Here is a 57,671-nt window from a genome sequence, read left to right as displayed (position 1 = left end):
TGGGCCGGACGGTCGAGCAGTTCGACGAGGTGCTCGGCGCGTTCGGCATGCGCGGCCGCCGGGTGACCGCCGAGGAGCTGGAGTGGCTCCTCTACCGCTCGGTGGCGCTCTGCATGTCACCGCCCGGGGCGCTCTCCCCGGTGACCGACGGCCGGTGGGAACGCGGCGACCTGCTCGCCCTCACCGAGCAGGTCGAGCGCTACCGGACGCCGTACGGCTCCACGGTGAAGCTGGTCAACCGGATGACCGGCGAGGAACGGCACGTGGCGGTGCTGGCCGTGGGCCGGATGGAGCCGCTGGAGATCCCCGAACGGCACGAGCCCTGGCTGCACTTCCACGAGCGCCTGCCCTGGCCGATGGAGCTGTCCACCCGGGTCGACATCCTGGGCCCGAACGACTCCTTCCGGAACCTCGAGCACCGCCTCCGGATGATCCGCTCCCAGCAGCTCGACTACGCCGAGCACGGCATCGACGCCCCGCCGGAGCTGGAGCGGCTCGCCAAGCGGGCGCTCGTGATCGGCGACGAGATGACGACCGGGCTGCCGGTCGACTCGGCGCGGGCGCACGGCTGGCACCGGATCGCCGTGGGCGGCCGGACCCGGGAGGAGTGCCTGGAGCGCGCCCGGCGGCTCATCCAGCTCTACTCCCGGGAACTGCGCATCTCGCTGCAACACCCGAAGAACCAGGACTGGCTGGCGCGCGAGTTCATCCCCGGTGAGCCCATCGCCAACACCGGATACGTCCGCCGCATGCCGGTGTCCCTCCTCGCCGCCGCGCTGCCGCAGGCGGCGTCCACCGTCGGCGACCGGCGCGGCGACCTGATCGGCCGCACCTCGGGCACCTGCCGGCGGCCCGTCTTCCTGGACCTGCACTACCCCATGGAGGTCCGCGAGCGGTCCGGGCTCGCCGTCTTCGTGGCCGAGCCGGGCGGCGGCAAGTCGACCCTGCTCGGCGCGCTCGGCTACCTGGCGGCCCGGCGGGGCGTCCAGGTGACGCTGCTCGACCCGTCCGGCCCGCTCGCCCGCCTGTGCGCCATGCCGGAGCTGAAGCCCTACGCCCGGGTGCTGAACCTGACCGGTTCGGAACACGGCACCCTGGCGCCGTACGCGCTCATCCCGACGCCGCGACGCAGCGAGTTCGGCACCGGCGCGACCGGTGACCGGGAGTTCGAGATCGCGATCTCCAACGCGCGGGCCGAGCGGCGGATGCTGGTGCAGGACATCTGCATGATGCTCGTGCCGCCGCAGGTGGCCCGCGAGGCGTCCACCGCCACGCTGTTCCGGCACGCCGTACGCCAGGTGCCGGCCGAGGAGACGTCCACCCTGGACGACGTGGTGACCACGCTCAGCCAGCTCGACGACGACGCCGGCCGGGAACTCGCGAACCTCCTGCTCGACACCGCCGAGATGCCGTTGGCGATGCTCTTCTTCGGCCGGCCGCCGGAGGGCATGCTCGGGCCGGACGCGGCGCTCACCGTCATCACCATGGCCGGCCTCCGCCTGCCCGATCTCAAGATCGAGCGCGAGTACTGGTCGGCCGAGGAGGCGCTCGCCCTGCCGATGCTGCACACGGCGCATCGGCTCGCGGTACGCCGCTGCTACGGCGGCTCGATGTCCTCCCGGAAGCTGGTGGGCCTCGACGAGGCGCACTTCATGGAGGGCTGGCGCTCCGGCCGGTCCTTCCTCGTCCGCCTCGCCCGGGACTCCCGCAAGTGGAACCTCGCGGCGCTCGTCGCCTCCCAGAACCCGCGCGACATCCTCGGCCTCGACGTGCAGAACCTCGTCTCGACCGTCTTCGTCGGCCGCATCGCCGAGGACAACGAGATCGCCTCCGAGGCGCTCCGGCTGCTGCGGGTGCCGGTCAACGACGGGTACGAGGCCACCCTCGCCACACTCTCCACCGCCGACGCCACATCGGCCACCCGGCTCGGCTTCCGCGAGTTCGTCATGCGCGACGTCGACGGGCGGGTCCAGAAGGTCCGGGTGGACGTGTCGTACGTCGACGGGCTGCTGGACCACCTCGACACCACGCCCGCCGCCATCGCCGCGGCGGCCGGTGTGCTGCCGAGCGTCCCCCTGCCGGATCTGGAGGCGTGACATGGCGAGGGCCCGGGCACGGATCACGGCGTTCCTGCTCGCGCTCGGCGTACTGGCCGGGGCCACGATCGCCTTTCCGCTGATCGGCGGCGGTCCCGCGTACGCCGCCCCGGTCACGGCCCAGGCGGCGGCCGACCTCTGCTCGACGCAGGAGTGGCAGGCGGACTTCCGCGCCTGCGTGAAGCGCCTCCAGCAGGTCGCCGAGTCGCAGGCCAACTGCTGGAAGCCGCCGACGCCGACCGCTCCCGACTCCGGGCTCGCGGGCTGGTTCGCCTCGCGGCCGGAATCCTCGACGCAGCCCGGCCCGAAGGGCTACTACAGCGACTACGGGTACGCCGGCTACAGCTACACGACCTACCGCGTCGACGGCGGGTGCGCGTCCACCCTCCTGCACCCGGACTACAAGTTCAGCAACACGGTCGCCAACGGCGAGTTCATGCTCGCGACGGCGATCGTGGGCGCCTCGAACGCCCTCCGGGAGCGCGCGTGGGATCCCCGCACCATGTGGAGTTGGGCCGACCCACTGGTGGAGCAGGCGACCAAGGCCATCTACCAGAAGGTGTTCAGCGTCTTCGGCATCGTGACGCTCTGCGTCGTCGGGTTGTACCTGCTCTGGCGGTCGCGCCAGTCGGACATGAGCAACGCGATGACCACGGCGGGCTGGGCGCTGCTGGTCATGGTCGCCGTGACCGCGCTGGCCGCCTGGCCCGTGAAGTCCGCCAACCTCGCCGACAACTCACTGATCACCACGCTGGGCGTGGTGCACGACGCGATCGGCCCCGTAAGTCGCGACACTCCGCCGAGCCAGTGCGACGACCCGAATCCCGAGGCATGCAAGGACCACCGTCCACCCGCCGTCCGTGCGAGCGACACGGCCGCCGAGACGATGCTCTACCGCAACTGGCTGCGTGGCGTGCTGGGCTCGGCGGACAGCGAGACGGCGAAGAAGTACGGCCCCGCGCTCTACGACGCGAAAGCACTGACGTGGGACGAAGCGGAGTCCATCCGCAAGAACCCGGCTACCCGCAATGTCGTCATCAAGGCCAAGCAGCAGCAGTGGATGACCGTCGCCGCGCAGATCGAGAAGGAGGACCCGGAGGCGTACGAGTACCTCCAGGGAGTGCGGGACATGGACCGCGTGGGCGCCGGCTTCATCGCGGTCCTGGCCTCGCTGCTCTTCGCGATGTTCGACCTCACCGCGTCGCTGCTCGTGCTGCTCGGCTTCCTGATCTTCCGGTGGGCGGTGGTTGCCGCGCCGATCCTCGGCACGGTCGCCCTGTTCCGGCCGGCCAGCGCCGGTCTGCGCCGGCTCGGGAACGCCGTGGTCGCCGCGATCTTCAACATCGCCATCTTCGGCACCGGAGCCGCCGTCTACCTGTTCGCGGTCGATCTGATCATGAGGACCCCCACGCTGCCCGGCTGGCTCCAGGTGGTGCTCGTGTGGCTCTGCGGTGTGGTCGGCTGGCTCCTGCTGCGTCCCTACCGCCGGATCACCCAGCTCGGCGGCAAGGACAGCAGTGAGGCGGTCAGCTCCGCCGGGTCCTGGCACCGCCGGTTCTTCCGGGACATGCGGACCGCGGCCCGGCTCGACGTGGCGGAGCCCGGCGGAACGGCCGAGCCCACCATGGGGCGGCGGAAGGCGGTCGTGGCGGAGCCGACGAGACTCCGGCCGGAGGCCCGGCACGAGGACCCGGTGCACACCTCTCCCAGCGGCGGTGGGCGGCGTCCGGACGGTCGCGAGCGCGCCGACGGTGCGCCCGAGCCGGACGAGGGGCCGACCCCTCGTCCGCCGGCACCCCGGCAACGCCGCCAGCCGGCCACGTGGACGGAGCCGGACGTGCCCGAGGAGAGCCCGTCCTTCGTCGTCTACCGTCCCGGCTCGACGGAACGGACACCACCCGACCGGCGCGCGCCGCGCGTCCGCTCCGAGGCACGGTGAGCGTCGTGCGGCGGGCCGTCGAGTTCCTGGTCGGCCGGGTGCTGCGCTCCCGCCTCGGGATCGCGCTCGCCCTCGCCGTCGTGGTGTTCGGGATCGTCGGCGCGGCCCGGCTCCTCGCCGGGCCGGGCGATCCCACCCTCGGGCTGAGCAACCGGCCGAACGAACCCATCACCACCGTGCCGCCGACCGCCGGCGACGACGGGCTGGTGGGCCGCGACGCGCCGCCCTCCCCCGTAACCCGTCCCGGGGAGCGCACGCCCGAACAGACCGCCGAACGGTTCGTCGCGGCGTGGCTCGGTGAGCCGGGGATGACCCCCGAACGGTGGCACGAGGGCATGCGGCCGCTGTCGACGTCCGCGCTCACCGAGAAGCTGGCCGGTGCGGTGCCGGGCGACGTTCCGGCGCGGCAGATGACGGACGAGGTGGTCCTCCGACCCCGGACCGAGACGTTCGTCGAGGCGCTGGTTCCCCTCGACACGGGCCGGCTCCGGCTGGAACTCCTGGCGTCCGACGGGCGCTGGTTGGTCGACGCGGTGGACTGGGAGCAGGAATGAGCGGCGAGAGGGTGCCCCGGCGTCGACGCAGGCCACTCCGCGCGTTGGCCGCCGCGCTCACCGTCGGGCTGGGGCTGCTCTGCTGCACCGGGGGCACGGCGGCGTTCTTCCTCACCGAGCTCGGGGGCGATTCCGCCGAATCGATGACGCCCATGAGCCTCGAGTGCACCGGCGACTTCCGCGTCGACGTCACCGGGGACATGCCACGGATGGCCGACTACGGGGAGAGCCAGCTCCGGAACGCCGCGAAGATCATCGGCGTCGGTCAGGAGATGAAGGTGCCCGCGCGGGGCTGGGTCGTCGCGGTGGCGACCGCCATGCAGGAGTCCGCGCTGCGCAACCTCGCGAACCGGACCGTCGCGGAGTCCCAGGACCTGCCCAACGAGGGCGTCGGCGCCGACCACGACTCGGTCGGCCTGTTCCAGCAGCGGGCCTCCTGGGGCAGCGTGAAGCAGCGGATGACCCCCGAGTACGCCGCCCGGAAGTTCTACGAGAAGCTGCTCACCGTCCCCGGCTGGGAACAGCTGCCGCTCAGCGTGGCCGCGCAGAAGGTGCAGGTGAGCGCCTTCCCCGATGCCTACGCGAAACACGAGACCGTGGCGTCCCAGATCGTCGACGCCCTCGCCGGCGGCGCGGCGCGGACGACGATGGTCGCCAACCGGCAGACCTGCGACGCCGCCTCCGGCAAGAGGGTCGCGGCATCCGGGTGGACCGCGCCGATCGCCGGCGCCGTCGGCTCCGGATTCCGGACCGCGCAGCGCCCGGGCCACGACGGAGTCGACATCGGCGCCAGGAAGGGCACGCCCATCCACGCCGCCGCGTCCGGCCGGGTGCTGGTGGCGCGGTGCGATCCCGACAACAGCGGGCGCGAGAGCTGCGACGTGGACGGCTACCCGGGCAAGGGCGGCTGCGGGTGGTTCGTCGACATCCTGCACCCCGACGAGCGCTCCGGCGGCATCGTCACCCGCTACTGCCACATGGTGACGCGGCCCCGCGTCCACCCCGGACAGACCGTCGCCGCCGGTGAGGTCATCGGCGAGGTCGGCAGCAGCGGCAACTCCTCGGGCCCGCACCTGCACTTCGAGGTGCACGAGGACGGCGACCGCAGCGCCCGCAGCGCCATCGACCCGGTGCCGTTCATGCGTTCGCGGGGCGCCCCCCTCAAGGCGGAATGACATCCTCGGTGCCATGACAGAACGACTGCCCGATCCGTTCGCCGACCGTCCGGACTGGGCACCCCGGCCGCCGCGGCCCGTCGAGATCGTGCCGGCCACCGGCCGGGTCGCGCTGCGCGGCCGGCGGGTGCAGGTCGGGTTGCCGGGCCTCGGGTGGCGCGGCGACCTGCGGGCGGACGACCGCGTGGTGCAGGGAAGCCGGACGTACGTCCCGGTCATCCCGGAACACGAGTGGTACCGGGCCGAGATCGAACAGGTGGAGGTCTTCGCACCCCTGATCCCGGTGGAGCGGGTGTGGGTCGAGACCATCGGCACGCGCCCCGCCGAGCCGGCCCGGCCGGCGGTCGGCCTCCGCCTCGTGTCGCTCGACGGCCCGAGCCACCGGGACCCCATTCCGGTCGTCGACGCGGACTCGGTGGCCGGCCGGCGCGTCGTCCACGTGGTCGACTCCGTCGAGCACCGCGATCTGCGCGCCGTCACCGAAACCTACTCGGGCGCCGACGGCGACATCTGCGTGCGGATCACGTCCGAGGTCGACTGGTACCGGTGGGCGTGGCGCGGGCAGGCTCCGTCCACCTTGGAGGTGCCGGTCCACCTCCTGTGGATCGAGTGATCAGCCGAGTTTGCTGCCGCCACAGACGCGCCAGCCGTCCTCGTCCACGACATGGAAACGCCAGTCCTCGCGGCGGCTGCTCCGCGGCTGACCGTTCGCCGAGCTAGAGATGGTTAGAGTGGTTGTCACCGACTCTCCTTCACCGTCCTTCACTCGCGTCAGCGGCCCCCACCGCACCCGTACGACGACGTCGAAGCTCGCTTCGCGCTGCTCAAGCTCCTGACGCAGGGTGCGCATCGCCCTCAGACCATCCTCCTCCCGGCAGGCAAACTGCTCCGCTTTTGCGTCGTTGCGATCGTTGAGAAAGGCTTGAATGTAGTTGGCCACGACGACGTCGGGGGCGCTGCGGTCGGGGGCGGTGGCGCGGTCGTACAGCACGTAGCCGGTGACGGCGCCGCCGAGGCAGAGCAGTGCGACGACCCCGGCGACCACGGTGAGGACGGTGCGTACGCGACGGCGTGGCCGCTCGGGCGCCGGGGCCGCGGGGGCGGGTGGCAGCTGCTCGGAGGGGGGCCGCTGCGCCGGTACGCGGGAGACCTGGGAACCGGCGGGGGGCTGCACTGATTCCACCTCCTGAGGCTATCGGTCGGGGGCCGCGTACCCAATGCCCCAGATGCCGCGGATCGGGCCGGTCCGCTACCCCGAGTGAGATCCCCAACGACACCCCCGCACCTCCCGGGGTACCGGCCTCACCTGGGATACCGTCTCTGCTCGGGGAGGTTGCCAACCTCGGCCAGAGGGGGTGGACGCGGTGGCCGGTCCGAAGGCACGGACGAACCGCGCCGCCGCACTGCACCGTCGGGCCGCCGCCACCGCGGCCGCCGCGGCGGGCATCCTCGACGAGATCCGCCCGGCCCCCGCCGACCAGCGCCGCCAGTACGAACTCGCCGACCGTCTGCGTACGGTGGCGGCCGTCGTGGCGCCGGGCTGGGCCGGTGCTCCCCTGGACACGCTCGCCCCTGACGCGCCTCCCGGTGAGGGCCCGCCGCCCTTCGTGCGGGTCGGCACCGCCGCGCCCCTGGACGACGCCCGCTTCCCCGCGCTGGTGCCGCTGGTGGGCTCCGGCCACCTCAGCGTCGACACCGACGCGCGGGACCCCCGGGTGGCGGGGCTGCTCCGCGCCGTCCTGCTCCGTACGCTCGCCGCCACGCCGGCCGGCGCGCTGCTGGTACGGGCCGTGGACGCCGAGGGTGGGACGCTGGCGCCGTTCGCCGCGCTGGCCGACGCCGGCCTGCTCCCGCCGCCGGCCGTGGACGTACCCGGGTTGCGGGCGGTGCTGACCGAGGCCGAGCAGTGGGTGGCACCGGGCGCGAGCGGCCGGCGCCGGCACGATCGCACGCTGCTGCTCGTGATCGCCGCCCTGCCCGAGTCGACCGGGCCGACCGACCTGTCCCGGATCGAGACGCTGGCCGCGCAGGGACCGTCGGCGGGGCTGCACCTGGTCGTGGCGGGCTGGGCGGGCCCCGGCCCGTACGCGAACCGCTCGCCGCTGCCCCGCGCCACCACGCTCGCCCTGCGCAACGCGTACGCGCTGCTCGGCGACCCGCCGGGCACGTCGTTCACCAGTCCCGGCGCAGACGCGGCGGGCGGGCTGAACTCGCCGGTCTTCGTCGAGGCGGACCCGCCGGCCGACCTGGTGGACGCGGTGTGCCGGCGGCTGGCCGCGCAGGTCGAGGCGGGTTCCCGGCTGGCGCTGGCCGACCTGCTGCCGCCCACCGGCGACGCGCTCTGGTCGGCGGACTCGACGGACGGCCTGACCACCACCGTGGGCGACGCCGCCGGCCGGCCGGTGCCGCTCGGGTTCACCGAGTTGACCCCGCACTGGCTCGTCAGCGGGCGCTCCGCTGGCGGGCGGTCGGCGTTCCTCACCACCGCGCTGCTGGGCCTGACCGCCCGGTACGGCCCGGACGAGCTGGCTCTGTACCTCGCGGACCTCGGCGAGGGCGACTCCTTCGTGGAGTTCCTCCAGACCGAGCGGGACCGCTCGTGGGTACCGCAGGTGCGGGCGGCCGCGATGACCGCCGACCGGGAGTACGTGCGGGACCTCCTCGAACAGCTCGCGACCGAGGTCCGCCGCCGCGAGGAGGCCGGACGCCGGACGGGCGGGCAGCGCTTCACCGAGCTCCGCCAGCACATGGCGCTGCCGCGCATCGTGTGCGTGGTCGACAACCTGCCGCTGCTCTTCGCCGAGCGGGACCGGCTCGCCGCCGACGCCGCGGCCCGCATCGAGGCGCTGGCGCGCTCCGGCCGGGCGTACGGCGTACACCTGTTGCTCGCGGGCGCCGGCGACCTCGGCCTGGCCGGCCGGTCGGAGGCCGGCCACCGGGACTCGCTGCTCGGGCAGTTCCCGGTCCGCGTGGCGCTTCCCGGCGGTGGTGCGGTGCTGGAACCGACGAACGACTCGGCGGCCGGCCTGCCCGTGGGCAGTGCGGTGGTGAACACCGCCGGTGGGCTCGGCGGCCCCCGCGGCGCGGTACGCGGGCACGAGCGGCTGGTGCGGCACCCGGACCCGCAGGACGAGCCGGAGACGGTGGAGCGCCTCCGCCACGAGCTGTGGGCGGCCCGGCCGGAGGGCAGCGTCCCACCGGTGGTCTTCGCCGGGTACGCCCGGCCGTTGCTGCGCAACGACCCCCGGTACCGTCTCGCGCTCGCGGGGCGGGCGCACGCGCCGGCGGCCCTGCTGGGGCGGGCGGTGGACGTCGGCCGGACCACCGCGGCCGTACCGCTCGGCCCGGCGGCGGGGCGGAACCTCGCCGTCCTGGGTCCCGGGCCCGGGGCGGCGCGGTTGCTGGCGACCGCCGCACGCAGCACCGCCGTCCACCATCCGCCGGGCACCGCGCGTTTCGTGATCGCCGCCCCCGACCAGGAAGCCCGGCCGCTGGCCGAGGCGCTGGCCGCCGAACTGGCCGTGCGGCAGGCAGCCACCGTGGTCGACGTCGGGGACCTGCTCACGGCCGCGGCCGGCACGGACCCGGCCGCCGCGACGGGAGCCGACCGCACCGCCACGGCCGCGCTCACCACGACGGAAACGACCGGCACGGTGACGGTCGACGCCGCGGCGGCGGTCGCGGGACCCGGCTCCGGACCGGCCCGCGGCGGCCCGGACGGGCCCGCGTGCGGGGACGGGCCGCCCGAGCCGGGGTGCGCGGCCGAGCCCACGTACCTGGTGGTCTTCGGGCTGGACCGGGTCGCCGCGGAGGAGCTTCCCGTCGAAGAGCTGCGGACGCTGCTGCGCGAGGGCCCGCCGGCGGGTCGGCACCTGCTCGGCTGGTGGCGGGTGGTGCCGCCGTTCGCCGCGCTCCTCGGGCCGGAGGACGCCGTCGACAAGCTGGCCGCCGTGGCCGCCGTCGACGTGCCCGGCGCGCAGCTCGCCGCCGTCTTCCACCGTCCGGTGGAGTGGCGGCCGCGCCCGGGACGGGTCGTGCTCTGGGACGGACCCGACGAGCGGGGTGTCGTCCTGGTGCCGTTCGCCGAGGAGGAGCCGCGATGACCGGAGGCACGGCACGGAAGCCGGGCACGGCGACCCGGAGGCCGCGATGACCGGAGGCGCGGCGCGGAAGCCGGGCACGGCGACCCGGAGGCCGCCGGGTCCGGCCGGCCCGGGGCGGCAGCGCACGGGTGGGCAGCGCGAGGCGGTGCCGTCGCCCACGGCGGCGGCCGACGCGGCCGTGGCCGCCTGGCAGGACTACCTCGCGGCCGCGCGGCAGCTCGACGGGGTACGCCGGGCCGCGGCGGCTGCCGCCGGTGAGCAGGCCCGGTCCGTCCAGGAGGCCCGGGAGGAGCTGACCGAGGTACGCGCCCGGCTCGCCGCCCAGCAGACGCGGCTGCGGGAGCGGGGCGTACCGCCGATCTCGCTGGTGCCGTCGCCGCCGGAGCTGTCGGAGGAGGCCCGGGCGATGGCCGGTGGGCCAGCCACGGTCCTCGCGGCGCTGCGCGGCGCCCGCGACCGCCTGGACTCCGCCGACGCGGCCCTCGTCGCCCGCCACCCGTTGCGCCCGGCGAGCTGGTCCGCCCGCCCGCGCAACCTCCTCGTGTACGGGCCGCTGGCCGTGCTCGTGCCGCTGATCCAGGTCGTCGTGTACGTGGCCACCGGCGCCGGCCCCGCGACCGTGGCCGCGCTCATCTGCGGGCTGCCGATGCCGGCGGTCGCGTTCGTGGCCGGCTGGCTCGGCGTCGGCCGGCTGTTCCCGCCGGCCCAGGGCGGGAGGGTGGACCGGACACCCCGTTTCGGCGCGCTGGTGTGCCTCGTGCCGGCGGTGCTCGTCACCGCGGGACTGCTGCTCGCCATGCTGGCCGGCTGAGCAGGGCCGCAGCAGAGCGACACGGCCGGCCGCCCGGGATCACCAGGTCGGCCGGCCGCGGTACGCGTGGTCAGCGGGGAAGGATGAGGGCCATCGCCTCGGCCCGCGACTTCGGGTCGCGCTGGAGCGTCCCCCGTACGGCCGAGGTGATCGTCTGGGCGCCGGACTTCTGGATGCCCCGCATGGCCATGCACATGTGCTCGCACTCCAGCACCACGATCACGCCGCGGGGTGCGAGCTTCTCCATGAGCAGGTCGGCGATCTGGGAGGTGAGACGCTCCTGCACCTGGGGCCGGCGCGCGTACACCTCGACGAGCCGGGCCAGCTTCGACAGGCCCGTGATCCGCCCATCCGGCCCGGGGATGTAGCCGATGTGGGCGCTGCCCCGGAACGGGAGCAGGTGGTGCTCGCAGAGGCTCATCACGTCGATGTCCCGGACGAGCACGAGTTCCTCGTGGTTGGCCTCGAAGGTGGTGCTGAGCACCTGGGCCGGGTCGACCCGCAGGCCGGCGAAGAGCTCGGCGTACGCCCGGGCCACGCGGGCCGGCGTCTGCTGGAGCCCGTCCCGGTCCGGGTTCTCCCCGACCGCGATGAGGATCTCGCGGACCGCCTTCTCGATCCGGGCCAGGTCGACGGTCTCCTCGACGGGGCCGCCGGTGAGCTTGCCGTTGATCAGGCGCGCCGCGATGTAGTCCAGCCCGTCGTCGCCGTCGGGCTCGGTCGCGGAGGCGGCCAGCCCCCTGTCGGGGCTGGCCGCCGGATCCATCGTGCTCAGTGGGTACCGTCCGAGTTGTTCGGCGAGCTGCCGCCCACCCCCGCCTGCGCGCCGTCGGCCTGGGCCTGCGCCTTCAGCGCCTCCTTCTCGGCCGGCGTGAGCACCGGCGGCTCGGTGGAGGGCTGGCGCTTGCCGAAGCCGTTGTACGGCGCCATCGGCGGGCGCTTGACGACCCGCGCGCAGATCCGCGCCATGTCGGCCGTGGAGAGGGTCTCCTTCTCCATGAGCTCCAGCACGATGTTGTCCAGGACGTCCCGGTACTCGACCAGGATCTCCCAGGCCTCGTCGTGCGCCAGCTCGATGAGCGCCCGCATCTCGGCGTCGATCTCGGCGGCGACCGCGTCGGAGTAGTCCCGCTCGTGGCCCATGTTGCGGCCGAGGAACGGCTCGTCCCCGCTGGTGCCGTACTTGATCGCGCCGAGCTTGGAGCTCATGCCGTACTGGGTGATCATCGCGCGGGCCAGCTGGGTGGCCTTCTCGATGTCGTTGCCGGCGCCCGTGGTGGGCTCGTGGAAGACGAGCTCCTCCGCGGCCCGGCCGCCCAGCGCGTACGCCAGGGTGTCGATCATCTCGGCCCGCGTCTGGGTGTACTTGTCCTCGGTCGGCAGCACCAGCGTGTGGCCCAGCGACCGACCGCGGGACAGGATCGTCACCTTGTGCACCGGCGCGGCGTGCGGCAGCGCCCAGGCGACCAGCGCGTGCCCACCCTCGTGGTACGCGGTGATCTTCTTCTCCTGGTCGCTCATCACCCGGGTCCGGCGCTGCGGACCGGCGATCACCCGGTCGATCGACTCCTCCAGGGAGTCGTTGGAGATCGCCCGCTGGTCCTTACGGGCGGTGAGCAGCGCGGCCTCGTTGATCACGTTGGCGAGGTCGGCGCCGCTGAAGCCCGGGGTCCGCCGCGCCACCGAGTCGAGGTCGACGTCGGGCGTGAACGGCTTGCCCTTGGCGTGCACCCGCAGGATGGCCTTGCGGCCCTCCATGTCCGGCGCGTCCACCGGGATCTGCCGGTCGAAGCGGCCCGGGCGCAGCAGCGCCGGGTCCAGGATGTCCGGCCGGTTCGTGGCGGCGATCAGGATGACCCCGCCCTTGGTGTCGAAGCCGTCCATCTCGACGAGCAGCTGGTTGAGGGTCTGCTCCCGCTCGTCGTGGCCGCCGCCCATGCCGGCGCCACGGTGCCGGCCGACGGCGTCGATCTCGTCGACGAAGACGATCGCCGGGGCGTTCGCCTTGGCCTGCTCGAACAGGTCACGGACCCGGCTCGCGCCGACACCGACGAACATCTCCACGAAGTCCGAGCCGGAGATGGAGTAGAAGGGGACCCCGGCCTCGCCGGCGACCGCGCGGGCCAGCAGCGTCTTACCGGTTCCGGGCGGGCCGAAGAGCAGGACGCCCTTCGGGATCTTGGCGCCCAGCGCCTGGTACTTGGCCGGGTTCTGAAGGAAGTCCTTGATCTCGTGGAGCTCCTCCACCGCCTCGTCGGCGCCCGCGACGTCCGCGAACGTCGTCTTCGGCGTGTCCTTGGTGATCATCTTCGCCTTGGACTTGCCGAAGTTGAGCACCCGCGAGCCGCCGCCCTGCATCTGCGACATGAAGAACAGCAGCAGCAGCACGAGCAGCACGATGGGGAGCAGGTTGACCAGCAGGCTCACCCAGATGCTGTCCGACGACACCTTGGTGTCGGCGGGGCCGGTGATCCGGTTGGCTGCCTTCGCCTCCAGGACCTCGTTCCAGACCTGGCCGCCCACCTCGTAGGGGAACTGGGCCTCGATCCGGTCGGTGGTGGTGTCGCCGAACTTGGTCTTCTCCGCCAGTTCCAGCTGGAGCGTCTGCTCCTTGTCCTGGAAGACCGCCTTATCGATCTTGGCGGTGTGGAGCTGGTCGAGCGCAACGGAAGTGTCCACCCGGTGGAAACTGGGACCCGAGGTGAACAACTGACTGAGCACAACGGCGCCGAGGATGACCAGGATGATCCAGACCACCGGTCGGCGGAAGAAACGCGTACGTTCCATGCTGTTGTCGAGCGCCGAGGCGCCCGCATCCTCCTGATCGACGTCCTGACCGTCTGATGGTGTCGCCGCCGGTGGCGGCGGCCGGAGCCGCCGTGCGGGCCGGCCTCGACCCCCGAGGTGCGGCAAACTGCCGCGCCGCGGTCATTCGACGGTACACCGTGTGCGCGCGGAGTGAGCTTGCGAGCCCCGCACTCGGCGCACGCCGCGCATCGACGGCGCGTGTCGTGCCCCGGGGCCCGCCAGCCCGCGCCGCCACGTACGACGGGACCGGGCGGAGACCGGCGTGGCGGGGAGTCCGAACCCGGCCGCCCGCGAACACCCGGTCACGTGATCGAGGGGCCGGGCGCGGAAGTGCCTCCGCGCCACCGACGTCCACGGTAGTCCGAACAACTGAGAGTCCGCTGAACGTCCGCTCGACGAATGCCGATACGAGGAGGGCTCAGGAACGGGCGTAGACCTCGGGCTTGAGCACGCCGACGTACGGCAGCTCCCGGTACCGCTCGCCGAAGTCGAGCCCGTAGCCGACCACGAACTCCGTGGGGATGTCGAAACCGACGTACTTCACCGGGACCGGGACCTTGACGGCGTCGGGCTTGCGGAACAGCGCGACCACCTCGACGCTCGCCGCCGAACGGGACGCCAGGTAGCGCAGCAGCCAGGAGAGGGTGAGGCCGGAGTCGACGATGTCCTCGACGACCACCACGTGCCGGCCGGCGATGTCCCGGTCGAGGTCCTTGAGGATGCGGACCACGCCGGAGGAGGTGGTGCCCTGGCCGTACGAGGAGACGGCCATGAACTCCAACTCGGCGGGGGGACCGTGGCGGCCGAGCGCGCGGGCGAAGTCGGCCATGAACATCACCGCGCCCTTGAGCACGCAGACCAGCAGGAGGCCGTCCTCGACGTGGGCGTAGTCGGCCGCGACCTGCTTGGCCAGCTCCGCGGTCTTCTCGCGGATCTGCGCCTCGGAGATGATCACGTGGTCGATGTCGGCGTCGTACCAGGAGCCGTCTGCCATGGCTCCTAGCCTGCCGTACGCCGCCCGGCCGCCGTCGGCGGGGCCGCCCCATTCGGCGCGGTCCCGCTCGGATTTTCTCGGCGTAATCGGATCAACGGCATCACCGGGCGCCGTACGGGCGTCGGCAGCCGCCGTCGGTCGGCTGCCAGTCGGCCGAGTCCCGGCTGTCGGCGGTCAGGCCGGCCGCGGAGGCGGCGGCGAGGAGGACGACGAACAGGAGGATGAGCAGGAATTCCATGGCGGCGCTCGCTTTCGCGTGTGTGTCGTGGGTTTTCGCCGCCGGTGCGCACCGGGTCTGACTCCAAGTCTGCGCCGTGCCACCCGGACCGGACAGTGGCAGGAATGCCACTGGCCGTCGATTTCCTGCCACCGACTGCGTTACCCTCGTCACATGCTCCGATCGGTCGCCGTCATCGCCCTGGACAACGTCGCCCCGTTCGAGCTGGGCGTGCTCGCCGAGGTGTTCGGCACCGACCGGACGGCCGACGGGTTCCCCGGCTACCGCTTCCACGTGTGCAGCCCGGACGGACGCCCCGTACGCACCTCATCCGGGTTCGACCTCGTGCCCCACGCCGACCTCGGCCCGGTCGAGGACGCCGACCTCGTGGCCGTCCCCGCCCACGACCGGCGTGTCACCCCGCCCGAGCCGGTGCTCGCCGCCCTGCGCCGGGCCGGCGCGCGCGGCGCCCGCCTCCTGAGCGTCTGCTCGGGCGCCTTCCTGCTCGGCGCGGCCGGGCTGCTCGACGACCGCGAGTGCACCACCCACTGGCGCTTCGTCGACGAGCTCCAACGGCTGCACCCCCGCGCCCGGGTCCGCTGCAACTCGCTCTACGTGGCCGACGGTCCCCTGCTCACCAGCGCGGGCACCGCCGCCGGCATCGACGCCTGCCTGCACCTCGTACGCCAGGAGCACGGCTCGGCCACCGCCACCCGCCTGGCCCGCCGGATGGTCGTGCCACCGCACCGGGACGGCGGCCAGGCGCAGTTCGTGGAGGCACCCATACCGAAGGCGCCCGAGGCGCCCACGCTCGAACCGGTGCTGGAGTGGCTGATGGGGCACCTGAGCCGGACGGTCACCGTGGACGAGCTGGCCGCGCGCGCCGGGATGGCGCCCCGCACGTTCGCCCGCCGGTTCCGCGCCGAGACCGGCACCACGCCGCACGACTGGATGACCAACCAGCGGGTGCTGCTGGCCCGCCGGCTCCTGGAGGAGACCCACCTCAGCGTCGAGGAGGTGGCCCAGCGGGCGGGGTTCGGCGACGCGGCGGCCCTCCGGCACCACTTCACCCGCCGGGTCGGCACGACCCCGCAGGGCTACCGCACGACGTTCCGGGACCGGGTCCAGGTCGCCTGACCGACCCGCCGTGGCCAGCGCGCGGACCACACCGAACGCGCGGACCACACCGGGCACGCGGCGCAAGCCGAGCGCGCCGCGCACACCGAGCGGCGCCGTGCCCCGGTCACGAGGGCTCGGGCGGCGGCAGGAGGCGGTCGGCCCGGCGGCGCACCCGGAGCCCGCCGGGCAGGTACGCGGCGCCCTGGCCGCGCCAGTCGGTCACGAGCGCGTCGAGGGCGGCCACGTGCCGGTGGGACAGGGCGCTCGGCGGCGCACCCAGCTCCCGCGCCCAGGCGTGCAGCACCCGGCCACGTACGGCGGGGGCGAGGGCGGCCAGCTCGGGCACGGCGAGCCCGCCGTCGGGATGCCGGGCCGCGGCCAGCGCCGCGCCGGCAAGCTCGTCGAGAGCCGCGTTGTCCGCGGCCACCAGCCGGGCCGTACGCGCCAGCCCGTCGAGCACCCCGGGGCCGAGCGCGCGGACCAGCGCCGGCAGCGCCTCGGCGCGCACCCGGGCGCGGGCGTACGCGGGGTCGCTGTTGTGCGGGTCGACCCATGGGGTGAGGTCGAGGGCCGCGCAGGCGGCCCGGGTCTGCTCCCGGCTCACGTCCAGCAGCGGCCGCAGCAACGGCACCCCGCCCAGGTCCCGGCGGGCGGGCATCCCGGCCAGCCCCCTCGGGCCGGCGCCCCGGGCCAGCGCGAGCAGCACCGTCTCCGCCTGGTCGTCGCGGGTGTGCCCCGTGAGCAGCGCCGCCGCCCCGTGTCGCCGGGCGGTAGCCACGAGCGCCTCGTAGCGGGCCTCCCGGGCGGCCGCCTCCGGCCCGCCGGGCCGCCCGGCCACGTCGACCCGGACCGCCTCCACCGGCGCGAGCCCCCGCGCGACGGCCCACGCCGCCACCGCGGCGGCACGCTCGGCGGAGCCCTCCTGAAGACCGTGATCGACCGTCACGAGACCGGCCCGCCGACCGAGCCGGGGCGCCACGAACGCGGCGGCGTCGGCCAGGGCGAGCGAGTCGGCGCCACCGGAGCAGGCGACCAGCACCGGACCGTCAGCGGTCAGCCCGGCCAGCGCACGGCGGACCGCCACCCGGATCGCGGCCACCGGCGGGGCGAGGACGGCCACCGGCGTACGGTCAGCCGGCCGCCGGCAGCGGGCCGGCCGGCCCGTGCACCCGGGCCACCCACGCGTCCGGGTCGCCGATCTCCTCCAGCCTGGGCAGGGTCAGCGGCGAGCCGAAGATCTTGTTGAAGCCCTCCATGCCGACCCGCTCGACCACACCGTGCACGAACTTGCGGCCCTCGGCGTACTGGCGCATCTTGACGTCGATGCCGAGCAGCCGGCGGATCGCCTTCTCCAGCGGGTTGCCGGCCTCCCGGCGCCGGTTGAACGCCGCCCGGATCCGGTCGACGCTCGGGATCACCTGGGGGCCGACCCCGTCCATCACGAACTCGGCGTGCCCTTCGAGCAGCGTCATGAGCGCGGTGAGCCGGTCCAGCACGGCCCGTTGGGCCGGCGTCTGCACGAGATCCAGCACGCTCGTGCGGCTCTCCGGGTCGCGGATCGCGTCGGCGAGGGTGGCCACGCCGCGGCGCAGCCGCTCGGCCAGGTGCTCGCTGCCCGAGGAGGCGTCGACGAACGCCTGCACCTCGCCGAGGAAGTGTGCCCGCATCCACGGCACGGCCGTGAACTGGGTGCGGTGGGTCACCTCGTGCAGGCAGACCCAGAGCCGGAAGTCGCGGGGGTCCGCGCCGAGCTTCCGTTCCACCTCGACGATGTTCGGCGCCACCAGCAGCAGCTGGCCGGGGTCGCCGGAGAAGACCTCGTACTGGCCGAGCACCCGCCCGGACAGGTACGCGAGCACGGTGCCCGCCTGCACCCCGGTGAGCCGGGAGCCGATCGCCTCGGTGACCACGCCGGGCTGTTTGTCGCCAGCCAGCCGGCCGACCAGCGGCCCGATGACCTCGCGCAGGCCGTCGATGTTGGCGCCGGCCCAGTCCCGCCGGTCGACCACCCGCACCGGCGGAGGGGTCACCTGCGGGCGCAGCCCCGTGTAGTCGGCCACGTGCCCGGCCGCCTCCTCGGTCAGCCGTCGCAGGTCGCCGACCACGTCGGTGGCCTCGGCGTACGACACCCGGGGGCCCGACTTGCCCAGCGCCCCCGCGGTGGCGGCGGCCAGATCCCAGTCCACGAACTGCGCCATGCACCCACCGTACCCGCGCCGGGACACCCCGGCCCGGGCTCGCACCGGCGCCGCGGTGGCCGGGGTCAGCGGCAGCCGCAGCCGGCGAGCGTGGCCGCGATGCGGTCGAGCGCCACCCGGGCGGAGTCCAGGCCGTCGGCCGGCACCCGGTCGGTGAGCACGGCGAAGGTGAGCAGACGCCCGTCCGCGGTGGTCACCAGGCCGGCGATGGCGTGCACCCCGGTCAGCGTGCCGGTCTTGGCCCGCACCATCCCGGCACCGGCCTTCGTGCCCTCCGACCCGTACCGCTCGCCCAGCGTGCCGGACCAGCCGCCGACGGGCAGGCCACCGAAGATCGCGGCCAGTTCGGGGTGGCTGCCGTCGCCGGCCAGCGCGATGAGGTCGGTGAGCAGGGACGGGCTGATCCGGTCGGTGCGGGACAGCCCGCTGCCGTCGGCCAGCGCGAGCTCGTCGGCCGGCAGGCCCAGCTCGCCCGCCACCTCGTCCATGGCGGCGGCCGCGCCGCTGAACGAGGCCGGCTTGCCGCGGGCCAGCGCGACCTGGCGGGCCAACGCCTCGGCGATCACGTTGTCACTGTCCGTGATCATGATGTCGACCATCCGGACGAGCGGGAGGGACTCGACCTTGCCCAGCTCGCTGCCGGGGGCACCGGCCGTGGCGTCGGCCGCCGCGGGCGCCGTACCCCGGCTGACCGCGCTGGCCGGCAGGCCGAGCAGGCGGGCGAAGGCACGGCCCGCCGCGAGGTCGGGCTGGGCGACGCGCTCGGCGCCGTGGTCGCCGTTCTCGTGGTCCTTCTTCGCCTGCGGGACGTCCCGGCGCGCGCCGTCGGTCATCAGTGCGGTGATCGCGGCCCCGTACCCGCCGGTCGGGATGTCGTCGTCCCAGCCCGGCTCGTAGACCGGGCCGGAGTAGAGCGAGGAGTCGACGATCACCTTGGTCGGCGCGGTGCCGCCGAGGGCCTCCTTCACCTGCCGGGCCAGGTCGTCGAGGCGGGCGGCCCCCGGGTAGAAGCCCTTGCCGTCGACCGCGAGGGTGGGGTCGCCACCACCGACGACGACCACCTCGCCGGGGTTGGGGCCGGCGACCGCCCGGGTGGGGATGCGGTACGCGGGCCCCCGTGCGGCCAGCACGGTGACCCCGGTGACCAGCTTGGTGACCGAGGCGGGCACCGTCGGATCGTCCGCGCCGCGGGCGAAGAGCGACTGCCCGGTGGCCACGTCCGCCACGGAGACGTTCACCCGGTCGCCGAGGGCGGCCGCCCGCACCAGCGGGTCGAGCGCGGCGCGCACCCCGTCGGGGGTGGGCACGGGCGCGTTCGGATCCGGTTCGCCGAGCACGGCCGACGGCGAGGGCTCCGTCGTGCCGGCGGCCGTTCCCGCCGGCTCGGCCTTCTCGCCGAGCCAGCCGGCGACCGGGCCCGGGCGCACCACGGCCACGCCGGCCCCGGCCAGCACGAGCAGCAACACGAGGGCGAGCACGAGCGGCAGCCTCCGGCGGCGCGGCGCCGGTGCGGCCGGGGCGGCGGCGCCGGGCGGGCCGCCCACCGGCCCACCGGGCTGCCCGGACGGAGGGGGCCCGGGCGGGCCGACCGGCGCGGACCCGGACGCCGGGGCGCCGGCGCCCGCCGGGGCGTACCCGCGGGCGGCGGGCTCCCGACGGGGACCGGCCGGGGCGGGGCTCGTGGGGATGCCGGATGTCGGGGCCGGCCCGTCGGGATGCGCCGGAGGGAAGCTCGGCGGGGTCATCGGCCGGTCGGGCCCCAGCGCGGGGAAGCGACGCGGGTCGGAGGGGGGCTGCCAGGCCGGCGGAGCAGGGTCGGGAGCCGGGCCGGGGCTGCGGGGCGTCTGCGCTCCGGGTACGGGAACGCGACCCGTGGCACCACCCGAACCAGATCGTCCGGTACCACGTCCAGACCCTTCCTCCGGGCGGTAATGTGAATCTTCCCTCCCCACGGCCCCCTCCTCCCCGTGCGGAAATTGGCTTGGGTGACACTACTTCGGTCCGAACACTATGCGGCGGCCGAGGCCGGCGGGTGGGTTTCACCTGTCCGGGGGGTGCCGGCGATTCCGTTGGCCAGCGTGGGCAAACGAGGGAGCGTGCACATGGATTTCGACGTCACGGTTGAGATCCCGAAGGGTCACCGCAACAAGTACGAGGTCGACCACAAGACCGGCCGCATCCGGCTGGACCGCACCCTCTTCACGTCCACCCAGTATCCGGCGGACTACGGCTTCATCGAGGGCACCCTGGGCGAGGACGGCGACCCACTGGACGCGCTCGTGCTCGTGCCCGAGCCGACGTTCCCCGGCTGCCTCATCCGGTGCCGCACGATCGGCATGTTCCGGATGACGGACGAGAAGGGCGGGGACGACAAGGTGCTCTGCGTCCCCTACGAGGACCCGCGCCAGGAGCACCTGCGCGACATCCACCACCTCGGCGAGTTCGACCGGCTGGAGATACAGCACTTCTTCGAGGTGTACAAGGACCTGGAGCCCGGCAAGTCGGTCGAGGGCGCCACCTGGGTGGGGCGGACCGAGGCCGAGGCGGAGATCCGCGCCTCCTTCCAGCGCGCCCGGGAGGCCGAGGAGCGCGGCGAGGACATTCACTGACCGTACGACCCGGGGGCCCGGGGGCGCTCAGGCGAGCAGCCCCCGGGCCCTTTCGTACAGGTCGAGCACCGCGCAGGCGACCGGCACCACGGCCACCACGAGCGCCGTGTCGGCCAGGTCGGCCACGCGGCCGACGTACGGGGAGACCGGCCGACGGGCGTACGCGGTGCCGGCGGCGACGGCCAGCAGGGCGGACGCCACCCCGGCAGCGGCGAGCCCGAGCCGGCCGGCGGTCCCCGCGGCGCCGGCGAGCACGACGCCGAGCACCCCGAGCCCGGTGAGACCGGCGACCACCGGCGGCACCCGGTGCCGGACCGCGACGAAGAGCCGGGAGCGCAGCAGCAGCACGCCCGCGGTGACCCCGACCAGCGCCGCACCCGCGACCCCGCCGGTCGCGCCCAGCACCACGGCCGCGGCGGCGGCCAGCACGGCGTGCCCGAGCAACATGCCGGTGAGCATCTCCTCGGTCCGCGCCACCGCCGCGTGGACGCGGCCCCGGTCCGGCAGGTCACGGGCCGGCGCGCCACCGTCGGCCGGCGCCGGCAGGCTGATCGGCGGCAGCGGCAGCTTGCCGAGCCGGATCGCCAGCAGCGGGATCACCCCGATGGCGAAGACCAGCACGCAGAGCAGCACGGCCGCCGCACCGGCGGGCCCGAGCGCCAGCCCGCCCAGCGCGGCCGGCGCACCCACCAGCCCCACCGTGGCGCCGGCCACGAAGACGCGCAGCCGACTCGCCACCCCGAACACGCCGAGCACCGACGCGAGGAGCAGGGCCACGGCGCCGGCGAGCGCCTCGGGCGCACCCACCCAGCGCAGCGGCCCGAACGGCCCGACGGGCTCGCCCGAGCCGACGGCGAGCGCGCCGGCCGCCGCCGCGTACGGCAGGGCGTAGCCGCCGAGCGTCGCGGCCGTCACGCCGTCGCCGTGGGCGCGGGAGGCGACGGTGCCCGTGAGGACGAGCAGCAGCGCCACCACGGCCGCGACCCACCAGGCCCCCCGCTGCTGCGGCCCACCTCCGAGCAGGGCGAGCAGCCCCACAGCCAGCGGCACGGCCGCGCCGGCCAGGACGGCGCCCCGGGTGGCGGCCGGCGACCAGGCGCCGCCCCGGCGCCGCGCGCCGTCGGCGATCGCCTCGACGACGTCGTCGTACTCCGGTTCCGGCCAGTGGGCGTCTCCCGGCACCAGGTGCAACACCTCGCCGTCGCGGACGCCCTGCGGCAGCAGCGCCTGGGCCGTCGACAGGACCGCCCCGTCGGTACGCCGCAGCACCCACCCGCCGTGGCGTTCGCCGTCGTCGGCGAGGCCCTCGCCGGCGTGGCGCAGCACGTCGGGCAGGAGGTCGGCGAGGGGCACCTGCTCCGGCAGGGCGACGTCGAGGCGGCGCTGCGGCGTGCTGATCGTGACGCGGGCCAGCCCGGTCGGCATCGGTTTGTCTCCATATCGAGCGGGATCGGTGGCTGCGCGGACGACAGGACTTTACCTACGATGAGCCAGCTTCGGGTTACCGAGCGTTCTGGGGAGGGTCCGTGGGCACCGTCGTCATCACGCGCCCGCCGCGGCGGCCGGCGCCGGAGATCCCCGTGGGCGAGCTGACCGTGGAGGCTCCGCCGGAGATCCCCACGGTCACCGGCGGCCGGTGGCAGCAGCTGCTCATGGTGCTGCCCATGCTGGGCGGCACCGTCGCGATGGCGATGATGTTCGGCCGCGGGGGCGGCGCCTACGCGTACGTGGTGGGCGGGATGTTCGGGCTCTCCTCGCTGGCGATGCTCGTGACATCGTGGGGCAGCGCCGCCGGCAGCCCGCGGAAGTCGGAGATGATGGCCGCCCGGCGGGAGTACCTGCGCCACCTGACGGCCCTGCGGCGCCGGGTCCGGCAGACCGCCGGGCGGCAGCGCGCCGGGCTGTACTACCGGCACCCCGACCCGGGCCGGCTCTGGTCGACGGCCGTGAGCCACCGGGTGTGGGAGCGCCGTCCCGGTGACCCCGACTTCGCGGTCGTCCGGGTCGGTGTGGGGCCGCAGACCCTCGCCACGCCGCTGGTCCCACCGGTGACCCGGCCGCTGGAGGAGTTGGAGCCGATGACGGCCGGCGCGCTCCGCCGGTTCCTGGACGCCTGGTCCGTGGTGCCCGACCTGCCGGTGGCGCTCTCGCTGCGCAGCTTCGCGCGCGTCTACGTCCGGGACGCCACCGGCGCTTCCCCGGCCGGCGGGACCGCCCCGGCCGAGGACGGCGGCCCGGCGCGCGGCGCGTCGGCACGGGCGATGGTCCGGGCGGTCCTCACCCAGCTGGCGGTCTTCCACGCCCCGGACGAACTGCTGCTCGCGGTCTGCGCCGGTCCGGAGCGGCGCGCGGCCTGGGAGTGGGTCAAGTGGCTGCCGCACGCCCACCACCCGACCCGCACCGACGCGCTCGGCCCGGTCCGGCTCGTCACCAGCTCCGCTGCCGAGCTGGAACGGCTGCTCGACGACGTGCTGGGCAACCGGTCCCGGTTCAGCCCGGCCGGCCCGGCGACCGACGGGCCGCACGTCGTGGTGGTGCTCGACGGAGGCGACCTCACGGGTGCCACCGAGCTGACCGCCGACGGGGGCATCGACGCGGTGACGGTGCTCGACCTGGACACCCCGCCGCCCCGGCTGCTCGACCGGCACGCGCTCCTGCTCGACCTGCGAGCCGGGCGGCTGCACTCGTACTCGGCCGACGGGCACGCCGAGGTCGGCACGCCGGACCGACTCGACCCGGCCGACGCGGAGGCGGTCGCCCGGCGGCTCGCGCCGTTGCGCCTCGCCGGCGCCGCCCGCGGTGCGGACGCACCCCCGCACGCCGAGCCCGGCCTGCCCGAGCTGCTCGGCCTCGGCGACGACCCGCGGGCCTTCACGGTCGAGCAGGGGTGGACGCCCCGCTCGCCGCGGGACCGGCTGCGGGTGCCGATCGGGGTCGGCGCGGACGGCGGCGCCGTCGAGCTGGACCTGAAGGAGTCCGCACAGGACGGCATGGGCCCGCACGGACTGCTGATCGGCGCGACCGGCTCCGGCAAGTCCGAGCTGCTGCGCACCCTGGTCCTGGGGCTGGCCGCCACGCACAGCTCGGAGCAGCTCAACTTCGTCCTGATCGACTTCAAGGGCGGCGCGACCTTCGCCTCGTTCGACCGCCTGCCGCACACGGCGGCGGTCATCACCAACCTGGCGGACGCGCTGCCGCTGGTCGACCGGATGGTCGACGCGATCAACGGGGAGCTGGTGCGCCGGCAGGAACTGCTGCGCCGCGCCGGCAACTTCGCGAGCGTACGGGACTACGAACGCGCCCGCGCCGCCGGCAACCCGCTCGCCCCGCTGCCGTCACTGCTGCTGATCTGCGACGAGTTCTCCGAACTCCTCTCCGCCAAGCCCGACTTCATCGACCTGTTCGTGCAGATCGGCCGGCTGGGCCGGTCGCTCGGCGTGCACCTGCTGCTCGCCTCGCAGCGGCTGGAGGAGGGGCGGCTGCGCGGCCTCGACACGCACCTGTCGTACCGGATCGGGTTGCGCACGTTCTCGGCGCTGGAGTCGCGGACGGTGCTCGGTGTTCCCGACGCGCACGAGCTGCCCCGCACCCCCGGGCACGGGTACCTGCGCTCCGGCACCGAGCCGCTGGTCCGCTTCAAGGCGGCGTACGTCTCGGGGCCGCTGCCCCGGCGCGGCCCGGCGGCGGGCCCCGACGCGGGCGGCCCACCACGCCTGCTGACGTTCACCACCCACCTGGTGCCGGCGCCCGAACCGGCCGCCGCACCGGAGCCGGCGCCCGCCGAGGAGGGCCGGGAGAGCCTGCTCGACCTGCTGGTGGACCGGCTGGCCGGGCAGGGGCCGCCGGCGCACCAGGTCTGGCTGCCCCCGCTCGACCAGCCACCGGCGCTGGACGACCTGCTCGGCCCCGTCGAGGTCGACCCGGCGCGCGGCCTCACGGCCGGCAACCCGGAGTTGCACGGCGCGCTCGGCGTCCCGGTCGCGATCGTCGACAAGCCGTTCGAGCAGCGCCGTGACCTGCTCTGGCTCACGCTGGACGGCGCGGCCGGGCACGTCGCGGTGGTCGGCGGCCCGCAGAGCGGCAAGTCCACCCTGCTGCGCGCGCTGATCTGCGCGCTGGCGCTCACCCACACCCCCGCCGAGGTGCAGGTGTACTGCCTCGACTTCGGCGGCGGCGGGCTCGCCGCGCTGCGCGACCTCCCGCACGTGGGCGGCGTGACCGGCCGGTCCGATCCCACGGCGGTCCGGCGCACGATCGGCGAGGTCGCCACCCTGCTCGCCGATCGGGAACGGCGTTTCGCGGAGCTGGGCGTCGAGTCGATGGCGGCGTACCGGCGGCGGCGCGCGGCCCGCACCGGCCAGCCCGCCGCCGACCCGTTCGGCGACGTGTTCCTCGTGGTGGACGGGTGGAGCACGCTGCGCGCCGAGTACGACGACCTGGAGCCCCTCGTCACCGACCTGGCGACCCGTGGGCTCTCCTACGGCGTGCACGTGGTGTCCACCGCGCTGCGCTGGCTGGACTTCCGCCCCGCCGTCCGGGATCTCTTCGGCTCCCGCCTCGAACTGCGCCTCGGCGACCCGAATGACTCACTGGTGGCCCGCCGCGCCGCCGTGAACGTGCCGGAGAAGGTCCCCGGCCGGGGCGTCACCGCCGAGAGCCTGCACTTCCTCACCGCCCTGCCCCGGCTCGCCGGCACGGACACGGTCGACCTCGTGAAACGGATCGCCGGGGCGTGGAGCGGCCCGCCGGCGCCCCGCGTACGGCTGCTCCCGCCGGTGCTCCCCTACGCGGACCTGGACCTCACGGCGAGCACCGGGCTGCGGCTGCCCGTCGGGATCGCGGAGGCCGACCTGCGGCCGGTGGTGCTCGACTTCGCCACCGAACCGCACTTCGTCGTCTTCGGCGACGCCGAGTGCGGCAAGTCCTCGTTCCTGCGCGCGCTGGCGGCCACCATCACCGCGCGGTTCACCCCGGAACAGGCCCGGGTGATCCTCGTGGACTACCGGCGGAGCCTGCTCGGCGCCATCGCCACGCCGCACCTCATCGGCTACGGCACCGCCGCCGCGCACACGACGGACCTGATCGAGTCGGCGGCCGGCTACCTCGCCCGCCGGATCGCGGGCCCGGAGGTCACACCGCAGCAGTTGCGCGACCGTTCCTGGTGGTCGGGGCCGGAGCTGTTCGTGCTGGTCGACGACTACGACCTGGTGGCGACCGGGCCGGCCAACCCGCTGCGCGCCCTCGAGGAGTACCTGCCCCAGGCCCGCGACGTCGGCCTGCACCTGGTGCTCGCCCGCCGGTCCGGTGGTGCCGGGCGGGCCCAGTACGAGCCGATCGCGCAGCGACTGCGGGAACTGTCCACGTCGGGCCTCGTGATGGCCGGCAACCCGGAGGAGGGCGCGCTCGTGGGGCCGGTCCGTCCCGGACCGCTGCCACCGGGCCGCGGCCGGCTCGTGACCCGCCGGGAGGGCGTACGCCTCGTGCAGCTCGCCCATCTGCCGGCACCGTGAGTCCCCGGAACGTCCCTGGATCGGGGCGGGAACCGGTAATCTCCGATCGTCGTGGTTCTGGTGGGATGAATGGCTGAGGATGTGACTGGGGTTCGGCACAGCGGCCCGGCCGCGGCCCGACGGATCGCCGGCCGGGCGCTGCTCGGCGTCACGGCGGCCGTCGTCGCGGTCGCCGGCTCCGCGGTGCCCGCCGACGCCGCGCCCGTCCCCGACCGCCCGATCGCCGGCACGCCGGTCGCGTTCGCACCGGCCGACGACGCCGACCGGCCCGACCAGGCCCGCGACGAGCAGTGGCAACTCGAGGAGCTCAACGCCGAGGCGGCGTGGCGGCTCTCGACGGGCCGCGGCGTCACCGTGGCCGTCATCGACTCCGGAGTGGACGGCACCCACCCGGACCTGGTCGGGCAGGTGCTGCCCGGCTACGACCTGGTCACCCCCGGCGGCGGCCCGGAGGCCGATCCGGTCGGCCACGGCACCACGGTGGCCGGGCTGATCGCGGGGCGCAACGACGACAAGCAGGGGGTGGTCGGCCTCGCGCCGGACGCCCGGATCCTGCCGGTCCGCGTCCTCGACGACGAGAACCGCTACGACGACGCGCTCATCGTGGCCCGCGGCGTGCGGTGGGCGGTGGACAACGGGGCGCGGGTGATCAACCTGTCGCTCGGCGGCAGCGGCGACAGCCCGGCGCTCGCCGCCGCCCTCGACTACGCCTTCGCCCGGGACGTCGTCGTCGTCGCGTGCACCGGCAACGTCGCCAGTTCGACCACCTCGGCGGTGTGGTACCCGGCGAGGGAGCCCGGCGTCATCGCGGTGGCCGGGCTGGAACGCAACAGCGAGAACCTCTGGTCCGGGTCGATCACCGGTCGGGCCACGGTGCTCACCGCGCCCGCCACCGGTCTCGTGGGCGCCCGACCGGACGGCTACTGGCGGGTCCAGGGCACGAGCTTCGCCGCGCCCCTGGTGGCCGCCACGGCCGCGCTGGTCCGCTCCCGTTACCCGAAGATGTCGGCCGGCGAGGTGGTGAACCGGCTGATCTCCACGGCCCGCGACATCGGGCCGACCGGCCGGGACGACCGCTTCGGCTACGGGCTGGTGGACCCGGTGGCCGCGCTCACGGCCGACGTGCCGCCGGTGACCAGCAACCCGCTCGACGACAACACCTCTCCCGGGGTCGTCGGCTTCGGGCCGGCGCCGGGCCTCGACCAGGACAACCCGGTGACCGGCGTCGGCGACCCGCTCGGCTTCACCGCGCCCCAGCACCAGACCCGGTGGAACGCCCGGCCGGCCGGCGCACAGGACGACACGGCACCCGAACGCCTCTGGACGGGCGCCGCGCTCTTCGTGGCGCTGGTCACCGGGGCGGCGCTCATGGTCCGCCGGCTCCGCCAGCAGAGCCGCTGACCGCGGCTGACGACGCGGCCCGCCGGGTAGAACGGATCCCATGAGTACGCGCGGTCCGCACATGACGGCCCGCCGGCCCCCACCGTCCTGGGGTCGCCGGCGACTCGACCCGGAGCACTCGCTGGGTCTGCGCCTGACCCTCGCCACGGTGGCCGCGTTCGTCGTGCTGGTGCCGTTCGCCGCGCTGGCCGCGCTCGTACTCGGCGACTGGCCACCGCTGCACCGGCTGGACACGGCGGTGACCGACGCGCTGCACACCTACGCCCTGGCCCACCCCGGATGGGTCCGGCTGATGAGCATCTGGACCGACGTCTTCGCGCCGATGCCGCTGCGCGCCGCCGCGCTGCTGCTGGCGGTCTGGCTGGTCCGCCGGGGCGCCCGCCGCCTGGCGCTCTGGGTGGCGGTGACCATGCTGGTCGGCGGGGTGCTCGGTCCGCTGCTGAAGCTGCTCGTGGGCCGGGACCGGCCGGACCTGCTCGACCCGGTGGCGCGGGCCACCGGGTACGCCTTCCCGTCCGGGCACGCGCTCAACGCCGCGCTGGCCGCCGGGGTGCTGCTCGTGGTGTTCCTGCCGTACGCCCGACGCCCGGCGCAGCGGGTGACGCTCTGGCTGGTGGCCCTGCTGGTCGCCGTGCTCACCGGCGTGAGCCGGATCGCCCTGGGGGTCCACTGGACCAGCGACGTGGTGGGTGGCTGGCTGCTCGGCGCGGCCGTCGTGGCGGCGACCTCGGCCGCCTTCACCGTCTGGCGCCACGCGCCGGGTGCCGCCGCGCGCTCGACACGGCCGTGAGCCGGCGTACGGCGGGAGGACCGACTCGACGCCGGCGGGCCGCGGCGCCCGAGGACCGCTCGACGCGGACCTGAGCCGGTGGGCGGCGGCGTCGGTCACCCGAGCGGGGCGCGGTCAGGTGCACTCGCCGGTGCCGACCCCCTGGGTACGCTCCGCGCCGGCCAGCGCCACCGGCCGCGCCTCCGCGGAGGTCACGGCGAACCCCGTGTTCGGGTCGTCCGCCGCCGCCGCGAAGATCACCCCGAGCACGAGCCCGTTGGCCGAGACCAGGGGACCACCCGAGTTGCCGCTGCGGACCAACGCCCGGATCGTGTAGATCTCCCGGGTCACGTCGCCGGAGGAGTAGATGTCCGGCCCGGTGATCCGGTCGACGTCACGGATCCGGGCGGACTGTGCGTCGTACGGCCCGTCGAGCGGGAAGCCCAGCACGATGGCGTCCGCGCCGGTGCCCGCGTTGCCCGCGGCGAACCGCATGGACGGCCCGGGCAGCCCGGGCACGTAGAGCACGGCCAGGTCGCGGTCCGGGTCGTAGACGACGACGTCACCGTCGTACCGGTCGCCGTTCAGCTCGACGGCCACCGAGCGGGTGCCGGCGACCACGTGTGCGTTGGTCATCACCCGGTCGTCGGCGTACACGAAGCCGGAGCCCTCGATCCTGCGGGAGCAGCTCGGGGCGGAGCCGAGGACCTTCACCACCGACCGCTGCCCGTTGGCCACCACCTGTGAACCGGCGAGCGCCGGGTCGGGCGGGGACACCTGCCGGGCCCGGGTGGGCGCGAGGTCGCCGAAGACGTCCGGGAAGCCGTTCGTGTCGACCGTGTCCCGCAGCGCGGTGGAGAGCCGCTGTGCCTGGTCGGGCAGCACCCGGTCGACCACGGTGAGCAGGGCGCTGTTGCGCACCGACGCGGCCAGCCAGGGCAGCGACGACGAGCCCAGCGGCACGGCGACCAGCCAGGCGACGAGGAGCACGGCGAACAGCGAGACGAACGCCCCGCCCACGTCGTCGATCTTGCGGAAGACCTGGCCGGTGATGGCGGCGCGCAGGTTCGACCCGAGCCAGCCGGCGAGCGCCTGCCCGGCCACGGCCAGGCCGAAGACGGCCACCAGCGAGATGAGGACCCGGGTGCCGCTGTCCACGAACTGGCGGGCCAGCATCGGCCCGGCCTGGAGACCGATCAGCGCGCCGAGGAAGAACCCGGTGAACGACAGGGCCCCGATGACGAAGCCCTGCCGGTATCCGCTGATCGCGAACACGAGCATGAGCAGCAGCAGGACGAGATCCACGGCGGACACGGGTCAAGCCTACGGGCCCCGCGCCCGCCGGATGACCATCGCTTGCGGAAGGTGACCGAGCGGGCGCACGGCTCGGATGACCTCCGGGCGCCGACGGCGGTGACGCGGGCCGGACGATCACGCCGGACGCCTGCGCGGCGGCGCTAGTGCACCCGCGTCTCATCCACCTCGTCGGTGCCCGCCGAGGGCGCCGGCGTCGCGCCGACCGGCGGCAGGTCGACCAGGCGACCGGGTGACCAGGGGCGGGCCCAGCCCCCCATCTCGAGGAGGGCGTCCAGCACCCCGGCCGTGAAGCCCCAGACCAGCATGCCGCGTACGGAGAAGGCCGGGCCGATCCAGCCGCTCGGGTGGCGTACGCGCACCCGGTTGGCCGGGTCGACCAGCTCGGCGATGGGCAGCCGCGCCACGTGGGCCACCTCGGCCGGCTCACAGGGGTGTACCGGGTGGGGCGCGTGCCACCACGCGAGCACCGGCGTCACCACGAAGTCGCTCACCGGGATCCACAGTTTCGGCAGCTCGGCGAGGACGGTGACGCTGGACGGGTCGAGGCCGACCTCCTCGTTCGCCTCGCGCAGGGCCGTCGCCGGGGCGTCCGCGTCCTCCGGGTCGGCCGCGCCGCCGGGGAAGGCCGGCTGGCCGGCGTGCTGCCGCAGGGTGGCCGCCCGTTGCAGGATCAGCACGTCGGGGCCGGTGCCGGGCTGCTCGCCGAGGAGCACCAGGACGGCGCTCTCCCGGCCGCCGCTCTCCGGCGTGGCCAGCCGGGTGAAGTCCTCGGCCCGGGCGGTGCCGAGCCGGGCGAGCAGCGGGCCCATCCACTCGGGAGGCGTTGCGGTCACGCCGGCACCGCCACCCCGAGGTGCTCGCGGACCAACTCGTGCAGCCGAGCGTCGTCCAGCGCGCCGGAGGCGTCGATGTGCCGGACCCGTCCCTGCCCGTCGACGAAGAGGGTGAGCGGGAAGGCGTTGCGGTTCAGCGCCCGTTGCAGCGCCTGGCCCTGGTCGAACAGGACCGGGAAGCGGACGCCGAGGTCCTCACCGATGGACTGGGCCGCACCGCGGCTGTCCTGGCTGTTCACCCCGATCACGTGGAGCCGGTCGCCGGCCCGCTGGCTGAGCCGCTGGAAGGCGGGCAGCTCCTTGCGGCAGGGCGGGCACCAGGACGCCCAGACGTTGACGACGGCCGGGCCGCGTACGTCCCGCAACGCGACCGGCGCGCCGCCGGTGAAGCAGGTGAGGGAGAGCTCGGGCAGCCGGTCCCCCGGCGTGGCGCCCTGGTCGCCGCTCGGGGTCGCCGCGGACCCGCCCGGCGTGGCGGCGGCCGAGGGCGCGGTGGTCAGCGTCGCGCAGTCGGCGAACGGTGACGGCCGCTCGGCCCGGGTCGGGGCGGGGACACCCGCGGCGGTCTCGTCGGCACCCGTGGTCGTGCAGCCGGCCGCGGCGGCGAGCAGCAGCGGCAGGAACAGGAGGGCGGCGCGACGGTTCACGGCACCTCCGCGGCGACCGCCTGGGCGGGCACCAGCGCGGGGTCGATCCCGGCGGCCACCGCCAGATCGCGGGCCCGGGGCCCCTTGAGCAGCTTGGCGGCGAGCGCCGGGTCGGTCGGGCCGGTGCCGTAGGACGGGCAGAGCCTGGCCAGCGTGCACGCGCCGCAGGCCGGCTTGCGGGCGTGGCAGACCCGCCGGCCGTGGAAGATCACCCGGTGCGAGAGCATCGTCCAGTCGCGCTTCTCGTACAGCGCGCCGATCGCGTGCTCGATCTTGACGGGGTCGGTCTCGGTGGTCAGCCGCCAGCGGTGCACGAGGCGCTGGAAGTGGGTGTCGACGGTGATGCCGGGCACGTCGAACGCGTTGCCGAGGATGACGTTGGCGGTCTTGCGGCCGATCCCGGGAAGTGTCACCAGGTCGGCCAGCTTGCCGGGCACCTGCCCGTCGTACCGCTCGACGAGTGCCTGCCCCAGCTTGATCAGCGAGTCGGTCTTGTTCCGGTAGAAGCCGGTCGGCCGGATCATCTCCTCCAGCTCGCCGCGGTCGGCCCCCGCGTAGTCGGCCGCGGTCGGGTACCGCGCGAACAGCTTCGGCGTGACCTCGTTGACCTTCTTGTCGGTGCACTGGGCCGACAGGATCGTGGCGACGGCCAACTCCAGGGCGTTGGAGTGGTTCAGCTCACAGTGCGCGTCGGGGTGGGTCTCGGTCAACACCCGGCCGATGCGCCGGGCGCGACGCTTGCGCCCGAGGTCGGTCTCGGTGGCGCCGGGGGGAGAACTGGTCACGCCGGCCAGCCTACGTCGCGGCGCCGACTCTTCCGGCGGCCCACGCCTGCCCGCACCGGGCGACCGCGACGCCGGCACCCGATCGGGTCCGCCGTGTCAGGCGGGCGGGCGGATCCGGCCGTCCTCGTCGAACCGGGCCCCGGTCTTCGGGAAGTCGCTGCGGGTGAGCTGCCGCACCAGGCCCAGGCCCCGGTCGCCCCGGTCCAGGGTCGGCTTGCCGGCCCCGTTCATGTACGTGGAGGTGAACGAGCCGCCCACGAAGGTGCCGTCGGGGCGCAGCGACACCTTCAGCACCCCGCCCCAGCCGAGCCGGCCGGTGTTGCTCAGCGAGTTGCCGCCGCCGGCGAAGTTCCCCAGGCTGTACGCGATGAGCCGGCCCTTGTAGAACTCCATCCCGCGCAGCACGTGCGGGCCGTGCCCGACGATGAGGTCGGCCCCGGCGTCGATCATGGCCTTCGAGAACCGGACCGGATCGCCCCGGTTCTCGCCCAGGAACATCTCGGTGCCCGGCCGGACCCGCGTCTTGTCGGCGCCCTCGGCGCCCATGTGCACCTGCACGACGACCAGGTCGGCCATGGTGGCCGCCTTGGCGACGACCTCCTTCGCGGCCGCGATGTCGACGAGGCTGTTGGACCAGACGTACGACGAGAAGCCCGCCACCGCGACCTTGACGCCCTTGACCTCCACCACGGTGATCTGGTCCGGCGCGCCGGTGTGCGCCAGGTCGTACTTCTCCAGGGCCCGCTGGGTGTTCTGGTAGCCCTTGGGGCCGTAGTCGTATCCGTGGTTGTTCGCCTGGTTGAGCAGGTCGAACCCGGCGTCCCGCAGGTGCGCCGCGTACTCCGGCGGGGCCCGGAACTGGAAGCAGCGGGTGGAGTTGGCCCCGCACTTGCCGGTGCCGGTGTCCACGGTCAGGGGCTCCTCCAGGTTGCCCATCACCAGGTCGGCCGCGAGCGCCTTCTTCACCGAGTCGAAGAAGCCCTTGCCCCCGTTGGCGGGCAGCCGGTTCGGCGCGTTGCCCATGATGATGTCGCCGGTCGCGGAGAGCGAGATGGCCTCCTCGTCCGCCTCCGGGGAACCGCTCGCCGACGGCCCGCCGGTGACCGGCGCGCCCGTGGCGCCCCCACCCGCTCCGGCCTGCCAGACCGGCCCGGCGCCGGCCTCGGCGCAACCGGCCACGAGCACGGCGAGCAGCGCGCCGAGCACGAGGGCGAGGCGGCGACGGGACGAGGTGGGTGCGGCAGCGTACATCGCTGGCGACCCTACCGGGCCGGTTTCCCGCAGAGCAGGGCCGATCGGCCGGAAGTTCAGCCGTTCAGCCGGTCCGACCACGGCACCACGGGCCGGGCCCCGCCGGCCAGCACGGCGGCGTGCACGGCCCGGGCCAGGGGCGCGCCCCAGGTCGAGCGCGGGCCCCCGTAGGCGGACTCCGGGCCGTCGACCGGGCAGCAGACGGTCACCGCGTCGGTCGGGGTGCCGGTGGCCGCCAGCCCCAGGTCGGTGATCGCCTGCGCCTTCGCCTCGGTGGCGGTGGCCACCGCGTTGACCAGCGCCGCGTCGCTGAGCCGCGCCGGCACGTACACCACGATGTTCACCGTGCCGACCCGCTCGGCGAGCGTCGCGGGAGCCGGTTCGGCGGCTCGTACCGGGTTGCCGAGCCCGACGGTCGCGTAGGCCCACACCCCCGCGTCCGCGCGGGCGACCACCTCGGCGACGTCGACCCCGGTCAGCAGGCCGACGCCGGGCCCGTCGAGGTCGAGGCCGCGGGCGAGCGCGGCCAGGTGGTCGGCGGGGTCGTCCCGGTCGTACGACATGGGCACTGTCGCGTTGACGACCCAGTGGCGTACGCCGATGCCGCCGCCGAACGGCGCGGAGCTCACGGCCCGCAGCGGGGCGGTGGCCCGCCACACCAGGACGGGGACGTCGAGACCGTCCTCCCGGCGGGTGGTCAGCAGCGGGTCGCTCAGCACGCCGGTGACCCTACGGTGCGGCCGGCCGGGGTGCCGCCACCGGCCCACGGAGGCACGATTTTACTGGTCACACCGAACCTGGGCGGTACGCCCAACGATCAAGTTTCCAGGGGTGCACCTCTGATTCCCGCTCACGTGCGCCTAGACTTGGCGGCGCGCGAGGGGACCAGCGGACGGCGGACCCGGCCGAGGGACGGCAACGCGCAACCGGAGGTGCGCGATGGACGAGGTACTGGCCCGCAGCGGGATCTTCCAGGGTGTCGACCCGGAGGCTGCCGAGGCGCTCGCCAAGGAGATGGAGACGCTCGAGGTCCGGAAGGGCGAGGTCGTCTTCAACGAGGGCGAGCCCGGCGACAGTCTTTACATCCTGCTGTCCGGCAAGATCAAGGTCGGCCGCCGGGCGGCGGACGGCCGGCAGAACCTGATCGCGGTGATGGGCCCGTCGGACATGGTCGGCGAGCTGTCACTCTTCGACCCCGGCCCCCGGACGGCGACGGCCACGGCGGTGACCGACACCCGTCTGGTCCGGCTGCGCAAGCAGGCGCTGCGGCCGTGGCTGAACAACCGGCCGGAGATCGCCGAGCAGTTGCTGCGGGTGCTGGCCCGCCGGCTGCGCCGGACCAACGACTCGCTGGCCGACCTGATCTTCACGGACGTCCCGGGCCGCGTGGCGAAGAACCTGCTCCAGATGGCCGGCCGCTTCGGCACCCGCGACGGCGGCGTCCTGCGGGTCACCCACGACCTCACCCAGGAGGAGATCGCCCAGCTCGTCGGCGCCTCCCGGGAGACGGTCAACAAGGCGCTGGCGGACTTCGCCTCGCGTGGCTGGCTGCGGCTGGACGGCAAGAGCATCATCATCCTCGACCCGGAGCGCCTCGCCCGCCGCGCCCGCGTCTGACGCGTAGGGGCCCCGCCCCCCGCCTCGCCGAGCAACCCGGCCCGGACCGCACCGTCGGCCCGGGCCGGTTTCGGGTGCCGGTCGGGGCGGTTGTCGGGTGCTGGCCCGGGGGCCGGTGCGGGCTGGTCGCCGTCCTCCGGGTCGTCTGCCCGGGGCAGAATTCCTGGACCGTGGGCGCGGCCGGCCGGCAGGCTGGGGCCCGTGCTGAACCGTGTCGCCGTACTCTCCGACATCCACGGGGTGCTGCCCGCGCTGGAGGCCGTGCTTTCCGAGCCGGACGTGGCCACCGCGGACCTGATCGTGCTCACCGGCGACATCGCGGCCGGGCCGCAGCCGGTCGAGGTGCTCGACCGGCTCGCCCGGCTCGGCGACCGGGTCTGCTGGGTGGGCGGCAACGCGGACCGGGAGCTGGTCGAGGCACGGGCGGGGCGCACCCTTCCCATCGAGGTCTCGACCTGGGCCGCCGGCCAGCTCCGCGCCGACCAGGTCGAACGGCTGGCGGCGCTGCCGCTCACCGTGACGCTGGAGATCCGCGGTCTCGGCCGGGTGCTCTTCTGTCACGCCACGCCCCGGGGCGACGAGGAGGTCGTGCTGGTCGACACCCGGATGGCCCGGTGGGCGGAGGTCCTCGCCGGCGTCCCGGCAGAGGTACGCACGGTGGTCTGCGGCCACACCCACATGCCGTTCACGCGGCTGGTCGACCGGCGCCTGGTGGTCAACGCGGGCAGCGTGGGCATGCCGTACGGCGGGCCGGGGGCGTACTGGGCACTGCTGGGGCCGGGCGTGCAGCTGCGGCGCACGGACTTCGACGTGGACGCCGCGTGCGCCCAGGTCGCCGCCGAGTCGACCTTCCCCGGCGCCGCCGAGTTCGCCGACGAGTACCTGCGGTCCCGGCACAGCGACGCGGACGCGCTGGCCGTGTTCGCGCCCCGCGACGGTCGCTGAACCGGCTCCCGGCTCCCGGCTCCCGGCTCCCGGCTCCCGGCTCCCGGCTCCGCAAACGCGCCGAGTGCCAGCCCAGTTCCATGAGCACCAGGCCCCACCAGGCCAGGCCCCAGCCGAGGGCGCCGGCCCGCCCTGCTATGCCGGGTCCCGCTAGGGCGGCCTTCCGACGATGCTGAGTCGCTCACGACATCAGCTTCAAAGCGGTCGAGCAGATGGGCCGGAGCGCCATCGCCTCCAACCGGGCGCGCCGGCCTGGGCATATGCGTGTCCTGTCGAGCTGCCCCAGATATGGGGCAGGCGTTCGGTCGACCTACCCGCGGCTGCCCCGTCGGCCAGCCGGCGGTCACCCCCACTCGGCGGTCGGTCACCAGGCGGTCGGCCAGCCGGCAGTCGCCACCCGGCGGTCGGCGAGCCGGCAGTCGCCACCCGGCGGTCGGCCAGCCGGCGTCGCCACCCGGCGGTCATCCCCCACCCGGCAGTCGCCACCCGGCAGTCGCTACCCGGCGGTCGGCCAGCCGGCGACCGGCGGTCGGCATTGACGGCTGGGGATCGACGGTCTGCACGGCGGTCGGGGATCGACAGTCTGCATGGCGGTCGGGGATCGACAGTCTGCATGGCGGTCGGGGATCGACGGTCTGCATGGCGGTCGGGGATCGACAGTCCGTGCGGTTGTAGGGGCGCGACTGCCGCACGCCGCCATCGGGTGTCTCAGATATGGGGCAGCTCGACAGCGATCCGGCAGGCACTGCTGCCGAGGCAAGCACTACAGCCGAGGCAGGCACCACGCCCGAGGCTCGCGCTGCGGCCGACTCAGGCACCAAGGCTGAGGTAGGCACTACGGCCCCGGCGGGCACCACAGCCGAGGCTCCCGCTGGCAGCGAGGCAGGCACCACGGCCCAGGCTCGCACCACGGCCCAGGCTCGCACCACGGCCCAGGCTCGCACCACGGCCCAGGCTCGCACCACGGCCCAGGCTCGCACCGCGGCCCGGGCGGGCACCGAGGTCCCGGCGGGCAGCACGGCCCGGCCTGGTGGCGGAGGACCGGGCGGGCACCACCAGAAAAAGTCAGGCTTGACTGTTTGTTTTGGGGCCGGCACGCTGTCCCCGTGGCCGCCGCATCGACCCGCGTCCCTCGACAGGAGCGCAGCCGGGCGACCCAGGCACGGCTGCTGGAGGCGACCGTCGAGTGCCTGGTCGAGCACGGCTGGGCCGGCACCACGACCACCCTCGTCGCTGCCCGGGCCGGGGTGTCGCGCGGCGCCCAGCTGCACCACTACCCGACCAAGGCGGCCCTGGTCACCGCGGCCGTCGACCACCTCGCCGAACGCCGGGCGGCCGAGCTGCGCACGGAGGCGGAGGCCCTGCCGGCGGGCCCGCAGCGGCTCGACCGGGTGGTCGACCTGCTGGCCGCGGCGTTCACCGGCCCGCTCTTCGTCGCGGCGCTCGAACTCTGGGTCGCCGCCCGGACCGACCCGGAGCTGCGCCGGGCCCTCGTGCCGCTGGAGGCCCGGGTGGGCCGGGAGATGCACCGGCTCACCGTGGCGCTGCTCGGCGTGGACGAGCGGCGCCCCGGCGTCCGGGAGGCGGTCCAGGCCACGCTCGACCTGCTCCGCGGCCTGGGGGTGGCGAACCTGCTCACCGACGACTCGGCCCGCCGTACCGCCCTGCTGAACACCTGGAAGCGCCAGCTCTCCACGCTCCTCACGCCCTGACCGGCCCCACCGGGCACGACCAGACCGGAGGCACCATGGTCGACCTGACGGACCTGCTCGCCGACCTGGCCGACGAATCCGAAGCGCTGGAGGCGCTGGTCCGCCCCCTGCCGCCGGCCGACTGGGACCGACCCACCCCGGCGCCGGGCTGGACGATCGCCCACCAGATCGCGCACCTCGCCTGGACCGACCACGTGGCCCTGCTGGCCGCCACCGACGCCGACGCCTTCTTCGCCACGGTCACCTCCGCCCCCGACCCGGCCCGCATGGTCGACCACGGCGCCGAGGAGTTCCTCGCCCCGCCGGCCGCGCTCCTCGACCGCTGGCGCGCCGGGCGCGCCTCGCTCGCCGCGGCCCTCGCCGCCGTACCGCCCGGCGAGAAGCTGCCCTGGTACGGCACCCGGATGTCGCCCGCCTCGATGGCCACCGCCCGGATCATGGAGACCTGGGCGCACGGCGAGGACGTGGCCGACGCGCTCGGCGTACGCCGGCCCGACACCGAGCGGCTCCGGCACGTCGCCCACCTCGGTGTGCGTACCCTCGGCCACAGCTTCGCCGCCCACGGCCGTGCCGTGCCGACGGCGCCGGTGCGGGTGGACCTGACCGGGCCCGGCGGGGACACCTGGAGCTGGGGCCCGGCGGACGCCGTCGACCGGGTCACCGGACCGGCGCGGGACTTCTGCCTGCTGGTCACCCAGCGCCGGCACCGCGCCGACCTGGCACTGGCGGCCACCGGGCCGGTGGCCGACGAGTGGATGGACGTGGCACAGGCCTTCGCCGGCCCACCCGGCGCCGGCCGCCCGTCGCGAACGGGCGGCCCCGCCGACGCGCCGGACAGCTCGGGAGTTCCCGCGTGATCCGCGTCGGCAACGCCTCCGGCTTCTACGGCGACCGGTTCACCGCCTGGCGGGAGATGCTCGACGGCGGCGAGCTGGACGTGCTCACCGGCGACTACCTGGCCGAACTGACCATGCTGATCCTCGGCCGGGACCGGATGCGTGATCCCGCGCTCGGCTACGCGAAGACGTTCCTGCGCCAGCTCGAGGACTGCCTCGGCACCGCGCTCGACCGCGGAGTCAGGCTGGTCACCAACGCCGGTGGGCTGAACCCCGCTGGGCTCGCGGCCGCGATCCGCGCCCTGGCCGGCCGGCTCGGCCTCGCCGTGCGCGTCGGTCACGTCGAAGGCGACGCGCTGCCCCGGCCCGACGCGCTCACGGCGAACGCCTACCTCGGCGCGTTCGGGATCGCCGCCTGCCTGGACGGCGGGGCGGACGTGGTGGTCACCGGGCGGGTCACCGACGCCTCGCTCGTCGTCGGGCCCGCCATCGCGCGGTACGGGTGGGGCCGCGACGACCTCGACGCGCTCGCCGGCGCCACCGTGGCCGGGCACCTCGTCGAGTGCGGCGCCCAGGTCACCGGCGGCAACTTCAGCTTCTTCACCGAGCTGCCCGACGGCGGCCTCCGCCCCGGCTTCCCCATCGCGGAGGTGTACGCGGACGGCTCCTGTGTGATCACCAAGCACCTCGGGACGGGAGGCGCGGTGACCGTGGAGACCGTCACCGCGCAACTGCTGTACGAGGTGGGCGGACCGGCGTACCTGGGGCCGGACGTGGTGACCCGGCTCGACACGGTGACGCTGCACGCCGACGGGCCGGACCGGGTACGCGTGACCGGCGTACGCGGGACGCCCCCGCCCGAGACCCTCAAGGTCGGTGTCGCCAACCTCGGCGGCTTCCGCAACTCGATGACGTTCGTCCTGTGCGGGCTGGACATCCCGGCCAAGGCGGCGCTGGTCCGGCGCCAGGTGGAGGACGCCGTCGGTACGGCGGGGCTGGAGTTCGTGCTCGCGCGTACCGACCATCCGGACTCGCCGGACACCGAGACGGCGAGCGCGCTGCTGCACGTGCACCTGCGCGACGGCGACCGGGCGCGGGCCGGCCGGGTCTTCTCGGCGGCCGCCGTCGAGCTGGCGCTCGCCTCCTACCCCGGCTGCACGCTCACCACGCCGCCGGGGGACGCGACGCCGTACGGGGTGTTCACCGTGGACGCCGTGCCGCAGGACGCCGTGGCGCACGTCGCGGTGCTGCCCGACGGCGTCCGCGTGCCCGTGCCGCCCCCGCACGTCACACAGGTCCAGGAGCCGCCGGCCCACCAGGACGGGCCGCCCGCCGTACTCCCCGCGGCGGCCACCCGGCGCGCTCCCCTCGGCACGGTCGCCGGTGCCCGGTCCGGCGACAAGGGCGGCGACGCGAACCTCGGCGTCTGGGCCCGCGACGACGCCGGCTACGACTGGCTGCGCGGCTGGCTGACCGTGGCACGGCTGGCCGACCTGCTGCCGGAGACCGCCCCGCTGACCGTCGAGCGGTACGAGCTGCCGAACCTGCGCGCCCTCAACTTCGTGATCCGCGGGCTGCTCGGTCCCGGGGTGGCCGCGTCCACCCGGTTCGACCCCCAGGCCAAGGCGCTCGGGGAGCTGCTCCGCTCCCGGGTCGTCGACCTGCCCGTCCATCTCATCCCGGAGGTGCCGTCGTGACCATCGTGGACACCCCGGAGCGGCGGCAGCTCCGCGAGCTGACCCGGGCGTTCGTGACGAAGGAGGTCCTGCCCTACCTGGACGGGTGGGAGCGCGCCGGCGAGGTGCCCCGGTCGCTGCACGAGACCGCCGCGAAGGTCGGCCTGCTCGGCGTCGGCTTTTCGGAGGCGGTCGGCGGCAGCGGCGGTGACCTGCTCGACTCGATCGTGGTCACCGAGGAGATCATCCGTTCCGGCGGCTCGTCCGGCCTGGTCGCCGCGCTGTTCACGCACGGGATCGCCCTGCCGCACATGGTCGCTGCCGGCAACGCCGACCTCGTCGACCGGTACGTCCGGCCGACACTCGCCGGCACGATGATCGGCGCGCTGGCGATCACCGAGCCGGACGGTGGCTCCGACGTGGCCGGCATCCGCACCTGTGCGGTCCGCGACGGCGACCACTACGTGGTGAACGGGTCGAAGACGTACATCACCAGCGGGATCCGGGCGGACTTCGTGACCACCGCCGCCTGCACCGACTTCCCCGGCTCCGGCTCGCTGATCCTGCTGGTCATCGAGAAGGGCACGCCCGGCTTCACGGTGGGCCGGCGGCTGGAGAAGCTGGGCTGGCACTGCTCGGACACCGCCGAGCTGTCCTTCTCGGACGTACGGGTGCCGGTGGCGAACCGGATCGGCCCCGAGGACACCGGCTTCCTGACGATCATGCAGCAGTTCTCCGCGGAACGGCTCTCGCTGGCCACGCAGGCGTACGCGACCGCGCAGCGCTGCGTCGACCTGGCCGTGCGCTGGTGCCGGGACCGCAGCACGTTCGGGCGGCCCCTGGCCGGTCGGCAGCTCATCCGGCACCGCCTCGCCGAGATGCACACCCGCGCCGAGGCGGCCCGCGCGTACGTGCACGAGGTGGCCGAGCGGGTCGCCGCGGGCCAGCCGGTGGTCACCGAGGTGGCGATGGCCAAGAACGTCGCGGTGGCCGCCTGCGCCGACGTCGTGGACCGGGCGCTCCAGTTGCACGGCGGGTTCGGCTACCTGCGCGACGCCGAGGTGGAGCGGCACTACCGGGACGCGCGCATCCTCGGCATCGGCGGCGGCACCACGGAGATCATGAACGACATCATCGCGAAGGGCATGGGGCTGTGAGCGCGAGGAGCGAACCGGGTCCGCGAGCCGGGCGGTCACGAACGGAGGGACCGCTGTGACGGTGCTGCGGAGCGGGATCGACCCATCCTCGCCGGGGTTCGCCGAGAACCGGGCGGCGCTGCTGGAGCGGCTCGCGGAGCTGGACGCCGCGCTGGACCGGGCGCGGGCCGGGGGCGGCGAGAAGTACGTGGCCCGGCACCACGCGCGCGGCAAGCTCCTTCCCCGCGAGCGGATCGAACTGCTGCTCGACCCGGACAGCCCGTTCCTGGAGCTGTCGCCGGTGGCGGCGTACGGCACCGACTTCCCGGTCGGGGCGAGCGTGGTGACCGGCATCGGTGTGGTCGAGGGCGTCGAGTGCCTGATCGTCGCGAACGACCCGACGGTGCGCGGCGGCGCCGTGAACCCGTGGTCGCTCGCGAAGACGCGGCGGGCCGGTGAGATCGCGTTGGCGAACCGCCTGCCCATGGTCAACCTGGTCGAGTCGGCCGGTGCCGACCTGCCGACCCAGGCGGAGATCTTCATCCCGGGCGGGCGGGTGTTCCGCGACCTGACCCGGCTCTCCGCGGCGAGGATCCCCACGGTCAGCGTGGTGTTCGGCAACGCCACGGCGGGCGGCGCGTACGTGCCGGGAATGTCCGACCAAGTGATCATGATCCGGGACCGGTCGCAGGTGTACCTCGCCGGGCCGCCGCTGGTGCGGATGGCCACCGGCGAGGTGACCGACGACGAGTCGCTGGGCGGGGCCGCCATGCACGCCACGAGGTCCGGGCTGGCCGACCACCTCGCCGAGGACGAACGGGACGGGATCCGGCTGGCGCGGCAGTGCGTACGCCGGTTGAACTGGCGCAAGCAGGGCCCGCCCCCGCGCACCGCCGTCCCGGCGCCACCGCGCTACGACCCGGAGGAACTGCTCGGCATCGCGAGCGCCGACCTGAAGGTGCCGTTCGATCCGCGCGAGGTGCTGGCCCGGATCCTGGACGGCAGCGAGTTCGACGAGTTCAAGCCCGCCTACGGTGGCGCGCTGGTCACCGGGTGGGGCGAGCTGCACGGATACCCGGTCGGGGTGCTCGCGAACGCGCGGGGCGTCCTGTTCAGCGAGGAGGCGCAGAAGGCGGCCCAGTTCATCCAGCTCGCCAACGCCACCGACACCCCGCTGCTGTTCCTCCAGAACACCACCGGCTACATGGTCGGCACCGAGTACGAGCAGCGCGGCATCATCAAGCACGGCGCCCTGATGATCAACGCGGTGTCGAACTCGACGGTGCCGCACCTGACGGTCAACCTCGGCGCCTCGTACGGCGCGGGCAACTACGGCATGTGCGGGCGGGCGTACGAGCCGAGGTTCCTGTTCACCTGGCCGAACGCCAGGTCGGCGGTGATGGGCCCGGCGCAGCTCGCCGGGGTGCTCTCGATCGTGGCCCGGCAGGCCGCCGCCGCGAAGGGCCGGGAGTACGACGAGGAGTCCGACGCCGCCATGCGCGCCATGGTGGAGCAGCAGATCGAGTCCCAGTCCGGGGCGCTCTTCCTCTCGGGCCGGCTCTACGACGACGGGGTCATCGACCCCCGGGACACGCGTACCGTCCTCGGCCTCTGCCTGTCGGCGGTCCACAGTGCACCCGTCAAGGGCGCCGACGCCTTCGGCGTCTTCCGGATGTAGCCGTGAGCGCGAGGAACGCAGCGCAGCGGAGTCCCGCGGTCGCGAACGAAAGGCAGGCGCAGTGGCGATGATCGGGAAACTGCTGGTGGCCAACCGGGGCGAGATCGCCCGCCGGATCTTCGCCACCTGCCGGTCGCTGGGGATCTCGACGGTGGCCGTGCACTCCGACGCGGACGCCGACGCACCGTTCGTCGCCGAGGCCGACCTGGCCGTCCGCCTGCCGGGGAACGCGCCGGCCGAGACGTACCTGCGGATCGGGGCGATCCTGGACGCGGCCCGACGGTCCGGCGCGGACGCCGTCCACCCGGGCTACGGTTTCCTGGCGGAGAACGCCGAGTTCGCCGCGGCGGTCACCGACGCCGGGCTGACGTGGGTCGGCCCGTCGGCCAAGACGATCGCCGTCATGGGCGACAAGATGGCGGCGAAGGCGCTGCTCGCCGACGCCGGCGTGCCGATGCTGCCGTCCTGGACCGACCCCGGTGAGATCACGGACTTTCCGGTGCTCGTGAAGGCGGCCGCGGGTGGCGGCGGGCGCGGCATGCGCGTCGTCCGCGACGCGGCCGGGCTGGCCGAGGCCGTCGCCGGCGCGCGCCGCGAGGCGGCCGCCGCGTTCGGCGACGGCACGGTCTTCGTCGAGCGGTACGTCGAGGGTGGCCGCCACGTCGAGGTGCAGATCTTCGGTGACTCGCACGGCACGACGGTTGCCCTCGGCGAGCGGGACTGCTCGATCCAGCGCCGGCACCAGAAGATCGTCGAGGAGGCTCCCGCGGTCGTCGACCCGGAGGTGCGGGAGCGGCTGCACCGGGCAGCGGTGGCCGCGGGCCGGGCGGTCGACTACGTGGGCGCCGGGACCGTCGAGTTCCTGCTCGCACCCACCGGCGAGTTCTTCTTCCTGGAGATGAACACCCGCCTCCAGGTGGAGCACCCGGTCACCGAGGCGGTCACCGGGCTGGACCTGGTCCGGCTGCAACTGCTGGTCGCCGAGGGCGAGCCGCTGCCGTTCACGACCACCCCGCCGGCCGCCGGCCACGCCATCGAGGTACGCCTCTGCGCCGAGGACGCCGCGCAGGGCTTCCGCCCGGCCACCGGCACCCTCCACCGCTTCGCCGTCCCCGGTGTGTCGGCCGAGTTCGTGCCGCTTCGGGGGCTCCGGCTGGACTCCGGGGTCGCGGACGGTTCGACGGTGGGCGTGCACTACGACTCGATGCTCGCCAAGGTGGTCGCCTGGGCGCCGACCCGTGCCGAGGCGGCCCGTACGCTCGCCGGCGCGCTGGCCCGGGCGGAACTGCACGGGGTGACCACGAACCGGGACCTGCTGGTGCGCGTGCTCCGCAGCCCCGCGTTCACGGCCGGTGCGGTCGACACCGGGTTCCTCGACCGGCACCCGGAGGTCTTCGCGCCCCTGCTCCCGCCGGAGCAGCGCTCCCTCGCCGCGCTGGCCGCCGCTCTCGCCTCGGCCGCCGCCCGCCGCGCCGACGCGCCCGTGCTGGCCGGACTCCCGGCCGGCTGGCGGAACGTGCCCGCGTTCCCGCAGGTCAGCCGCTACAGCGGCCCCGACGGCGGGGAGATCGAGGTCCGCTACCGGCGGGACCGGACGGGGGCGCTCGCCGAGTGGTCCACCGAGCCGGCGTGCTCGGGCGAGGTCGTCCTCGTGGCGGTGGCGCCCGACCGGGTCACCCTCGACGTGGACGGTGTGCGGCGGGCGTTCCGCGTACACCGGGTGGGTGCCGACGTCTTCGTGGACGGCCCGGACGGCGCCGTGACCCTGCACGAGCTGCCGCGCTTCCCGGAGCCGACCGCCGAGCTGGCCGCCGGGTCGCTGCTCGCGCCGCTGCCCGGCACCGTGTCCCGGGTGCACGTCGAGGTCGGCCAGCGGGTCGCGGCCGGCGACCTGCTGCTCACCCTCGAGGCGATGAAGCTGGAGCACCCGGTGCTCGCCCCGGTCGACGGCGTGGTGGCCGGACTGCCGGTGCCCGCTGGCGGTCAGGTCGACACGGGCGCCGTGCTGGCCGTGGTCAACCCCGAGGAGGACGCCCGATGAACGTCGACCTGACCGACGAGCAGGAACAGCTGCGCGACGCCGTACGGGCCCTGGGCCGGCGGTACGGGCACGACTACTTCGTGACGAAGGCGAAGTCCGGCGAGCACACCACCGAGCTGTGGGCGGAGGCCGGGCGCCTCGGCTACCTCGGGGTGAACGTGCCCACCGAGTACGGCGGCGGTGGCGGCGGCATCACCGAGCTGGCGATCGTCTGCGAGGAGCTGGCCGCCGCGGGCTGCCCGCTGCTGCTGCTCGTCGTGTCCCCCGCCATCGCCGCGACCGTCATCCACCGACACGGCACGGAGGCGCAACGCAAGCGGTTCCTCCCCGGCTTCGCCGACGGTTCGCTGAAGGTGGCCTTCGCGATCACGGAGCCGGAGGCCGGGTCGAACTTCCACCGCCTCGGCACGGTGGCCCGCCGCGACGGCGGCGACTGGCTGCTCTCCGGCCGCAAGTGCTTCATCTCGGGCGTTGACGAGGCACGGTACGTGCTCGTCGTGGCGCGCACCGAGGAGGCGGCGACCGGCAGGCTCAAGCCGGCGCTGTTCGTCGTGCCGACCGACGCGCCGGGGCTCACCCGGTCGAAGCTGGACATGGAGATCGTCTCGCCGGAGAACCAGTTCCTGCTCTACCTCGACGACGTCCGGCTTCCCGCCGACGCGCTGGTCGGCGAGTCGGTGGACGCCGGCCTGCCGGCGCTGTTCGCCGGGCTCAACCCCGAGCGGATCACCGTGGCGGCGATGGGCGTCGGCACCGGCCGGTACGCGATCGAGCGGGCGTCGACGTACACCGCGAGCCGGAAGGTGTGGGGTGGCCGGAGCATCGGCTCCCACCAGGGTGTCGCGCACCCGCTGGCCCACGCCGCCGTGCAGGTGGAGCTGGCCCGGCTGATGATCTACCGGGCGGCCACCCTCTACGACGCGGGCCGCGACCTGGAGGCCGGCGTGGCCGCCAACATGGCCAAGTACGCGGCCGGCGAGGCCGCGGCGCTCGCCGTGGACACCGCGGTGCAGGTGCACGGCGGGGCCGGCATGACCACCGAGTACGGGGTGGCCACCCTGCTCGGGGCCGTCCGGGCGGGGCGGATCGCGCCGGTCAGCCGGGAGATGATCCTGAACTTCGTGGCCCAGCACGTCCTGCACCAGGAGAAGTCGTACTGACGACCGGCCGATGTCCGGCCGCCGGGCCGGGGTACGGCAGGCGCCCGATCGCCCGCCGTACCCCGGGGTCCTCACCGGACGGTCAGCGTGCCGACGGCCGGCAGCGGCGCCACGACCGGCGGGAGCCGCTTGGGCTCGCCCCGGCGCGGAGCGCCCTGCTCGGCGAGGGTCCGCTTGGCCGCCTCCGCCCGGTCGACCGCCGGCGCGTCCGTCGGCTCGGCGAACGGCTGGGCGTCGCCGGTGCAGACGGTGCCCTTCGCCGGCAGCGTGCCGCGGAGCAGGTAGGCGTCGACCGCGCCGGTCGCGCAGGCCGACGTGCCGTACGCGGTGTGCCCCCAGCTGTCGCTGCTCAGCAGCCGGCTGTTGGGCAGCAGCGCGGCGGTGCTCACCGCACCCCGGTAGTTGGTCGCCGGATCCCAGTAGTTGCCCACCACCAGTACGGGAGCGCTGGTGCGCCGGTCGAACGGACCGGTGTAGGCGTCCTCGTCGCGGACCGTCCACGTGTCACGGGCGCAGGGCGACGTCGCCCAGGCCCAGGCCCGGCCGAAGTACGGGTCCCGCGCGTCGGCGCGGGCGGCGCGGGCCGGCCACGAGGCGGCGTCCCTCGGGTGGTTGGCGTCGGTGCAGTCCACCCCGAGGAACGTCTCCAGGCCGTTGTCGTACGGGAAGTCGTAGCGACGGGCCTGTTGGCGCGCCTCGGCGGCGAGGCGGGTGACCGCGGCGCGGGCCCGTTCCCGGGCCGGTGCGGCCGCCGCCGGGTCGGTGAGCACCAGCAGCTCGGCCGTGATGGCGACGACCTGCTGGTAGCCGTACGGGTCGTAGAGCGCGTTGAGCGTGGCGGCCACGAAGTCGGAGTAGCGGATCGTCACCTCGCCCAGGTCCGGGTCCTCGATCACGACGGGCTTCGCGCGCAGCCGCTTCGCCACCAGGTCGTACGTCCCGGCCGCGTCACCGGCGACGGGGCAGGCGGCGGGGCCGGCCGCGTCGCAGCGGGTCAGGATCTCCGACAGGGCCCGGTACGCGCCCTGCGCGCTGCGCATCCGGTCCTCCTGGAGCAGGTTACGGCCCTTGCCCCGGCCGACCCACGTGGTCGCGTCGAGCACCCCGTCGATCACGAGGGCGCGCACCCGGTCGGGGAACATGTTGGCGTAGTACTGCCCGAGGATGCTGCCGTAGCTGAAGCCCAGGTAGGTCAGCTTCCGGTCACCGACCGCCCGGCGCAGCACGTCCATGTCACGGGCCACCTCGGCGGTCGACATCGCGCCCGAGAGCGGGCGGCCGGTGGTCGAGCAGCCCCGACCGACGGCCTTCGACGAGGCCACGTACGCCTTCTCCTCGGCCTTCGTCCAGGGGAAGGCGACGTTCAGCCCGGCGTACGCCCGGGTCTGGTCCTTCACCGAGGCGAAGCAGCGCACCTGCTCGCTGCTGGCGACACCGCGCGGATCGACCCCGACGATGTCGAACCGGTCCAGCAGCTCGTCACCGAGGAAGTAGGGCGCCGCGAGCGCCATGCTCGTGCCGGAGCCGCCCGGGCCACCGGGGTTGACGAAGAGGCTGCCGATCCGGTGCTGCTGGTCGCGGGCCTTGACCCGGAGCAGGGCGACCTCGGTCGTGGCGCCGTGCGGCCGGTCGTAGTCCAGTGGGAGCCGGACCGTGGCGCACTCGGCGTAGTCGTAGCAGGCGTACCAGTCGAGGTCGGGTGTGGGGACGCGGTCGACGCGGCGTGCCTCCTGCGGGCTCGTCCGGTCGGTGACGACCGGCCGTCCCCACCCGCTGAGGGTGGGCGCGGCGGCGGCGGGCGCTACCGCCGATCCGGCGAGGAGGGTGCCGACGACTCCTGCTGCGGCCAGGGACCGGGTTCGTCGAAGCATGTGGACGCCTTCCGGTGGACGACAGGGACGGCCGAGACGATGCTCGGCCCCCGTCACTCTAGGGATCGCAGGCAATGAATGTGGCCCGCAAAACGCGTGGGAAGCCGACAATCCGCGCGACGACGTAACATTTTCGCGCCCGTCGGCGCTACGCGCGACACGCGTCGGCGGTTGACAGCCGCCCCGGCCCGGACATGCTGGACGGGTGAACCGGTTGACCAGGCCCGATGCGCGTACGGTGGCGGTCGTCGCCGGGGTCGCCGCGCTCGGTCTGCTGGTGACTCTCGTGGTCTGGCGCCGGCAGGATCTCGTCGGCGTGGTGCTGGCCCTGCTGTGCGTCCTGCTCGCGGTCGTCGCCGGGGTCTCGGTGGCCGCGGCCCGCGAGGCCGACGAGCCACCCGCGGCCGACGCGCAGTCGGTCGACGCGCCACCGCAGTCCGTGGATGCGGACACGCTGGAGGCGCTGGACAGCCGGGACGCGCTGCGCGCGGTGCGCGAGCGGCGTCAGCGGCTCAGTGACCCGTGAGCGTCGGGCCGGCCAGCGCGTCGACGCCCCGCCCGGCCAGGCAGCGGAACGTCCGGTCGACGCTGCCCTCCACCGGGGGCAGCACCTCCAGGTGCCAGCCCTCGGCGGACTCGATGCGGCTGGTCGCCCGGAACGTGGTCGGGCTGCACACCGCCTGCACGGTCGGGTCGGCGGTCACCGTCGGGTAGCCGGCGCCGACGAGCGCCACCGGCAGCAGACCCTCCGCGTACGTCTCCCAGGTGTGCGGGCCGTCGCAGGAGATCCGTGTCGCCTCGGCGCGGACGCCGCGCACCCGCACCGGGCCGAAACACTCCAGTTCGGAGGCGCACCGGGCGCCCTCGGGCAGTGCCGCCTCGGAGGCCGCGTCGGTGCAGCCCGGCAACCTCCCGGTGGCCGGCCCGGCGACCCGGCTCACCGACGGGGACGGGTCGGGTGTCCCCCCGCCGTCGGCCATCCAGGCACCGGCGAGGGCCGAGCCGGCCAGGGCGAGCGCCGCGGCGCCCCCGAGGAACCAGCGACGGCGCCAGCGGCGGCCAGCCGAGGCCGAGGGGGCGGTGACGGTGGGGTGGGCCTCCTCCGCCGGTGGACGGGGCAGCGGCTGGGTCGAGCGGCCGGGCGCGTACGCGCCGGACGTGGCGATCCCTGCGGCGGACGCGCCGCCGGTCGATGCCCCGCCGACGCCACCGGCCGGCGGCGGCGCGGGTTCGATCGGCAGGGCGGCCAGCATGCCGAGCAGTTCGGCGGCGGAGGGCCGCTCGCCGGGATCGTTGGCCATCCCGGCGCGCAGCACGTCGATCAGTTCCTCGGGGATGCCGGGCAGCCCGGGGATCGGCTGGTTGAACATCTCCAGCACGGTGACGAGGCTCGGGTTGCGCTCGGACTGCCAGCGCGGCGGCCGGCCGTGCATCACCGCGTAGAGGGTCGCGCAGAGGGCGTACACGTCCACGGCCGGTGACGGAGGGCTGTGGTTGAACATCTCCGGCGGGGCGTACGCGGGGGTCAGCACCTCCAGGGTGACCGTCGGGTCGCGGACCTCGGCGAGCACGGCCAGCCCGAAGTCGGCCAGCACGGCCGGGTTGAAGTGCGAGTAGAGGATGTTGGCGGGTTTCACGTCCCGGTGGAGCACCCCGGCCGCGTGCGAGTGGGCGAGCGCGTCGGCGATCCGGATGCCCAGGTCGCGGGCCTCGGCGGCGGCCAGCGGGGACGTGCGCATCCGCTCGGCGTACGACCCGTCGCAGAGTTCCATGATCAGGTAGGGGTGCTGGTCGACGGTGACACCGACGTCGAACAGGTCGACGACGTGCGGGTGCGAGGACATGCGGCCGGCGGCACGCGCCTCGCGCAGGAACCGCGCCTGGTCGCGTTCGCTGTCCAGCGTGCGGTTCTCCACCTTCACCGCGACCTCGCGACCCACGGAGATCTGCGTGGCCCGGTAGACGGTGGCGTAACCGCCCCGGGCAAAGACCTTCAAATCGGTCAGACCGGGCACGATGGGTACCGGCAGGCTGCCGGACTGGGTGTCGGTCACAGCTCGAAAATACCCAACGGGGCGGACGACTCAGTGCACCGCGTCGGCCGGGGCCGCCTCGCCGCCGGCCGTCGACCCGGCCCCGGCGCCCCGGTTTCCCCCGGCGGCGCCCCCGACCGGAGCGGCGGCCCGGCGGGCGTCCCACCACAGCCCGACGGCGGTCGCCAGCGCGCCCACGCCCTCCCACGCGGCCACTCCGAAGAACCGCCCGGGCGCGATGTCGGCCAGCACCGCGATGCTGAACACCGTGAACGTGACCAGCCGGAACACCACCGTGAAGCGGTAGAAGGCGCGCCACTCGGTGGCGGTCGCGAGCAGGTAGTAGACCCCCATGTTGAACGACGCCATCGAGGAGGCCATCAGGAAGGTGCCGGTGTGGTCGCCCGGGGCGCGCGTGTCCGGCACCTCGAAGCCGAGCGACCGCAGCATCGCCTCCGGCCAGAGCAGCCCGACCGCGCCCATGACCAGCGCCAGCACGCCGAACACGGCGATCGTCCAGCCGGCCACGCTCCGTGGCAGCTTCATGACGGCCCTCCCCAGGTACCGGTACGGCCGCCACAGTGGACCGCCGCGTCGTCGCCGACACGCTAGCCCGCCGCCGGACGGGGACACCATCGGCGAAACCGGCAGACCGTGCGCCGGGCCGCTCGCGACCCGGCCTCAGCCGACCCGGTCCCGGTCGCCCGCGAGGCGGGCGCGCAGCGCGTCGGCGGCGCGGCGTTCGCTGCGCTGCTCCGTGGCGTACGAGAGGCGGACCGCCTCCTCGGCGCTGGCCAGCGCCTCGGCTCCCCGACCGCAGGCCTCCAGCGCCTCGGCCAGCACCATCGCCCCGATCACCTGGCTGCGGACGTCCTCCGCGGGCGCCGCCACCGCCCGTCGCGCCCAGTCCAGCGCCTGCTCCCGCTGCCCGTGGGCGAGCAGCGCGGAGGCGTACCGGGCCATCGACTGGCGGCGCGAGAAGAGCAGGGCCGGGGTGGTGCCGGCGGCGGTCGCCACCGGGGCGAGCAGCCCCACGGCGGTCGCCGAGTCACCGGCCGCGAGCCGGGCGGTGGCCAGCAGCACCCGGGGGGCCACCTGCGCCGGCGCCTGCGGGTTGTGCGGCTCGACCCTCGTGAGCACCTCCCGGGCGTCCCGCTCGGCGGCGGCGACGTCGCCCATCTCCAGCGCCACGAAGCCGCGCAACGTGCCGGCCATCCCGGTCAGCAGCGGGTGGGTGGTGCTGTCCGCGTACGACAGCGCGTCGGTGAGCAGGTCGGCGGCGTGTTCCGGCTCGCCGAGGCCACGGGCCACCACACCGCGTACGACCAGCGCGAAGCCGCAGCCCCACGCGTCGGAGGCGGCGGCGAACTCCCGGTACGCCCGCCGGGCCTCCCGGTCCGCCTCGGCCAGCTCGCCCAGCTCGGCGGTGGCGTACGCCTCGACGGCCCGCAGCGTGCCCACCGCCCACGCCTCACCGACCCGTTCGCCGAAGGGCAGGAAGACCCGCGCGAGCCGGCACGCCTCGCCCAGCCGCCCGGCCAGCAGCCGCGCGAACGCCGTGGTGCCGCGCAGCCACGCCCGCCCGTACGGGTCCTTCAGCTCGGCGAACAACCGGGCGGCCCGGCCCAGCACCGCGTCCGTGCCGGCGAAGTCGCCCCGCGTGGTCGTCACCCAGGCCAGGTTCTGCAACGACCAGGCCTGGCCGCGCCGGTCCCGGGCCGCGAGGCTCACCTGGTAGGAGGCGGCCAGCCGGCTGCTCGCCTGGCTCAGCCGCCCGGCCACGAAGTCGGCCATGCCGAGCCGCCGCATGGCCGAGGCCCGCAACGTCGGCAGGCCGCCGGCGGTGGCCACCTGGAGGGCCTCCTGCCACGCGGCCACCGCCCGGGTCTGGTCGCCGAGCGTCTGGTGAGCCTGCCCCGCCAGCAGCAGGGCGCTGGCCCGGATGCCCTCCTCGCCCGCGTTGGCGGCGATCTTCTCGGCGGAGGCGAGCGCGTCGGCCACCCGGCCCACCTGGAGCAGCGCCCGGGCGTGCACCACCCGGTCGGCGGCCGGTACGCCGTCGCGGGCCAGCTCGGCGGCGCGTTCGGCGTACTCGACGGCCAGCGCCGGCTCGCCCGCGGAGAGCGCGCGGCGGGCGGCGCGGCCCAGCGCGGCGACCCCCAGCGGGACCACCGCGCGGGCCGGCGCGTCCGGGCGCAGCTTCACCGCGTCGGCGAGCGCCGCGGCCCGCTCGACGTGGGTGGCCACGAACTCGTCCCGGTCGACGTCGGTGAACGCGCCGGCCGGTGTCGGTACGGGGTCGTCACCCGGTGTCCCGGGCGCCGCCCAGCGGGCCAGCGCGGCGTGCCGCTCGGCCAGCTCCGCCTTGCTCACCCCGGCGTACGCGGCCTCCCGCATGAGCGGGGTGGCGAACGCGAACCCGGTGCGGGTCCGGTGCAGCATGCGCCGTTGCAGCAGCTCGTCCACGGCCCGTTCGAACTCCACCGCCACCACGGCCGCGGGTCGCCCGTCGCGGCCCGCGTGCTCCTCGCGCAGCGCCTCCAGCGCGCCCGCCGGCACCGTGTCACCGACCACCGCGGCGTCGCGCAGCACCGACCGGGCGTCCGGCGGCAGCGCGTCGATGCGGGCCGCCAGCACGGCGGCGAGGTCCCGGGAGAGCAGCCGGCTGCCCAGCGAGCCCGGCACGAGCCGCCACGTCGCACCGGAGCCGCGGTCCCCGACCGCGGTGAGCGCGCCCCGCTCCATGAGCAGGGTGACCAGTTCGGCCAGGTAGAACGGGTTGCCCTGGGCGGTGGCCAGCAGCCGGTCGGTGTCGGCCTGCGGCAGCTTCCCGCCGCCGAGGTAGCTGGTCAGCAACCGGGCGGCGTCGGCGCCGCGCAGCGGCGGCAGCGCGTGCACCTCCGCGTCGGCGACCCGGGTCAGCGCGCCGGCCGTACGGACCAGCTCCGGACGGCCGAGCAGCAGGACGAGCACCGGGCCGGTGAGCCGGGACAGCGTCACCCCGAGCGCCTGGATGGTCTCGGCGGTGGCGTCGTGCAGGTCGTCCACGATCATGACGAGCGGGGCCTCGGCGGCCAGGGCGCTCAGCAGGTCGGCCACGGCGTTCGGCACCGCCTCGGCGTCGGCGGCCGGCTGGGCGGCGCTCCACTCGCCCTGGTCAGTGGCGCCGCCGGCGGGCAGCTCGGCGTAGCCGAGCAGGGCGAGGATCTGCTCCGTGGCGATCGGCGCGGGTTCCGCACCGCCGCGGGCCAGTCGCTGACCCAGCCGGCGCAACCGCTCCTCGACGGCCGGGCGGGTGAGCGCCGTCGACGCGTCGTTGGGCAGGCCCACCGCGGCCCGGACCAGGTCGGCCAGGGGTGCGAGCCGGCGGCGCTCACCGAACGCGGCGCAGCGCACCGAGAGCACCCGGGCGCCGGTGTGCGCGGCGAACCGTCCGGCGCCCACGTCGTACCCGGCGGCGAGGCGTTCCACCTCGGCGGCGAACCGGGACTTGCCGATGCCCGCCTCGGCGGTCATCAGCAGCACGCGCGGCTCGCCCCGGTCGACGACCTCGGCGAGGCGGCCGGCGACCCGCCCGATCTCGGTCTCCCGGCCCACGAACGGTGCCTCGTCGCCCAGGCCCGAGCGGGTGCCGGGCGCGTCCAGGAGGCCGAGCAGCTCGTACGCCTCCACGGGCTCGCGCTTGCCCTTGAGGCGCAGCGGTCGCAGCGCCCGCCAGGACGCGACGTGCCGGGTGGCCGCGGCGGTACGGGCGCCCGCGTAGACGGCGCCGACGGCGGCCGCGTCGGCCAGCCGGGCGGCGGTGTTCACCGTGTCGCCGATGACGGTGTACTCGATCGAGGCCTGGATCCCGGCGATCACGTCGCCGGTGTTCAGCCCGACGCGCAGGCCCAGCGGCGCGCCGCCGCCGCGCTCGTCGTCGAGCACCCGGCGCACCGCCCGCTGCATGGACAACGCGGCGCGCACCGCGCGCTCGGCGTCGTCCTCGTGCGCGACCGGCGCGCCGAAGACCGCCATGATCCCGTCGCCGGTCAGCTTGTCGACGTGCCCGCCGAAGGTCTTCACGGCGCCGGCGAGGGCCGCGAGCACCCGGTCGGTGACGGCACCGACCCGCTCCGGGTCGAGGTCCTCCGACCAGGAGGTGAAGTCGGAGAGGTCGCCGAAGAGCACCGTCACCACCCGGCGCTCGGCGGCGGGCAGCGTCGCGGCGGCCGGCAGCGCGGCGCCGCAGTTGTGGCAGAACCGCGCGCCGGGCACGGCGACGGTTCCGCACACGGGGCAGGTCACGGCTGCTCCAACCCCGCACCCCCGGGCCCGGATTCCCGGATCTCGACCCCGAGGTGTTCCAGCTGGGCGCGGACCGACCACTCGGCGGCCCACCAGAGCGACCGGTCGACGTCGGCGTAGACGGCGGCCACCACCTCGGCCGGCGTGCGGGCGCCGGCGGCCACGGCCGCCCGGACCTGGTCGAGCCGGGCGCGCCGGTGGGCCAGGTAGAAGTCGGCCGCCGCGCCGCAGTCGGCCAGCGCCGGGCCGTGGCCGGGCAGCGCCGGGACGCCCCGGTACGTCGAGAGCAGCTCCAGGCTGGCCAGGTAGTCCCCGAGGTGCCCGTCGGGGTGGGCGACCACGGTCGTGCCCCGCCCGAGGATGGTGTCGCCGGTCAGCACCACCCGCTCGCCGGCGTGCTCCACCAGGAGGCAGACCGAGTCGGCGGTGTGCCCGGGCGTCGGGACGACCCGTACGTCCAGCCCGGCGACGGCGGGCAGCGCGCCGGCGGTCAACGGCGGGCCGCCGGCCGTGTGCGCCGCGTCGGCCGCGAGCACCGGCGCCCCGCCGAGCAGGTCGGCGAGGCGTGGCGCGCCCTCGGTGTGGTCCGGGTGCCCGTGGGTGATCAGCACGAGCCCGACCGGCCCGTACGCGGTGACCGCGGCGAGGTGCGCCTCGTCGGCCGGGCCGGGGTCGACCACGACGGCCTGCCGCGCGCCCGGCGCCCGCAGCACCCACGTGTTGGTGCCGTCGAGGGTCATCGGCCCGGGGTTGGGCGCACGCAGCAGCGTCACCCAACCCGGCAGCTGGTCCGCGAGCGCCGCCGCCGGCGCCGTCACGTGCCCGGTCATGGCTGCGATCGTACGGCCCCGCCCGCACCTCCCCGCGATCTTGCAGGCAGGTCCCGGGGGTTTGTGCCCGTTCACGAACTTCCGTCCGCGAGGGGCCCGCGGGATCGCGGGGCGGGGCCGCTCGGGGTCAGGCGACCTCGACGATCACCTCGACCTCGACCGGGGCGTCGAGGGGCAGTTCGGCCACGCCGACGGCGCTGCGCGCGTGCCGGCCCGCCTCGCCGAAGACGGCGCCGAACAGGTCGGAGGCTCCGTTGATGACGGCCGGCTGGCCGGTGAACCCGGGTGCCGACGCCACGAAGCCGGTCAGCTTCACGACCTTCACGACGTTCTCCAGGCCGACGAGCGAGTCGATGGCGGCCAGCGCGTTGAGCGCGCAGCGCTGCGCGAGGTCCTTGGCCTGGTCGGCGGAGACACCGGCGCCGACCTTGCCGGTCGCGAGCAGCTTCCCCTCGGCCATCGGCAGCTGCCCGGAGACGTAGACGTGCCGGCCCGACTGCACGGCCGGGACGTAGCTGGCCACCGGCGGCACCACCTCGGGCAGCTGGAGGCCGAGTTCGGCGAGTTTCGCGTGGGGACCGTTGCTCATGCCGCCACCCCGTCCCACCCGGCGGTACGCACGCGCCCGCTCATGCCTTCGGCCGCTTCAGGTAGGCGACGAGCTGGTCCGGGTTCGGACCGGGCACCACGGCGACGAGCTCCCAGCCGTCCTCGCCCCAGTTGTCAAGGATCTGCTTGGTCGCGTGGACCAGCAGCGGGACCGTGGCGTACTCCCACTTCTGCATCGGTGCAGGGCTCCCTCGATACGCGGATCGTTCGAGGCACAGCCTACGGGCCCGCCGACGGGCCGGGTGCGGGACGCTGCTCCGGCGCGGCCGGCAGCTCCCCGCAGGGCCCGCTGTGCTCGTACCGCTGCGGGCAGCGGGACCGGTCCGGCAGCAGGAGGTCGCAGAAGACGCGGTGCCGGTTGTTCTGGTCGTCGGCCTTGGAGACGGTGGTCTCGCCCGCGTCCAGTTCGGGCAGGAAGCCGAGGGAGACCGCCACCCGGCTCGCGAGCGTGGTGGCCGAGGCCAGGTCGGGCACCCGGATCGGCAGGTGGATGACGTAGCCGGGCTCCTCGTCGTCCCGGCCCTGCTCGACCGGGCGGCGCAGCGTCCGCACCACCTCGACGGGCTCGGCGATGCGCCGGTACGGTCGCTCGTTCACCGGCAGGCCGCCGACCGGCCCCTCGGCCTCACCGGCGGGACCGGCGCCGATCCGGCGCGACCGGTCGTTCGCCGGGAACTGGGCTCGGGGGGTGTTCTCCGCGTCGCGCATGCACTGCCTCCGGACGTCGTACCTGGTCAACTCCCTGCTGTGCCGGTCCGGACGCCCGCCCCGACCGGGTTCCCCCGCGCCGGCACGACGGTAGGTCCGGTGCCGGAGTCCCGCCAACAGGACGCGCACGCACAACGGCCTGGTAGTCACATATGCGACACATCCGGCGGGATCGTCCCGCTTCCCGGCGGCCTGGCCCGGACGGGCGGGCGAGCGCGTCCGGCGTTCCGCGGACGGCGGCAGGCGCGGCCGGACCGCCCCACGGGGGCGACACCGGCGACGGGATCGACCGCTACCCTTCCGGTCGGACGGCCGCGAGCGGCCGGCCGCTCGACTTCACGCTCGACGCCGGTGGCGCCGAGCGCCGCACCCCCGGGGGAGAGATGACCCAGCCACCCAGCGGCGACCCGACCGGTCCGGCGGTGCCGCCGGCCCATCCCGACGCCGGGCGGCCCCCCGCTCCGGCCGGTCCCGGGCACCCGGGGTACCCCGCCGGTCCGGTCGCCTCCGGTCCGCCGGCCGGTCAACCTCCCCCGCCCGGCCCGTCCCCGCTGCCCGGCCCGCCGCCGGCCGGTCACCCCCAGGCCGGTCCGCCGTCCGCGACGCCGCCGTACCCGCCGCCGGGCGCGACGGCCCACCCGCCCTACCCGCCGTCGGGCGGACCGGTGCCCGGCCCTCCGCCGTACCCGCCGTCGGGCGGACCGGTCCCTCCGCCGTACCCGCCGCCGGCCCCGCCCGGGAAGAAGCGTGGCGCGCTCATCGCGACGATCGCGCTGGCGGTGGTGCTCGTGCTCTGCCTCGGTGGCGGCCTCACGGCGTTCCTGACCCTGCGCAACGTCGAGACCGGCGAGGGCGCCAAGGAGCCGGCCGTGGCGGTGGACCAGTTCCTCACGGCCGTCTACAAGGAGCGGGACGCGACGAAGGCGGCGAGCCTCGTCTGCGCCTCGGCCCGCGACGACGACAAGATCGCCGCGAAGGTGGCCGAGGTGGAGAAGTACGCGTCGACCTACCAGAACCCCCGCTTCCGGTGGACCACCCCGAAGGTGGACAACCGCACCGGCGACCGGGCCACGGTCTCGACCACGGTGACCATGACCACCGCCGACGAGAAGGTGGCCGACCAGGACCTGCGCTTCACCGTGGTGCAGAAGACGGGTTGGTGGGTCTGCGAGGTCGCCTGACGGCCCCGGCTGGATAGGCTCGACGAGTGCGAGCAGAGCAGCGACCGGCCGAGCCGGCTGGTACCGGATGGCCGGCCCGCCTGCACGTGGTGACCGGCAAGGGCGGCACCGGCAAGACGAGCGTGGCCGCGGCGCTGGCCCTGGCGCTGGCCGCCGGCGGCCGGCGCACCCTGCTCGTCGAGGTCGAGGGCCGGCAGGGCATCGCCCAGCTCTTC

General features: G+C 75.0%; 47 protein-coding genes (2 of these 47 running past the window's edge). 24 read left to right on the top strand and 23 right to left on the bottom strand.

Going from position 1 to position 57,671, the window contains the following annotated elements; translation table 11 throughout:
* The 5 genes in view from OG994_RS26790 to OG994_RS26770 are tightly spaced (at most 13 nt apart) and all read left to right on the top strand, a layout consistent with a single transcriptional unit that may run on beyond the window.
* Positions 1–2,096, top strand: partial view of an ATP-binding protein gene (locus tag OG994_RS26790; RefSeq protein WP_328851370.1) — the 3' portion only. Its footprint begins 1,222 nt before the window's first position; 2,096 of the gene's 3,318 nt are visible here — the last part of the coding sequence; its start codon lies off the left edge, out of view; its stop codon occupies positions 2,094–2,096.
* 1 nt (position 2,097) lies between these two features.
* On the top strand, positions 2,098–4,035 hold the full coding sequence (locus tag OG994_RS26785; RefSeq protein ID WP_328851369.1) for an MFS transporter: 1,938 nt from the start codon (positions 2,098–2,100) through the stop codon (positions 4,033–4,035).
* Positions 4,032–4,589, top strand: a complete 558-nt coding sequence (locus tag OG994_RS26780; RefSeq protein ID WP_328851368.1) for a hypothetical protein — start codon at positions 4,032–4,034, stop codon at positions 4,587–4,589. Before OG994_RS26785 ends, OG994_RS26780 begins: the two co-directional genes overlap by 4 nt.
* On the top strand, positions 4,586–5,764 hold the full coding sequence (locus tag OG994_RS26775; protein WP_328851367.1) for a M23 family metallopeptidase: 1,179 nt from the start codon (positions 4,586–4,588) through the stop codon (positions 5,762–5,764). The genes OG994_RS26780 and OG994_RS26775 overlap by 4 nt, the downstream gene beginning before the upstream one ends.
* A 13-nt stretch (positions 5,765–5,777) precedes the next feature.
* Positions 5,778–6,377 (top strand): hypothetical protein, encoded by a 600-nt coding sequence (locus OG994_RS26770; RefSeq protein WP_120329849.1) that lies wholly within the window; start codon positions 5,778–5,780, stop codon positions 6,375–6,377.
* On the opposite strand, the gene OG994_RS26765 is transcribed toward OG994_RS26770, so the two are convergent.
* The gene (locus tag OG994_RS26765; protein ID WP_328853806.1) at positions 6,378–6,938 is read right to left on the bottom strand and encodes an Rv0361 family membrane protein; all 561 of its coding nucleotides are present in this window, start codon (positions 6,936–6,938) and stop codon (positions 6,378–6,380) included.
* A gap of 181 nt (positions 6,939–7,119) precedes the next feature.
* Here OG994_RS26765 and OG994_RS26760 point away from each other — a divergent pair, with 181 nt between their 5' ends.
* Complete coding sequence (locus OG994_RS26760; protein WP_328851366.1) at positions 7,120–9,867, top strand: FtsK/SpoIIIE domain-containing protein; 2,748 nt, start codon at positions 7,120–7,122, stop codon at positions 9,865–9,867.
* A 46-nt stretch (positions 9,868–9,913) separates the two neighbouring features.
* Positions 9,914–10,678: a hypothetical protein gene (locus OG994_RS26755; RefSeq protein ID WP_328851365.1), complete on the top strand. Its 765-nt coding sequence runs from the start codon at positions 9,914–9,916 to the stop codon at positions 10,676–10,678.
* Positions 10,679–10,748: 70 nt separating this feature from the next.
* Here OG994_RS26755 and folE read toward each other — a convergent pair whose 3' ends face one another.
* The 4 genes from folE to OG994_RS26735 form a co-directional block, all read right to left on the bottom strand.
* Positions 10,749–11,414 carry a GTP cyclohydrolase I FolE gene (gene folE, locus OG994_RS26750; protein ID WP_120329936.1) on the bottom strand — a complete coding sequence of 222 codons (666 nt, stop codon included), beginning with the start codon at positions 11,412–11,414 and terminating at the stop codon, positions 10,749–10,751.
* Positions 11,415–11,449: 35 nt separating this feature from the next.
* Positions 11,450–13,465 carry an ATP-dependent zinc metalloprotease FtsH gene (gene ftsH, locus OG994_RS26745; protein WP_120329847.1) on the bottom strand — a complete coding sequence of 672 codons (2,016 nt, stop codon included), beginning with the start codon at positions 13,463–13,465 and terminating at the stop codon, positions 11,450–11,452.
* A 439-nt stretch (positions 13,466–13,904) separates the two neighbouring features.
* Positions 13,905–14,480: a hypoxanthine phosphoribosyltransferase gene (hpt, locus tag OG994_RS26740; RefSeq protein WP_120329846.1), complete on the bottom strand. Its 576-nt coding sequence runs from the start codon at positions 14,478–14,480 to the stop codon at positions 13,905–13,907.
* 100 nt (positions 14,481–14,580) lie between these two features.
* The gene (locus tag OG994_RS26735) at positions 14,581–14,718 is read right to left on the bottom strand and encodes a hypothetical protein (RefSeq protein WP_192902196.1); all 138 of its coding nucleotides are present in this window, start codon (positions 14,716–14,718) and stop codon (positions 14,581–14,583) included.
* 153 nt (positions 14,719–14,871) lie between these two features.
* Here OG994_RS26735 and OG994_RS26730 point away from each other — a divergent pair, with 153 nt between their 5' ends.
* Entirely contained in the window at positions 14,872–15,834 is a 963-nt protein-coding gene (locus OG994_RS26730) for a GlxA family transcriptional regulator (RefSeq protein ID WP_120329845.1), read from the top strand.
* Positions 15,835–15,940: 106 nt separating this feature from the next.
* Here OG994_RS26730 and tilS read toward each other — a convergent pair whose 3' ends face one another.
* From tilS to dacB, 3 genes are all read right to left on the bottom strand, one after another.
* Complete coding sequence (gene tilS, locus OG994_RS26725) at positions 15,941–16,936, bottom strand: tRNA lysidine(34) synthetase TilS (protein ID WP_328851364.1); 996 nt, start codon at positions 16,934–16,936, stop codon at positions 15,941–15,943.
* A gap of 10 nt (positions 16,937–16,946) precedes the next feature.
* A complete protein-coding gene (locus OG994_RS26720; protein ID WP_120329843.1) occupies positions 16,947–18,014 on the bottom strand; it encodes a zinc-dependent metalloprotease in 1,068 nt (355 codons plus the stop codon).
* A gap of 65 nt (positions 18,015–18,079) precedes the next feature.
* Positions 18,080–19,759 (bottom strand): D-alanyl-D-alanine carboxypeptidase/D-alanyl-D-alanine endopeptidase, encoded by a 1,680-nt coding sequence (gene dacB, locus OG994_RS26715; RefSeq protein ID WP_396845130.1) that lies wholly within the window; start codon positions 19,757–19,759, stop codon positions 18,080–18,082.
* A gap of 357 nt (positions 19,760–20,116) precedes the next feature.
* Here dacB and OG994_RS26710 point away from each other — a divergent pair, with 357 nt between their 5' ends.
* Entirely contained in the window at positions 20,117–20,623 is a 507-nt protein-coding gene (locus OG994_RS26710) for an inorganic diphosphatase (RefSeq protein ID WP_120329841.1), read from the top strand.
* A 27-nt stretch (positions 20,624–20,650) separates the two neighbouring features.
* Here OG994_RS26710 and eccD read toward each other — a convergent pair whose 3' ends face one another.
* Positions 20,651–22,048: a type VII secretion integral membrane protein EccD gene (gene eccD, locus OG994_RS26705; protein WP_328851362.1), complete on the bottom strand. Its 1,398-nt coding sequence runs from the start codon at positions 22,046–22,048 to the stop codon at positions 20,651–20,653.
* 101 nt (positions 22,049–22,149) lie between these two features.
* Between eccD and eccCa the strand changes: the two genes are divergently transcribed.
* The 3 genes from eccCa to OG994_RS26690 all read left to right on the top strand — a co-directional run bounded on the left by eccCa (position 22,150) and on the right by OG994_RS26690 (position 28,324).
* Entirely contained in the window at positions 22,150–26,133 is a 3,984-nt protein-coding gene (gene eccCa, locus OG994_RS26700) for a type VII secretion protein EccCa (RefSeq protein WP_328851361.1), read from the top strand.
* A gap of 69 nt (positions 26,134–26,202) precedes the next feature.
* Positions 26,203–27,534 (top strand): type VII secretion-associated serine protease mycosin, encoded by a 1,332-nt coding sequence (mycP, locus tag OG994_RS26695; RefSeq protein WP_120329838.1) that lies wholly within the window; start codon positions 26,203–26,205, stop codon positions 27,532–27,534.
* A 40-nt stretch (positions 27,535–27,574) separates the two neighbouring features.
* Positions 27,575–28,324: a phosphatase PAP2 family protein gene (locus tag OG994_RS26690; RefSeq protein WP_328851360.1), complete on the top strand. Its 750-nt coding sequence runs from the start codon at positions 27,575–27,577 to the stop codon at positions 28,322–28,324.
* Between the two features lie 114 nt (positions 28,325–28,438).
* On the opposite strand, the gene OG994_RS26685 is transcribed toward OG994_RS26690, so the two are convergent.
* The 6 genes from OG994_RS26685 to OG994_RS26660 all read right to left on the bottom strand — a co-directional run bounded on the left by OG994_RS26685 (position 28,439) and on the right by OG994_RS26660 (position 33,855).
* Positions 28,439–29,617: a MarP family serine protease gene (locus OG994_RS26685; RefSeq protein WP_120329836.1), complete on the bottom strand. Its 1,179-nt coding sequence runs from the start codon at positions 29,615–29,617 to the stop codon at positions 28,439–28,441.
* Between the two features lie 143 nt (positions 29,618–29,760).
* Positions 29,761–30,429, bottom strand: a complete 669-nt coding sequence (locus OG994_RS26680; protein ID WP_328853805.1) for an NUDIX hydrolase — start codon at positions 30,427–30,429, stop codon at positions 29,761–29,763.
* A gap of 20 nt (positions 30,430–30,449) precedes the next feature.
* Positions 30,450–31,100 (bottom strand): TlpA family protein disulfide reductase, encoded by a 651-nt coding sequence (locus OG994_RS26675; protein WP_120329834.1) that lies wholly within the window; start codon positions 31,098–31,100, stop codon positions 30,450–30,452.
* A complete protein-coding gene (nth, locus tag OG994_RS26670) occupies positions 31,097–31,885 on the bottom strand; it encodes an endonuclease III (protein ID WP_328851359.1) in 789 nt (262 codons plus the stop codon). Before nth ends, OG994_RS26675 begins: the two co-directional genes overlap by 4 nt.
* 96 nt (positions 31,886–31,981) lie before the next feature.
* Positions 31,982–33,136: a CapA family protein gene (locus tag OG994_RS26665; protein WP_328851358.1), complete on the bottom strand. Its 1,155-nt coding sequence runs from the start codon at positions 33,134–33,136 to the stop codon at positions 31,982–31,984.
* Between the two features lie 56 nt (positions 33,137–33,192).
* A complete protein-coding gene (locus OG994_RS26660; RefSeq protein WP_328851357.1) occupies positions 33,193–33,855 on the bottom strand; it encodes an adenosylcobinamide amidohydrolase in 663 nt (220 codons plus the stop codon).
* A gap of 220 nt (positions 33,856–34,075) precedes the next feature.
* Between OG994_RS26660 and OG994_RS26655 the strand changes: the two genes are divergently transcribed.
* The 9 genes from OG994_RS26655 (at position 34,076) to OG994_RS26615 (ending at position 45,937) form a co-directional block, all read left to right on the top strand.
* On the top strand, positions 34,076–34,753 hold the full coding sequence (locus OG994_RS26655) for a Crp/Fnr family transcriptional regulator (RefSeq protein ID WP_088981720.1): 678 nt from the start codon (positions 34,076–34,078) through the stop codon (positions 34,751–34,753).
* 201 nt (positions 34,754–34,954) lie between these two features.
* On the top strand, positions 34,955–35,698 hold the full coding sequence (locus OG994_RS26650) for a metallophosphoesterase family protein (RefSeq protein WP_328851356.1): 744 nt from the start codon (positions 34,955–34,957) through the stop codon (positions 35,696–35,698).
* A 1,106-nt stretch (positions 35,699–36,804) separates the two neighbouring features.
* The gene (locus OG994_RS26645; protein ID WP_328851355.1) at positions 36,805–37,410 is read left to right on the top strand and encodes a TetR/AcrR family transcriptional regulator; all 606 of its coding nucleotides are present in this window, start codon (positions 36,805–36,807) and stop codon (positions 37,408–37,410) included.
* A 35-nt stretch (positions 37,411–37,445) separates the two neighbouring features.
* On the top strand, positions 37,446–38,267 hold the full coding sequence (locus OG994_RS26640) for a TIGR03084 family metal-binding protein (RefSeq protein ID WP_328851354.1): 822 nt from the start codon (positions 37,446–37,448) through the stop codon (positions 38,265–38,267).
* A 56-nt stretch (positions 38,268–38,323) separates the two neighbouring features.
* A complete protein-coding gene (locus OG994_RS26635; protein WP_396845417.1) occupies positions 38,324–39,943 on the top strand; it encodes an acyclic terpene utilization AtuA family protein in 1,620 nt (539 codons plus the stop codon).
* Entirely contained in the window at positions 39,940–41,079 is a 1,140-nt protein-coding gene (locus tag OG994_RS26630; RefSeq protein WP_120329826.1) for an acyl-CoA dehydrogenase family protein, read from the top strand. Before OG994_RS26635 ends, OG994_RS26630 begins: the two co-directional genes overlap by 4 nt.
* 55 nt (positions 41,080–41,134) lie before the next feature.
* Positions 41,135–42,736, top strand: coding sequence for an acyl-CoA carboxylase subunit beta (locus tag OG994_RS26625; RefSeq protein ID WP_328851352.1), 1,602 nt, complete (start codon positions 41,135–41,137; stop codon positions 42,734–42,736).
* A gap of 67 nt (positions 42,737–42,803) precedes the next feature.
* The gene (locus OG994_RS26620) at positions 42,804–44,777 is read left to right on the top strand and encodes an ATP-binding protein (RefSeq protein WP_328851351.1); all 1,974 of its coding nucleotides are present in this window, start codon (positions 42,804–42,806) and stop codon (positions 44,775–44,777) included.
* Positions 44,774–45,937, top strand: coding sequence for an acyl-CoA dehydrogenase family protein (locus OG994_RS26615; protein WP_328851350.1), 1,164 nt, complete (start codon positions 44,774–44,776; stop codon positions 45,935–45,937). Before OG994_RS26620 ends, OG994_RS26615 begins: the two co-directional genes overlap by 4 nt.
* Positions 45,938–46,008: 71 nt before the next feature.
* Here the strand turns inward: OG994_RS26615 and OG994_RS26610 are convergent, their stop codons facing one another.
* Positions 46,009–47,808 (bottom strand): alpha/beta hydrolase, encoded by a 1,800-nt coding sequence (locus OG994_RS26610; protein ID WP_120329823.1) that lies wholly within the window; start codon positions 47,806–47,808, stop codon positions 46,009–46,011.
* Between the two features lie 214 nt (positions 47,809–48,022).
* Between OG994_RS26610 and OG994_RS26605 the strand changes: the two genes are divergently transcribed.
* Positions 48,023–48,334, top strand: a complete 312-nt coding sequence (locus OG994_RS26605) for a hypothetical protein (RefSeq protein WP_147427261.1) — start codon at positions 48,023–48,025, stop codon at positions 48,332–48,334.
* Here the strand turns inward: OG994_RS26605 and OG994_RS26600 are convergent.
* From OG994_RS26600 to OG994_RS26570, 7 genes are all read right to left on the bottom strand, one after another.
* A complete protein-coding gene (locus OG994_RS26600; protein WP_328851349.1) occupies positions 48,321–49,862 on the bottom strand; it encodes a serine/threonine-protein kinase in 1,542 nt (513 codons plus the stop codon). The genes OG994_RS26605 and OG994_RS26600 overlap by 14 nt on opposite strands.
* A gap of 30 nt (positions 49,863–49,892) precedes the next feature.
* Positions 49,893–50,387: a hypothetical protein gene (locus tag OG994_RS26595; protein ID WP_120329820.1), complete on the bottom strand. Its 495-nt coding sequence runs from the start codon at positions 50,385–50,387 to the stop codon at positions 49,893–49,895.
* A 135-nt stretch (positions 50,388–50,522) separates the two neighbouring features.
* The gene (locus OG994_RS26590) at positions 50,523–54,128 is read right to left on the bottom strand and encodes an adenylate/guanylate cyclase domain-containing protein (protein WP_328851348.1); all 3,606 of its coding nucleotides are present in this window, start codon (positions 54,126–54,128) and stop codon (positions 50,523–50,525) included.
* Complete coding sequence (locus OG994_RS26585; protein ID WP_328851347.1) at positions 54,125–54,958, bottom strand: MBL fold metallo-hydrolase; 834 nt, start codon at positions 54,956–54,958, stop codon at positions 54,125–54,127. Before OG994_RS26585 ends, OG994_RS26590 begins: the two co-directional genes overlap by 4 nt.
* 127 nt (positions 54,959–55,085) lie before the next feature.
* Entirely contained in the window at positions 55,086–55,547 is a 462-nt protein-coding gene (locus tag OG994_RS26580) for a RidA family protein (RefSeq protein WP_120329817.1), read from the bottom strand.
* Positions 55,548–55,587: 40 nt separating this feature from the next.
* Complete coding sequence (locus OG994_RS26575; RefSeq protein ID WP_174242689.1) at positions 55,588–55,743, bottom strand: hypothetical protein; 156 nt, start codon at positions 55,741–55,743, stop codon at positions 55,588–55,590.
* Between the two features lie 43 nt (positions 55,744–55,786).
* The gene (locus OG994_RS26570) at positions 55,787–56,275 is read right to left on the bottom strand and encodes a hypothetical protein (protein WP_120329816.1); all 489 of its coding nucleotides are present in this window, start codon (positions 56,273–56,275) and stop codon (positions 55,787–55,789) included.
* A 665-nt stretch (positions 56,276–56,940) separates the two neighbouring features.
* On the opposite strand from OG994_RS26570, the gene OG994_RS26565 reads away from it, so the two are divergent.
* Positions 56,941–57,456, top strand: coding sequence for an Rv0361 family membrane protein (locus OG994_RS26565; RefSeq protein WP_406106140.1), 516 nt, complete (start codon positions 56,941–56,943; stop codon positions 57,454–57,456).
* A gap of 26 nt (positions 57,457–57,482) precedes the next feature.
* Positions 57,483–57,671, top strand: the 5' end (the start) of a protein-coding gene (locus OG994_RS26560) for an ArsA-related P-loop ATPase (protein ID WP_328851346.1). Its footprint extends 789 nt past the window's final position; only the first 189 of its 978 coding nucleotides appear in the window; it begins with the start codon at positions 57,483–57,485; its stop codon lies off the right edge, out of view.

The organism is Micromonospora globbae (genome assembly GCF_036184225.1).
Lineage (GTDB): Bacteria > Actinomycetota > Actinomycetes > Mycobacteriales > Micromonosporaceae > Micromonospora > Micromonospora globbae.
This window is presented reverse-complemented; position numbering and strand designations above follow the sequence as displayed.

Excerpts from the sequence above, each read along its gene's own strand:
- OG994_RS26690 (WP_328851360.1), top strand. The coding sequence starts at position 27,575 with ATGAGTACGCGCGGTCCGCACATGACGGCCCGCCGGCCCCCACCGTCC.
- OG994_RS26770 (WP_120329849.1), top strand. The coding sequence starts at position 5,778 with ATGACAGAACGACTGCCCGATCCGTTCGCCGACCGTCCGGACTGGGCA.
- OG994_RS26610 (WP_120329823.1), bottom strand. The coding sequence starts at position 47,808 with ATGCTTCGACGAACCCGGTCCCTGGCCGCAGCAGGAGTCGTCGGCACC.
- ftsH (WP_120329847.1), bottom strand. The coding sequence starts at position 13,465 with ATGGAACGTACGCGTTTCTTCCGCCGACCGGTGGTCTGGATCATCCTG.
- OG994_RS26585 (WP_328851347.1), bottom strand. The coding sequence starts at position 54,958 with ATGACCGGGCACGTGACGGCGCCGGCGGCGGCGCTCGCGGACCAGCTG.
- dacB (WP_396845130.1), bottom strand. The coding sequence starts at position 19,759 with ATGACCCCGCCGAGCTTCCCTCCGGCGCATCCCGACGGGCCGGCCCCG.
- OG994_RS26635 (WP_396845417.1), top strand. The coding sequence starts at position 38,324 with ATGCTCGACGGCGGCGAGCTGGACGTGCTCACCGGCGACTACCTGGCC.
- OG994_RS26710 (WP_120329841.1), top strand. The coding sequence starts at position 20,117 with ATGGATTTCGACGTCACGGTTGAGATCCCGAAGGGTCACCGCAACAAG.
- OG994_RS26595 (WP_120329820.1), bottom strand. The coding sequence starts at position 50,387 with ATGAAGCTGCCACGGAGCGTGGCCGGCTGGACGATCGCCGTGTTCGGC.
- mycP (WP_120329838.1), top strand. The coding sequence starts at position 26,203 with ATGGCTGAGGATGTGACTGGGGTTCGGCACAGCGGCCCGGCCGCGGCC.
- OG994_RS26655 (WP_088981720.1), top strand. The coding sequence starts at position 34,076 with ATGGACGAGGTACTGGCCCGCAGCGGGATCTTCCAGGGTGTCGACCCG.
- OG994_RS26775 (WP_328851367.1), top strand. The coding sequence starts at position 4,586 with ATGAGCGGCGAGAGGGTGCCCCGGCGTCGACGCAGGCCACTCCGCGCG.
- OG994_RS26575 (WP_174242689.1), bottom strand. The coding sequence starts at position 55,743 with ATGCAGAAGTGGGAGTACGCCACGGTCCCGCTGCTGGTCCACGCGACC.
- OG994_RS26615 (WP_328851350.1), top strand. The coding sequence starts at position 44,774 with ATGAACGTCGACCTGACCGACGAGCAGGAACAGCTGCGCGACGCCGTA.
- OG994_RS26580 (WP_120329817.1), bottom strand. The coding sequence starts at position 55,547 with ATGAGCAACGGTCCCCACGCGAAACTCGCCGAACTCGGCCTCCAGCTG.
- OG994_RS26570 (WP_120329816.1), bottom strand. The coding sequence starts at position 56,275 with ATGCGCGACGCGGAGAACACCCCCCGAGCCCAGTTCCCGGCGAACGAC.
- OG994_RS26640 (WP_328851354.1), top strand. The coding sequence starts at position 37,446 with ATGGTCGACCTGACGGACCTGCTCGCCGACCTGGCCGACGAATCCGAA.
- OG994_RS26785 (WP_328851369.1), top strand. The coding sequence starts at position 2,098 with ATGGCGAGGGCCCGGGCACGGATCACGGCGTTCCTGCTCGCGCTCGGC.
- OG994_RS26665 (WP_328851358.1), bottom strand. The coding sequence starts at position 33,136 with ATGTACGCTGCCGCACCCACCTCGTCCCGTCGCCGCCTCGCCCTCGTG.
- OG994_RS26620 (WP_328851351.1), top strand. The coding sequence starts at position 42,804 with ATGATCGGGAAACTGCTGGTGGCCAACCGGGGCGAGATCGCCCGCCGG.
- OG994_RS26730 (WP_120329845.1), top strand. The coding sequence starts at position 14,872 with ATGCTCCGATCGGTCGCCGTCATCGCCCTGGACAACGTCGCCCCGTTC.
- OG994_RS26735 (WP_192902196.1), bottom strand. The coding sequence starts at position 14,718 with ATGGAATTCCTGCTCATCCTCCTGTTCGTCGTCCTCCTCGCCGCCGCC.
- OG994_RS26680 (WP_328853805.1), bottom strand. The coding sequence starts at position 30,429 with ATGGGCCCGCTGCTCGCCCGGCTCGGCACCGCCCGGGCCGAGGACTTC.
- OG994_RS26720 (WP_120329843.1), bottom strand. The coding sequence starts at position 18,014 with ATGGCGCAGTTCGTGGACTGGGATCTGGCCGCCGCCACCGCGGGGGCG.
- eccD (WP_328851362.1), bottom strand. The coding sequence starts at position 22,048 with ATGCCGACCGGGCTGGCCCGCGTCACGATCAGCACGCCGCAGCGCCGC.
- OG994_RS26755 (WP_328851365.1), top strand. The coding sequence starts at position 9,914 with ATGACCGGAGGCGCGGCGCGGAAGCCGGGCACGGCGACCCGGAGGCCG.
- hpt (WP_120329846.1), bottom strand. The coding sequence starts at position 14,480 with ATGGCAGACGGCTCCTGGTACGACGCCGACATCGACCACGTGATCATC.